This window comes from Cobetia sp. QF-1, assembly GCF_002213105.1.
GTDB lineage: Bacteria > Pseudomonadota > Gammaproteobacteria > Pseudomonadales > Halomonadaceae > Cobetia > Cobetia crustatorum.
Map to the genome: position 1 here is coordinate 1 of NZ_NBVS01000006.1, position 57,671 is coordinate 57,671.

At 58.4% G+C, this 57,671-nt stretch carries 48 protein-coding genes (1 of these 48 running past the window's edge); 19 read left to right on the forward strand and 29 right to left on the reverse strand.

The window, feature by feature from the left end:
* Positions 1-385 precede the first annotated feature (385 nt).
* Positions 386-1,384, reverse strand: a complete 999-nt coding sequence (gene cobA, locus CFN46_RS12010) for a uroporphyrinogen-III C-methyltransferase (RefSeq protein WP_246116603.1) — start codon at positions 1,382-1,384, stop codon at positions 386-388.
* A complete protein-coding gene (locus tag CFN46_RS12015; protein ID WP_088743731.1) occupies positions 1,350-4,208 on the reverse strand; it encodes a nitrate reductase in 2,859 nt (952 codons plus the stop codon). Before CFN46_RS12015 ends, cobA begins: the two co-directional genes overlap by 35 nt.
* A 751-nt stretch (positions 4,209-4,959) precedes the next feature.
* Between CFN46_RS12015 and CFN46_RS12020 the strand changes: the two genes are divergently transcribed.
* From CFN46_RS12020 to nirD, 3 genes are read left to right on the forward strand one after another with little or no spacing between them, the layout of a single operon-like run.
* Positions 4,960-6,351 (forward strand): NAD(P)/FAD-dependent oxidoreductase, encoded by a 1,392-nt coding sequence (locus CFN46_RS12020; RefSeq protein ID WP_088743663.1) that lies wholly within the window; start codon positions 4,960-4,962, stop codon positions 6,349-6,351.
* Positions 6,348-8,975, forward strand: coding sequence for a nitrite reductase large subunit NirB (gene nirB / locus CFN46_RS12025; protein ID WP_088743664.1), 2,628 nt, complete (start codon positions 6,348-6,350; stop codon positions 8,973-8,975). The genes CFN46_RS12020 and nirB overlap by 4 nt, the downstream gene beginning before the upstream one ends.
* Positions 8,975-9,409: a nitrite reductase small subunit NirD gene (gene nirD / locus CFN46_RS12030; RefSeq protein ID WP_024951421.1), complete on the forward strand. Its 435-nt coding sequence runs from the start codon at positions 8,975-8,977 to the stop codon at positions 9,407-9,409. Before nirB ends, nirD begins: the two co-directional genes overlap by 1 nt.
* Positions 9,410-9,788: 379 nt before the next feature.
* On the opposite strand, the gene CFN46_RS12035 is transcribed toward nirD, so the two are convergent.
* The 6 genes from CFN46_RS12035 to CFN46_RS12060 form a co-directional block, all read right to left on the reverse strand.
* Entirely contained in the window at positions 9,789-10,805 is a 1,017-nt protein-coding gene (locus CFN46_RS12035; protein ID WP_088743665.1) for a branched-chain amino acid ABC transporter permease, read from the reverse strand.
* Position 10,806: 1 nt separating this feature from the next.
* Positions 10,807-11,694, reverse strand: a complete 888-nt coding sequence (locus tag CFN46_RS12040) for a branched-chain amino acid ABC transporter permease (RefSeq protein WP_088743666.1) — start codon at positions 11,692-11,694, stop codon at positions 10,807-10,809.
* Between the two features lie 102 nt (positions 11,695-11,796).
* Complete coding sequence (locus CFN46_RS12045; RefSeq protein ID WP_084487983.1) at positions 11,797-13,098, reverse strand: ABC transporter substrate-binding protein; 1,302 nt, start codon at positions 13,096-13,098, stop codon at positions 11,797-11,799.
* 93 nt (positions 13,099-13,191) lie between these two features.
* Positions 13,192-13,995 carry an ABC transporter ATP-binding protein gene (locus tag CFN46_RS12050; RefSeq protein WP_088743667.1) on the reverse strand — a complete coding sequence of 268 codons (804 nt, stop codon included), beginning with the start codon at positions 13,993-13,995 and terminating at the stop codon, positions 13,192-13,194.
* Complete coding sequence (locus CFN46_RS12055; RefSeq protein WP_088743668.1) at positions 13,995-14,825, reverse strand: ABC transporter ATP-binding protein; 831 nt, start codon at positions 14,823-14,825, stop codon at positions 13,995-13,997. Before CFN46_RS12055 ends, CFN46_RS12050 begins: the two co-directional genes overlap by 1 nt.
* Before the next feature lie 450 nt (positions 14,826-15,275).
* Complete coding sequence (locus tag CFN46_RS12060) at positions 15,276-16,658, reverse strand: L-serine ammonia-lyase (protein WP_088743669.1); 1,383 nt, start codon at positions 16,656-16,658, stop codon at positions 15,276-15,278.
* A 219-nt stretch (positions 16,659-16,877) separates the two neighbouring features.
* Between CFN46_RS12060 and CFN46_RS12065 the strand changes: the two genes are divergently transcribed.
* The 3 genes from CFN46_RS12065 (at position 16,878) to CFN46_RS12075 (ending at position 19,367) form a co-directional block, all read left to right on the forward strand.
* The gene (locus tag CFN46_RS12065) at positions 16,878-17,849 is read left to right on the forward strand and encodes a LysR substrate-binding domain-containing protein (protein ID WP_088743670.1); all 972 of its coding nucleotides are present in this window, start codon (positions 16,878-16,880) and stop codon (positions 17,847-17,849) included.
* A 186-nt stretch (positions 17,850-18,035) separates the two neighbouring features.
* A complete protein-coding gene (locus CFN46_RS12070; protein WP_254918485.1) occupies positions 18,036-18,770 on the forward strand; it encodes a hypothetical protein in 735 nt (244 codons plus the stop codon).
* Positions 18,771-19,040: 270 nt separating this feature from the next.
* Positions 19,041-19,367, forward strand: a complete 327-nt coding sequence (locus CFN46_RS12075; RefSeq protein ID WP_024951430.1) for a hypothetical protein — start codon at positions 19,041-19,043, stop codon at positions 19,365-19,367.
* 164 nt (positions 19,368-19,531) lie between these two features.
* Here CFN46_RS12075 and rpoD read toward each other — a convergent pair whose 3' ends face one another.
* From rpoD to rpsU, 3 genes are all read right to left on the reverse strand, one after another.
* Positions 19,532-21,370 carry an RNA polymerase sigma factor RpoD gene (gene rpoD, locus CFN46_RS12080; RefSeq protein WP_024951431.1) on the reverse strand — a complete coding sequence of 613 codons (1,839 nt, stop codon included), beginning with the start codon at positions 21,368-21,370 and terminating at the stop codon, positions 19,532-19,534.
* A 288-nt stretch (positions 21,371-21,658) separates the two neighbouring features.
* Positions 21,659-23,737: a DNA primase gene (gene dnaG, locus CFN46_RS12085; protein ID WP_024951432.1), complete on the reverse strand. Its 2,079-nt coding sequence runs from the start codon at positions 23,735-23,737 to the stop codon at positions 21,659-21,661.
* Positions 23,738-23,969: 232 nt separating this feature from the next.
* Positions 23,970-24,185 carry a 30S ribosomal protein S21 gene (gene rpsU, locus CFN46_RS12090; RefSeq protein ID WP_024951433.1) on the reverse strand — a complete coding sequence of 72 codons (216 nt, stop codon included), beginning with the start codon at positions 24,183-24,185 and terminating at the stop codon, positions 23,970-23,972.
* A gap of 483 nt (positions 24,186-24,668) precedes the next feature.
* Here rpsU and tsaD point away from each other — a divergent pair, with 483 nt between their 5' ends.
* Complete coding sequence (gene tsaD, locus CFN46_RS12095; RefSeq protein ID WP_024951434.1) at positions 24,669-25,709, forward strand: tRNA (adenosine(37)-N6)-threonylcarbamoyltransferase complex transferase subunit TsaD; 1,041 nt, start codon at positions 24,669-24,671, stop codon at positions 25,707-25,709.
* A gap of 129 nt (positions 25,710-25,838) precedes the next feature.
* Here the strand turns inward: tsaD and folK are convergent, their stop codons facing one another.
* Together folK and folB are read right to left on the reverse strand one after the other, a co-directional pair.
* On the reverse strand, positions 25,839-26,378 hold the full coding sequence (gene folK / locus CFN46_RS12100; protein WP_024951435.1) for a 2-amino-4-hydroxy-6-hydroxymethyldihydropteridine diphosphokinase: 540 nt from the start codon (positions 26,376-26,378) through the stop codon (positions 25,839-25,841).
* A complete protein-coding gene (folB, locus tag CFN46_RS12105) occupies positions 26,375-26,752 on the reverse strand; it encodes a dihydroneopterin aldolase (protein ID WP_088743671.1) in 378 nt (125 codons plus the stop codon). The genes folK and folB overlap by 4 nt, the downstream gene beginning before the upstream one ends.
* A 161-nt stretch (positions 26,753-26,913) precedes the next feature.
* On the opposite strand from folB, the gene plsY reads away from it, so the two are divergent.
* Positions 26,914-27,534: a glycerol-3-phosphate 1-O-acyltransferase PlsY gene (gene plsY, locus CFN46_RS12110; RefSeq protein ID WP_084487984.1), complete on the forward strand. Its 621-nt coding sequence runs from the start codon at positions 26,914-26,916 to the stop codon at positions 27,532-27,534.
* An 11-nt stretch (positions 27,535-27,545) separates the two neighbouring features.
* On the opposite strand, the gene CFN46_RS12115 is transcribed toward plsY, so the two are convergent.
* From CFN46_RS12115 to CFN46_RS12150, 8 genes are all read right to left on the reverse strand, one after another.
* A complete protein-coding gene (locus CFN46_RS12115) occupies positions 27,546-28,790 on the reverse strand; it encodes a polynucleotide adenylyltransferase (protein WP_088743672.1) in 1,245 nt (414 codons plus the stop codon).
* A gap of 54 nt (positions 28,791-28,844) precedes the next feature.
* Positions 28,845-29,171, reverse strand: coding sequence for a thiosulfate sulfurtransferase GlpE (glpE, locus tag CFN46_RS12120; protein WP_024951439.1), 327 nt, complete (start codon positions 29,169-29,171; stop codon positions 28,845-28,847).
* An 89-nt stretch (positions 29,172-29,260) separates the two neighbouring features.
* A complete protein-coding gene (locus CFN46_RS12125; RefSeq protein WP_024951440.1) occupies positions 29,261-30,097 on the reverse strand; it encodes a symmetrical bis(5'-nucleosyl)-tetraphosphatase in 837 nt (278 codons plus the stop codon).
* A gap of 68 nt (positions 30,098-30,165) precedes the next feature.
* On the reverse strand, positions 30,166-30,546 hold the full coding sequence (gene apaG / locus CFN46_RS12130; RefSeq protein WP_088743673.1) for a Co2+/Mg2+ efflux protein ApaG: 381 nt from the start codon (positions 30,544-30,546) through the stop codon (positions 30,166-30,168).
* Positions 30,543-31,439: a 16S rRNA (adenine(1518)-N(6)/adenine(1519)-N(6))-dimethyltransferase RsmA gene (gene rsmA / locus CFN46_RS12135; protein WP_024951442.1), complete on the reverse strand. Its 897-nt coding sequence runs from the start codon at positions 31,437-31,439 to the stop codon at positions 30,543-30,545. The genes apaG and rsmA overlap by 4 nt, the downstream gene beginning before the upstream one ends.
* A gap of 189 nt (positions 31,440-31,628) precedes the next feature.
* The gene (gene pdxA / locus CFN46_RS12140; RefSeq protein ID WP_088743674.1) at positions 31,629-32,627 is read right to left on the reverse strand and encodes a 4-hydroxythreonine-4-phosphate dehydrogenase PdxA; all 999 of its coding nucleotides are present in this window, start codon (positions 32,625-32,627) and stop codon (positions 31,629-31,631) included.
* Between the two features lie 52 nt (positions 32,628-32,679).
* A complete protein-coding gene (locus CFN46_RS12145) occupies positions 32,680-33,966 on the reverse strand; it encodes a peptidylprolyl isomerase (RefSeq protein WP_024951443.1) in 1,287 nt (428 codons plus the stop codon).
* Positions 33,967-34,053: 87 nt separating this feature from the next.
* Positions 34,054-36,543: an LPS-assembly protein LptD gene (locus CFN46_RS12150; RefSeq protein WP_246116601.1), complete on the reverse strand. Its 2,490-nt coding sequence runs from the start codon at positions 36,541-36,543 to the stop codon at positions 34,054-34,056.
* A 255-nt stretch (positions 36,544-36,798) separates the two neighbouring features.
* On the opposite strand from CFN46_RS12150, the gene CFN46_RS12155 reads away from it, so the two are divergent.
* The 4 genes from CFN46_RS12155 to speD all read left to right on the forward strand — a co-directional run bounded on the left by CFN46_RS12155 (position 36,799) and on the right by speD (position 40,438).
* Positions 36,799-37,998, forward strand: coding sequence for an aminoglycoside phosphotransferase family protein (locus CFN46_RS12155; protein ID WP_176426470.1), 1,200 nt, complete (start codon positions 36,799-36,801; stop codon positions 37,996-37,998).
* A complete protein-coding gene (locus CFN46_RS12160) occupies positions 37,998-38,792 on the forward strand; it encodes a nucleotidyltransferase family protein (RefSeq protein WP_088743676.1) in 795 nt (264 codons plus the stop codon). Before CFN46_RS12155 ends, CFN46_RS12160 begins: the two co-directional genes overlap by 1 nt.
* 142 nt (positions 38,793-38,934) lie before the next feature.
* On the forward strand, positions 38,935-39,360 hold the full coding sequence (locus CFN46_RS12165; RefSeq protein WP_024951447.1) for an OsmC family protein: 426 nt from the start codon (positions 38,935-38,937) through the stop codon (positions 39,358-39,360).
* A 283-nt stretch (positions 39,361-39,643) separates the two neighbouring features.
* Complete coding sequence (gene speD / locus CFN46_RS12170) at positions 39,644-40,438, forward strand: adenosylmethionine decarboxylase (RefSeq protein WP_024951448.1); 795 nt, start codon at positions 39,644-39,646, stop codon at positions 40,436-40,438.
* An 86-nt stretch (positions 40,439-40,524) separates the two neighbouring features.
* On the opposite strand, the gene CFN46_RS12175 is transcribed toward speD, so the two are convergent.
* The 4 genes from CFN46_RS12175 to CFN46_RS12190 all read right to left on the reverse strand — a co-directional run bounded on the left by CFN46_RS12175 (position 40,525) and on the right by CFN46_RS12190 (position 45,959).
* Positions 40,525-41,409 carry an ion transporter gene (locus CFN46_RS12175; protein ID WP_024951449.1) on the reverse strand — a complete coding sequence of 295 codons (885 nt, stop codon included), beginning with the start codon at positions 41,407-41,409 and terminating at the stop codon, positions 40,525-40,527.
* A 142-nt stretch (positions 41,410-41,551) separates the two neighbouring features.
* Entirely contained in the window at positions 41,552-42,280 is a 729-nt protein-coding gene (locus tag CFN46_RS12180; protein ID WP_088743677.1) for a hypothetical protein, read from the reverse strand.
* Between the two features lie 113 nt (positions 42,281-42,393).
* Positions 42,394-45,471, reverse strand: coding sequence for a bifunctional [glutamate--ammonia ligase]-adenylyl-L-tyrosine phosphorylase/[glutamate--ammonia-ligase] adenylyltransferase (gene glnE / locus CFN46_RS12185; RefSeq protein ID WP_088743678.1), 3,078 nt, complete (start codon positions 45,469-45,471; stop codon positions 42,394-42,396).
* A 116-nt stretch (positions 45,472-45,587) separates the two neighbouring features.
* On the reverse strand, positions 45,588-45,959 hold the full coding sequence (locus CFN46_RS12190; protein WP_024951452.1) for a diacylglycerol kinase: 372 nt from the start codon (positions 45,957-45,959) through the stop codon (positions 45,588-45,590).
* 249 nt (positions 45,960-46,208) lie between these two features.
* On the opposite strand from CFN46_RS12190, the gene nhaB reads away from it, so the two are divergent.
* Together nhaB and CFN46_RS12200 are read left to right on the forward strand one after the other, a co-directional pair.
* Positions 46,209-47,741 (forward strand): sodium/proton antiporter NhaB, encoded by a 1,533-nt coding sequence (nhaB, locus tag CFN46_RS12195; protein ID WP_024951453.1) that lies wholly within the window; start codon positions 46,209-46,211, stop codon positions 47,739-47,741.
* Positions 47,742-47,963: 222 nt separating this feature from the next.
* Positions 47,964-48,941 carry an MDR family oxidoreductase gene (locus CFN46_RS12200; RefSeq protein WP_088743679.1) on the forward strand — a complete coding sequence of 326 codons (978 nt, stop codon included), beginning with the start codon at positions 47,964-47,966 and terminating at the stop codon, positions 48,939-48,941.
* 419 nt (positions 48,942-49,360) lie between these two features.
* Here CFN46_RS12200 and dacB read toward each other — a convergent pair whose 3' ends face one another.
* The 3 genes from dacB to CFN46_RS12215 all read right to left on the reverse strand — a co-directional run bounded on the left by dacB (position 49,361) and on the right by CFN46_RS12215 (position 51,755).
* Entirely contained in the window at positions 49,361-50,899 is a 1,539-nt protein-coding gene (gene dacB / locus CFN46_RS12205) for a D-alanyl-D-alanine carboxypeptidase/D-alanyl-D-alanine-endopeptidase (protein ID WP_024951768.1), read from the reverse strand.
* 68 nt (positions 50,900-50,967) lie between these two features.
* Positions 50,968-51,297, reverse strand: a complete 330-nt coding sequence (locus CFN46_RS12210; RefSeq protein WP_024951769.1) for a multidrug efflux SMR transporter — start codon at positions 51,295-51,297, stop codon at positions 50,968-50,970.
* A complete protein-coding gene (locus CFN46_RS12215) occupies positions 51,294-51,755 on the reverse strand; it encodes a PACE efflux transporter (protein WP_024951770.1) in 462 nt (153 codons plus the stop codon). Before CFN46_RS12215 ends, CFN46_RS12210 begins: the two co-directional genes overlap by 4 nt.
* Positions 51,756-51,900: 145 nt before the next feature.
* Between CFN46_RS12215 and CFN46_RS12220 the strand changes: the two genes are divergently transcribed.
* Positions 51,901-52,833, forward strand: coding sequence for a LysR family transcriptional regulator (locus CFN46_RS12220; RefSeq protein WP_024951771.1), 933 nt, complete (start codon positions 51,901-51,903; stop codon positions 52,831-52,833).
* A 62-nt stretch (positions 52,834-52,895) separates the two neighbouring features.
* Here the strand turns inward: CFN46_RS12220 and CFN46_RS12225 are convergent, their stop codons facing one another.
* Entirely contained in the window at positions 52,896-53,585 is a 690-nt protein-coding gene (locus tag CFN46_RS12225) for a tRNA (guanosine(46)-N(7))-methyltransferase TrmB (protein ID WP_024951772.1), read from the reverse strand.
* A 479-nt stretch (positions 53,586-54,064) separates the two neighbouring features.
* Between CFN46_RS12225 and CFN46_RS12230 the strand changes: the two genes are divergently transcribed.
* The 4 genes from CFN46_RS12230 to CFN46_RS12245 all read left to right on the forward strand — a co-directional run.
* Positions 54,065-55,939, forward strand: coding sequence for a beta-ketoacyl synthase (locus tag CFN46_RS12230; RefSeq protein WP_035159528.1), 1,875 nt, complete (start codon positions 54,065-54,067; stop codon positions 55,937-55,939).
* A gap of 185 nt (positions 55,940-56,124) precedes the next feature.
* Positions 56,125-56,631, forward strand: coding sequence for a pantetheine-phosphate adenylyltransferase (coaD, locus tag CFN46_RS12235; protein WP_024951773.1), 507 nt, complete (start codon positions 56,125-56,127; stop codon positions 56,629-56,631).
* Positions 56,632-56,641: 10 nt separating this feature from the next.
* Positions 56,642-56,899, forward strand: coding sequence for a YfhL family 4Fe-4S dicluster ferredoxin (locus tag CFN46_RS12240; protein WP_024951774.1), 258 nt, complete (start codon positions 56,642-56,644; stop codon positions 56,897-56,899).
* 243 nt (positions 56,900-57,142) lie between these two features.
* Positions 57,143-57,671 carry the beginning of an MASE3 domain-containing protein gene (locus CFN46_RS12245; protein WP_088743680.1) on the forward strand. It continues 2,399 nt past the right edge of the window, so the window shows 529 of its 2,928 coding nt (coding positions 1-529); it begins with the start codon at positions 57,143-57,145; its stop codon lies off the right edge, out of view.

The following is a 57,671-nucleotide window of genomic DNA, read 5'->3' on the forward strand; positions in this document are numbered from 1 at the left end:
TGATCAAATTTTTAAAGAGCGTCGCTGTTAAGCGAGGAGGCATATTCTACCGGGAACGCTTGAGAAGTCAAGCACTTGGTGATGAGTCAGTCGACTGCCTCTAAGCACCATCAAGCAGTGAGGGGCGATGCCCGTTCACGTGTTCCGTAAGATGTGCGGCGTATTCTAGCGAATCTGCCGGGATTGTCAAGCGATGCATTTCGAAGAGACTTGAAAAACATCAATCGAAACAATCACCTGCACACCTCTTTCACCGCTGGTAACGCCATGCGTCCCCGGCAGCGGATGCGTACTTTACGCACCGGACCGGTTCAGCGCAAGGCCTTTTGGGAAGAAATGTCGCAAAAACCGCACATGGCCACCATACCTCTCAACATGGCTATTGCTAGACGTGCATCGAGGCCTCCTTTAGCGTCGCTGCTTTCTCTAGAGCCTGTACCGATCCACTCTTATAGAGAGTGGATGCTACCGTTCGGCCGACGGCCATCTCACAGACACTACCCACCACAATCAGACACGGCGTCGGCAGTGGGTGCCCAGCCAGCCGTTCTACCATGTTATCCAGAGTGCCATGTAGCGTCTGTTGCGCGGAGAGGCTGGCATTGGCAATCAGCATCATCGGCCAGTCTGCCGGTAGACCATGTCGCTTTAGTTCCTCGCAGATCATGTCGAGTCGATTGAGCCCCATATAGAAGACGAGTGTTTCATCGCAACGTGCCAGCTGCGCCCACTCTGGCTGCTCATCCTGGTGGCATAGCTGCGCGGTCACGAAGCGTAGTCGCTGGGCATGAGCGCGATCCGTCAAGGGCATACCCAACGCGGCGGCCGCACCGGAGGCCGCCGTGATTCCCGGCACGACATGCCGTGTTACCCCAGCAGCATCGAGAGCCGACAGCTCTTCTCCCATCCGCCCAAAGACACCGGGGTCTCCTCCCTTGAGTCGGACGACACGCATGCCCTCCCCCGCCAGGCGTACCATCAGAGCACCTATTTCGGATTGAGCCACACTGTGATTGCCACACGCCTTACCGACGTAATAGCGCTCACAATGTGCCGGCAGCTGCGCGAGAATTTCATCACCGACCAGGCGATCGTAAACAACAGCATCAGCAGCGTTCAGCATTCGCCAGGCTTTCATCGTCATAAGATCAGGATCACCCGGCCCAGCCCCTACCAATGCGACCTGCCCCGGCAGAAAGCCCTCCCATGCCGGCGAGATCGCATTGGTATCACTACGCAGGCCTCGCGCCCCCACCTGTGCCGCGAACCCAAGACGTACCGTCAACGCCTCACGTAACGTGGTGAGCAACGACAGTGTGACCGATGACACAATGATCGGTGACATGGCTTCACGCCATTTCCAGCGACGTATCAGTACGCTCATGAGAACGCTCCTCTTCAACAATACGTTTGAGTTCAGGGAGGCACGAGCCACAACGGGTGCCACACGCCAGGCGTGCACCGAGTGATTCAACCGTGGTATCGCCAGCTTGGATGGCATTGCGAATAGTGGCTTCCCCTACCTGATGACAGGCGCAAATCATCGCTCCCGCATCAGCCTGACCCGAAGGGCGACCCGCCAATAGACTGCGTCGCTCACGTGGTGCGAGCTGATCGGTGGCGAAGCACTCCCCCAGCCAGGCAACGTTGGGCTGACGGAATTCGCGTGAGGATGACAGCGCGACTCTCAGCCACCATTTCAGCCGCCCTTCCACGAGACCTGCCGCACGCAACTCCTTGTGTGTTGTGTCTTCTCCCCATAGATCAGCGGATATGCCTAGCTGCTCATCGCACCAGCGCTGCCAATCGGGCTGGCCACCTCCTGCCAGTTGGTAGCGCACCAGAGTGTCCTGCGGAATGCGCGCCCAGTAGCAACCGTCCAATGCTTCAATCGCCGCCGCAAAGGCACTGCGACTACCCAGTAGCTCGGGTGCCAACAGTAATGTCGCCTGCCACTCACTTTCCAACGCAATCACTTCCACTGCGCCATGTTTGGACTCTGGCTGACCAGAGAACGGATCCGTCAACCCTGCCAGCAGCGCGCCGGCACGACCATGGCTCGCGAAGTGGTCATTCCAATGCATTGGAATAAAGACCTCGCCTGCGCGCTGCCCACTGGAAATATGCACCCGTGCTCGATAGTCACCGCGTATGGCACCCCGCGCATCACGACTGAGCAGGCGCGCCAACATACCGTCTTCCAGCTTTCGCGCCTGAGCATCACGTGCGTGCAACTCGATATAGGGTTCAGCACGATGATTCATCAGTCGTGCACTGCGTGCTGTACGCGTCATGGTGTGCCACTGATCGCGTATCCGACCGGTATTGAGTCGCAATGGCGCTGCATCACTCAGCTGTTGATGAGGTTGTTGAGGCGTCACCGGCACCAGACGTGCGCGGCCGTTAGGTGTATTGAAAGTGGCATCTTCAAATAAGCGTCGCGTACCGACGAGATCACCCTGCGCATTACGGTATACAGGCCACTGGATCGGGATCAGGTCGTCATAGCCTTGACAGCCTAACTCCGCCAGCGGCGAGATATTGAATAGCCGCTTCACACAGGGAAGCTCATCACTCATGCGCTTGCCTGCCTTTGCACGCGGCGTGGCATTCCGGTAGCCGGAAAGCCGAGCATGCTCACGAAAGATGGCGTGCGGTCCTGCATAGCTGAAGGCCTGCTCATAGCCCATACGCTTGCCAACTTCCGCCAGCTGCCACCAGTCGTGACGCGCTTCACCTGGTGGCACAAGCAAACCGCGCTGTCTCGAGATGCGCCGTTCGGAGTTGGTGACGGTGCCATCCTTCTCACTCCAGCTACTCGCCGGCAGTATCACATCGGCATACGCCAGAGTGTCGCTATCGCTCACACAGTCGGAGACGATCACCAGCGGACAACGTGCCAATGCCGAACGTACCGCCTCTGAGTCTGGCAGGCTGACAGCAGGGTTGGTCGCCATCACCCACAGTGCCTGAATCTCACCGCGCCCCAATGCCGCGAACATCTCCACCGCTTTATGGCCCGGCCCTTCGGGAAGATTCGGTGCCTGCCAGAATTCGCTGACCAGCGTCCGCGCACCGGGAGTGTCGTAATCCATATGGGCTGCCAGCTGATTGGCCAGCCCTCCAACCTCGCGCCCGCCCATGGCATTGGGCTGACCCGTAATCGAGAATGGGCCCGCTCCCGGCAGCCCAAGCTTGCCGCCCGCCAGATGGCAATTGATGATCGCGTTGCCCTTGTCGGTACCACTGGTCGACTGATTGATTCCTTGGGAGAAAAGCGTCACCACATGCAGCTGAGTCGTGAACCAGTAATAGAAGGTCTCGAGACGCTCGACGTCCACATCGCAGTCGCGCGCGATGGCTGCCAGCGAACAGTCGTCCACCTTGGCTGCCTTGAGTGCCGCATCGAAGCCTTGGGTATGTGCCTCAAGATAGAGGCGATCCATCCGTCCGCGCTCCGCCATATACGCCAGCAAGCCGTTGAACAGCCGCGCATCACTGCCGGGGCGAACCCCAAGATAAAGGTCGGCGATTTCACAGCTATCAGTCACACGCGGATCGATCACCACGATGCGCAGTAGAGGATTGTCGATTCGGGCCTGCTTGAGGCGCTGAAACAGCACCGGGTGATTCCAGGCCAGATTGCTGCCAACCAATACCACCAGCTCAGCACTCTCGAGATCTTCGTAGCTGCACGGCACGGCATCAGCCCCGAAGGCGCGCTTATGTGCAACCACTGCGGAGGCCATACACAGACGTGAATTGGTATCCAGATGTGGCGTACCTACAAAGCCCTTGAACAGCTTGTTGGCCAGATAGTAGTCCTCTGTCAGCAACTGCCCCGAGAGATAGGCCGCGATGCACTCCGCGCCATGCGTCTCGCGGAGCGCACTAAAGCGTGTCGCGATCAAGTCCAGCGCAGTATCCCAACTCACCTCACGCAGAACGCCTGCCGCATCGCGAACCTGTGGATGCGTCAGCCGCCCCTGTGGTGACAGTGTCTCGGCAAGAGCCGACCCCTTGACACACAGCCGACCATAATTGGCAGGATGTCGAGTATCGCCAGCCAGTGACACGATACGCGGCCCGCTCTCACTATCCTCCCACTCAAGCGTGACTCCACAGCCCACACCACAATAAGGGCATGTCGTGGCGGTGCAATGCGTGGCTTTCACTGACGGTGTCGCGCCCTCAGTAGTCGCACGCATTTCCTGCGCTACTGGACGATTGCTGGCCTGCATCAACATCACTCCCCTGGCATTGCGCCACAAAAAAGGCGCCTGATGACCGAGCACGTAAAATGTGCGGTCATCAGGCGCCTTTGCCTGTCGCTCACGAAAAGATTGAGCTGAATCATTACTGCATACGGAATATTGGCTGACATGACCGCCGTTGGCCAGATCAAGCAAGTCCCTATCCCTTGTTGACCCACCAGCAAACTCAGTATGCGAATACTGTACAGACGCAGATAACAGGCCACCCAACCATATTAGCTCACAATAACAATGCCTTATATGTATTCAGTCCCGTAAAAAGTAGCTCAGGCGCCCTTCGCTACCGGCAGAGCGCACCAGTAAAGCGCGCCACAGGCATCCCCTGCACCAGTAACCCACGGCCTCGGCCTGATGACATGCCCTGACGCAGAGGCCATCGAATCAATAACGATACAACCTCATGATAAATCGCAACTTTTATCATGACGGCATCAAATTCGCTCTGTTATCGCCAGGTTGAGTCAATGACGACTCCGGATCGAATGCCCTACGGTGCACACCTGCGCTCGAGAGGCTGTCGATTCGCCATACCTGATGCAGCGCCTAGCCCCTCGGGACTGCACCTCGCATATCCAATGCTTAGCCATCATTTTCAGGCAAAGGCGCCTGCTCGACGTCGTGTTCATCACGGCGCCGTGCAGGCGCCTTTTTTTATGCGCAAGACGCATCATCGCAAGGAGGCAGCATGCAGCAGCCATCTTCCCTCGGCGACTCAGCGGCCATTGCCACACTCTCGCCCGAGCCCCTCTCCGCGGAGCTCGTGATCATCGGCCACGGCATGGCGGCCCAGAAGCTTCTGGAGCAGCTGGTCACCCTCGTGTCGAACCGCAGGCTCGCGTGGCCGGTACTGGTGATAGGCGAAGAGCCATGTTTGCCATACAACCGCATTCAGCTCTCGCCCCTGCTAGCCGGTGAAGTCAACGTCAGCAGCCTGACCAGTCAGACCGATGATTGGTTCAAGCGTCATGGCATCACGCGACTCAGTGGTGATCCGGTCGTGAAGATCAAGCGCGATACCCGCCAGCTGATCATGCTCAGCGGTCGGCGTCTGGCCTATCAGCGCCTGATCATCGCGACCGGATCGCGCCCTGCGTTACCTCTCTCTCTTCCGGCCTCCCGTCAGGCATGGCCTGAGGGCCTGATGGGCTTTCGAGAGCTGAAGGATGTCGAGCAGATGCGCGTCGCGTGCAGCAAGGGCGGCCACGCGCTCGTGATCGGCGGCGGACTGCTGGGCCTCGAAGCGGCCGAGGGACTCCGCAAGCGCGGCCTCGACGTCACGCTACTCCAGCGCAGCGAACGACTGATGAATCGCCAACTGGATGATACGGCCGCCGGGCTACTCGCACAGGCGCTTGAAAGCCGTGGACTTCACATCATCACCAATGCCCATCTAGATCAGTGGCTCCAGGCATCGGATGGTCGCATCACTGGCGTACGCCTCACCGATGGCCGCGAGCTGAAGGCCGATCTGACCGTCGCCGCCACTGGCATTCGCCCCGAGATGTCGCTGGCGCAGGCCACTGGCCTGAGATGCCAGCGCGCGATCTGTGTCGATGACCACCTGCGCACCAGCGATCCCCATATTCACGCACTGGGTGAGTGTTGCGAAGTGGACGGCGAAACCTTCGGGCTGATCGAACCCATCTGGGCGCAAATAGAGGTACTGGCCCGCCAACTTCTCGAATTACCGACAGCACCCTATCGCAATGCCCCACTCGCGACCCGCCTCAAGGTCAGCGGTATCGACCTCTATAGCTGTGGCGAACTTGTCCCAGCCAGTGGCGATGAAGTGCTGGTCTATCAAGACTTCACCCTCAACGACTATCGCCGCCTGCTGCTGCGCGACAACCGTCTGATCGGTGCCGTGCTCTACGGCGACGTCAGTGCTGGCAATGCGTTATTCGAGGCACTCAAGTCGGGGACGCCACTGGCAGAGATTCGCGAAGACCTACTGTTCTCACCCGAAGAAGCACTCGAACGCCTTGAGGCTACAGCACCTCCACCGTCCGACGATCCCAACACTGCCCTACGCGATACCGCACACACTCCACCTGACTCTCTTGAGGAAGCCGCATGAAAAACCTGATCATCATTGGTAACGGCATGGTCGGTCATCACTGCGTCGAGCAGCTGATCGAACAGGGCGCCACCGCTCACTATCAGATTCATGTCTTCGGCGAAGAGCGTCACATCGCCTACGACCGTGTCCATCTCTCGGAATACTTCACGGGACGAGATGCCGAATCGCTGGCACTGGGGAGTGCCGAAGACTACATCGCAGGCGGTATCACGCTACACCTTGATGAAGTCGTCATCTCGATCGACCGCGATAACGGTGAAATCGTCACCTCGCGCGGGCGCCACCCCTATGACAGCCTGGTAATGGCCACGGGTTCGACGCCTTTTGTACCGCCCATCGAAGGGCTTGGCGCAGTGGGCAGCGCCGAGGCTGCCAGCAATCGACTGGTCTATCGCACACTGGAAGATCTCGACCAGATTCGCGCTGCAGCCAAAGGGAAGACACGGGGTGTCGTGGTCGGTGGTGGCCTGCTAGGGCTTGAGGCGGCCAATGCGCTTAAATCTCTCGGGCTGGAAGCGCATGTGGTCGAGTTCGCTCCACGGCTGATGCCGGTTCAGCTGGATGAAGACGGTGGCCAGACGCTGAAGCAACACATCACTGCACTGGGTGTCGGGGTACATCTCAACCGTGCCACTACCAGTATCGTGCCCGGTGATGACTACAAGTGGCGCATGAATTTCGCCGATGGCGAACACCTGGAGGCCGATCTGATCGTGTTCTCTGCCGGTATTCGTCCACAGGATACTCTCGCGCGTACCGCAAGCCTCGAAATAGGCGAGCGCGGCGGCATCATCATCGATGACGAGTGCCGCACCTCCGACCCTGAAATCTTCGCCATTGGCGAGTGCGCACTCTGGCAATCGCGCATCTTTGGTCTGGTGGCACCCGGCTATCAGATGGCACGGGGCGTGGCCTCCTTGCTGGCGGCCAGTACCCATGGCAAATCTGAAAAGGCGGGAGACAGCTTCTGCTTCCAGGGTGCCGACATGTCGACCAAGCTCAAATTGCTTGGTGTAGATGTCGGCTCCATCGGCGATGCACATGGCCAGACGGAAGGCGCGATCAGCTATCGCTACTGCGATGAAGCCGAAGGTGTCTACCGTCGACTCGTCGTCTCGAAGGACCGCAAGAAGGTACTCGGCGCGGTCTTGGTGGGCGATAACTCCCGCTACGACACACTGCTGCAATATGTCAGCAATGCTATTGCGGCACCCAAGGATCCAGCGGCGCTGATCCTCCCCGACAGTAGCGGTGAGGCAATCACGCTCGGCGCCGATGCCCTACCAGACACGGCCACGCTGTGCTCGTGTCATAACGTCTCCAAGGGCGATGTCTGCCGTGCCATTGATGATGGCCACAGCGACTTGGGCGCCATCAAGGCCTGCACCAAAGCCAGTACTGGTTGTGGTGGCTGCACGGCTTTGCTCAAGAAGGTCGTGGACGCGGAGCTCGAAAGTCGTGGCGTCGAGGTCGATCACTCACTGTGCGAGCACTTTGCCCACACGCGCCAAGAACTTTACTCACTGGTACGCGTCGAGAACATCGAAACTTTCACCGAACTGATGGCCAGGCATGGCCGCCATGCTGATGCATTGGGGTGCGAGATCTGCAAGCCAGCAGTGGGCTCAATTCTGGCTTCGTGCTGGAATGCGCCGATCACCGAGGCATCGCATATCCCGCTGCAAGACACCAACGACACCTTCATGGCCAACATGCAGAAGAATGGTACCTATTCAGTGGTGCCACGCATTCCCGGTGGTGAGATCACGCCAGACAAGTTGATCGCCATCGGCGATGTCGCCAAGCGCTACAACCTCTATACCAAGATTACGGGCGGCCAGCGCATCGATCTGTTCGGTGCCCAACTGCATGAATTGCCGGACATCTGGGGCGAGCTGATCGCCGCCGGCTTCGAGACCGGTCATGCCTACGGCAAGTCCACGCGTACGGTGAAATCCTGCATCGGCACTACCTGGTGCCGTTATGGCGTGCAGGACAGCATGGCGATGGCATTGCGACTTGAAGATCGCTACAAGGGCCTGCGTTCACCACACAAGCTCAAGTTCGCCGTCTCTGGCTGTACACGTGAATGTGCCGAAGCCCAGAGCAAGGACGTCGGTGTCATTGCGACCGAGAATGGCTGGAATCTCTACGTATGCGGCAATGGCGGCATGCGCCCGCGTCACGCGGAGCTGTTCGCGACGGATCTGGATGACGAGACACTGATCCGCACCATCGATCGCTTCCTGATGTTCTATATCCGCACGGCCGACCGCCTGCAGCGTACGTCGGTATGGCGTGAGGGTCTCGAAGGCGGCCTCGACTATTTGAAAGACGTCATCATCGACGACAGCCTCGGGCTTGGCGACGTGCTTGAGACCCAGATGCAGCTGCTGGTGGAGCGCTACGAGTGTGAATGGGCCAATGCGCTCAAGCATCCTGAAAAGCTCAAGCGTTTCCGCAGCTACGTGAATGATCAGCGCCCGGACCCCGGCGTGGTCAATATCGTCGAGCGTGAGCAGATTCGTCCGGCACCCACCGCACTGATTGCCAGCGATGCCCCTACCGCCGAGGCGTCTTCTACCAAAACCACTAGCCAGCTGGTCACGGAGATACGCTAATGACGACTTCTACACTCACCGCAACGAATGACACTTCTGTGGATAGCTCGCACTGGGTCACTCTGTGCCAGCGCAAAGATCTCGTCGAAGGTTCAGGCGTCGCCGCTTGGCATGAGACGACAGAAGCACAGCAGAATCGGTCTTATCAGATAGCACTTTTCACCCTGCCAGCCACTGGTAGCGACGCGATGCAGGTTTTCGCCATTGATCATCATGATCCCGTGTCAGGAGCCAATGTGATGGCGCGCGGCTTGCTGGGCGATCAGGCTGGTGAACCGCTGGTGATCTCACCGCTCTATAAGCAGCGCTATCGATTGAAGGATGGGCAATGCATGGAAGATGCAGCCCTGCGACTCAAGGTATGGCCGGTACGCATTGAGGGAGAGGACATCCAGGTCGGTTTTGATCATCCAGCATCAGCGCGGACGGCCTGATATGTCGAACAAACAGCACGATAATGGTGCAAGAACGTGCTGCAGCGCACCATGACGCTTCCTGATACGGCACCAGACAGCAGGAGCTATGGCAGTGCTGGTGATTGGCACAGAGCATCAATTCTTTCAACACCCTGATTTTATTGAAAAATATATATCATGGCACTGGGCGTGCAATATATTGATCGAGGTGGCTAATGGCGGCTATCTCGCATGGCGTGCTCATTGCTGAGTCGAGGATTAGGGACCGGCGTATCCCCCTCGATATACAATGGCATTTAAGCCCACCCCTTCATGGAGTGGGCTTTTTTTATGCGCGAATCTTGAGTCACTCGCCAGCAGATCGCAGCCGTCTCTTTATCTGCTCTCTGCTTCCCCTTCACACTTCATCACGCTCCTTGCGCTTTTCAAGCCAGCGTTGGCACTCACCGACGATGCCGCTGCGGAAGCTCAGCACACAGATCACGAAGATGGCGCCCAGAATCACACTCACCCAGTCGCCCAGCGCTGACTGAGCTAGCTGGTGCTGCAGACCGATCACCAACCCCGAGCCCACCAATGGCCCCAGCAAGGTGCCGACACCCCCGAGCAGCGTCATAAGAATCACTTCGCCTGACATGTGCCAACTGGCGTCCCCCAAGGATGCAAGCTGGAAGACTAGCGTCTTGGTCGCGCCCGCCAGCCCCGCCAGCCCCGCCAGCCCCGCCGAAAGCACGAAGGCCACCAACTTGTAGGCATCGGTGTGATAGCCCAACGAGATAGCACGCGGTTCATTCTCGCGGATAGCCTTGAGTACCTGCCCGAACGGTGAATGCACCACGCGCCGAATCAGTACGAAGGCCGCCACGAAGATCGCGAACACAAAGTAGTAGAGAGTGTGGTTGTTCTTGAGGTCAAACAGCCCGAACAGTTCGCCTCGTGGCACACCGTGCAGGCCATCTTCACCATGAGTAAAGGGTGCCTGAACGAAGAAGAAGAACATCATCTGCGCCAGAGCCAATGTCACCATCGCGAAATAGATACCCTGCCGACGAATAGCCAGCGCACCAAACAGCGTGCCTAATACCACCGCGCCCAACGTACCTGCCATGATACCCAGCACGGGACTCAGGCCCGGATATTCCGCAAGTAGAAAGCCGGTGATATAGGCGCCAGTCGCCAGAAAGGCGGCATGCCCGAAAGACAGTAGCCCGACGAAGCCGAGCAGCAGGTTGAAGGCACTGGCAAATAGCGCAAAGCACAGAATCTTCATCAGGAAGACCGGGTAGGCCACCCACGGTGCCAGCAAGCCAAGCACGAACAACCCGAGATACAGCGCGCCGAGCGGTGTGATGCGGCGAGATGCCTTGCCGGCAGACGCAGCACCTCGTTCTTGCTCTTGTTCAAGTACCGCCATGTCAGGTCTCCTTTCCGAACAGCCCCGCGGGGCGAAGCATCAGCACCATCACCATCACCACGAAGATCACGGTGTTGGCGGCCTCGGGATAAAATACCTTGGTCAGCCCCTCGATCACTCCCATTGACAACCCTGTGAGGATGGCGCCCAGAATCGAGCCCATGCCGCCGATGACAACCACCGCGAACACCACGATCAACAGGCTCGAACCCATGGTCGGTGACACTGGATACAGGGGTGCGGCCAGTACACCAGCAAAAGCCGCCAGTGCCACACCGAGTCCATAGGTCAACGACACCATCAGTGGCACGTTGATGCCGAATGCCTGTACTAGTTCTGGATTTTCGGTGCCGGCACGCAGATAGGCACCGAGTCGAGTACGCTCAATCAAGAACCACACGGCGAAGCACACCACCAAGGCTGCAACCAGCACCCAGGCACGGTAGGTCGGCAGGAACATGAAGCCGAGCTTGAAGCCACCGCTCAGCGCCTCGGGGATCGGATAACTCGAACCCGAGACGCCGAATAGATTGACCAACGTGCCCTCAAAGATCAGTGCCAGCCCAAAGGTCAGCAGCAAACCATAGAGGTGATCAAGATGCTGGATACGCCTCAGTAGCAGGCGCTCCACTACGATACCTAGCGCGCCAACAACTAGCGGCACGAGGATTAATGCCGCCCAGTAGTTGAGGCCAAGATATTGCGCGCCCAACAGTGCCGCGAAGGCACCCAGCATGTATTGAGCCCCGTGGGCGAAGTTGATAATGCGCAGTAGGCCAAAGATCACCGCCAGCCCTAGACTCAGCAGTGCATAAAAGGCGCCGTTGATCAGCCCCAGCATCAACTGGCCGAACAACACCATCAGGGGTATTCCAAAAATCATGGTCATACGCACATTCCTTTTCAGCAGGCCTTGCCAGTGTCAGCGCAGCCAATATGAGCCTCTCGCGTGAAAGACGACGAGAGGCCCACTGGCCATCAGCTCCCCTGATCAGCCTTGGCCCTTGACCAGCGCACACTGACTATCAGCCAGCGGTCGGTAAGCCTCTTGACCAGGAATGGTGCGAATCACGTCATAGACATCCCACTCACCTGTCGACTCGGACGGCGACTTCACTTTGACCAGATACATGTCGTGCACCATGCGGCCATCGGCGCGGATGATGCCATTCTTGGCAAACATGTCGTTGACCGGCGTCTCGCCCATCTTCGCGCGTACCGTCGCGGTGTCATCACTATCGGTGGCAGCAACGGCATTCAGGTAATGCAGCGTGCTGGAGTAGATGCCGGCTTGCACCATGGTGGGCATGCGCTCATTACGTTCGTAATAACGCTGCGACCAGGCGCGTGTTTCCTCGTTGAGATCCCAGTACCAGCCAGTCGTAAGCTGCAACCCCTGCGCCACATTGAGCCCCAGTGCATGAACGTCGTTGAGGAATATCAGCAGGCCTGCCAATGATTGCCCTGACTGCACCAGACCGAATTGACTGGCAGTCGTCAGAGCATTGACGGTGTCAGAGCCGGCATTGGCCAGCCCGACGATCTTGGCGCCAGAGCCTTGCGCCTGCAGGATATAAGAGGAGAAATCGCTGGTCGGGAATGGATGGCGTATCTTGCCGACGATAGTGCCGCCATTCTCGGTCACGACCTTTTCCACATCACCTTCCAGCGCATGGCCAAAGGCATAATCAGCCGTCAGCAAGAACCAGCTATCGCCCCCTTCATCGACGATCGCCTTGGCAGTGCCGTTGGCCAGCGGATAGGTGTCGTAGACCCAATGGATGTGATTGGGCGTGCAGTGCTCGTTAGTAATGCTTGAGGCTGCTGATCCCGAGACGATACCCAGCGTGTCCTGCTCGGCCAGAATTCGTGTCACCGCAATGCTCACCGAGGACGCTACCAGACCGCCCACCATGTCGATGTTCTGCTGATCGATCCAACCACGTACGGTATTGGCTCCAACATCGGCACTGTTGCGGTCATCAGCGCTCAACACTTCGATGGGCTTGCCATTGACGCTACCGCCGAAGTCCTCGACCGCCATCTTCAGCGCATCCAGCCCGCCGGGGCCGGCCAGGTCTCGGTAGGTGCCCGACATGTCAGCCAGATAGCCAATCTTGACGGTATCGTCACTGATATCTGCCTGCGCGACACCTGCCGATAGCAGCGTCCCCAGCAGTGCAGCACTCAGTGGTAATGCGCGGCGACGTACGCGCAAGGCGGAGCTGATGTGCCGTGACAGCCGTGAGGGTTTGCAAGAAACCTTACGTGAAGCGTTAGCAGTAGCGTGCATGACATCTCCAGACCGGTTGACCCGGTAATATTGTGATTGTTGTTGTGAGACGTGCGGGTTCAGATAACGACAGCATCTATGAGCATCAGGTGATCAGACACCCAGCACCCGATGCAGATAAGCGTGGCGCGCTGGCAGTTCAGCCGCGGTGATTTCCTCTTGAATGCTGCCGTGCTCCATCAAGTAGTGCCGGTCGGCTAGTGGTGCGGCAAAACGGAAATTCTGCTCCACCAGCACGATGGTCATGCCGCGCGCCTTGAGCATCATCAGCACCTCGCCCAACTTTTGATTGATGACCGGCGCCAACCCTTCAGTGATTTCATCGAGCAACAATAGATCAGCCCCGGTGCGCAGAATGCGCGCTAGTGCCAGCATCTGCTGCTCGCCACCGGATAATCGCGTGCCTTGGCTGTTGCGGCGTTCGTGCAGATTGGGAAACAGTGCGTAGATCTCATCAAGAGACATCCCGCACGTCTCATCTCCACTCCTTGCCCCGTCTTCTTTCTGCCTCCCCTTCCCCTTTACCATCGGGGGCAACAGCAGATTCTCCTCGACGGTCAGGCTTGAAAAAATCCCACGCTCTTCGGGACAGAAGCCGACCCCAAGATGGGCAATACGATGCGGCGCCAATCCCATGCTGTCCTGACCCTTGATCAGAATCTCGCCACTGCGCCGCCCAACCATGTTCATGATCGCGCGCAGCGTGCTGCTACGGCCGGCACCATTGCGCCCGAGCAATGTGACCAGTTCGCCGCGCCGCACGGTCATGTTGACGCCATGCAGTACGTGCGACTCGCCATACCAGGCATTCAAGTCTCGTAGACAGAGCTGCTCCTCACTCGCTGGCGACACGGCGGCCCTGTCTGTTGTCGTGGTCTTTTCGAGAGCAGTGGCCATCAGACCTCCTCGTGCTGGGCAGTGGCAGACTCGGATACTTCGCTGCCTAGATAGGCCTCGCGCACCTCAGCATTGGCCGATACGCTGGCATAGTCGCCTTCCGCCAACACGCGTCCGCGGGCCAGCACACTGATGCGATCACACAAGCGGCTGACCACGCTCAGATTGTGCTCCACCATCAACACGGTACGTCCTTGGGCAGCAACGCGAATCAGCTCCACGACACGATCAACGTCTTCCGCTCCCATTCCCTGAGTCGGCTCATCGAGCAACATCACTGTCGGTTCCAGTGCCAAGGTGGTTGCCAGTTCCAGCGCGCGCTTGCGGCCATAAGGCAAACCGGCTGTCACGCGGTGCGCATCCTCTCGCAGCCCGACCTGCCCCAACAGCTGCAGTGCGCGCTCGTTCAAGCTGTCGAGGCTACTTTTCGGCTTCCAGAAATGAAACGACGTTCCCAGCGGTCGCTGTAGTGCGACCAGTACATTTTCAAGCACTGTCATCTGACCGAAGACGGCCGAGATCTGGAACGAGCGCACCAGCCCCAAGCGGGCAATTTCATGCGAGCGCATACGGGTAATCGATTTTCCACGATAGAGAATCTCACCGCGGGTGGCAGGCAAGAAGCGGGTCAGCAGGTTGAAGACCGTCGTTTTTCCGGCACCATTCGGGCCAATAAGGGCGTGAATATGCCCCTCCTGAATCTGCAGATTGACGTCATCGACGGCTGTGAAGCCGCGAAAATCCTTGCTAAGACCACGCGTCTCTAAAATCGGGGCCGTAGTGGACGCGCCTCCGCTGGCGCGCGGCCCCTGGATGAGCGGTGATGGCATGTCAGTACTCCGTCCCTGACCGGCAAGCCGGTAGTGTCTGTGGCGACAAAGGCAAAAAAACGCAGCGCAGCACCTGCTTGACCACCTATTGGATTACGGTAGGCGTTGCGCTTAACGCAATTTACGTTAACGTAAACTAGAACAGCTGATCCCTAGCTGCCAGCACAGACAGGAATTACTCGACCAATAGCCGATATATCAGTTATTTCTTTATCACCCGGGGACCACAGTCCAGTTCAAAGGCCAAGACCACTCTTTCGGATTGCCTCGATGAGTATTCGACAGGCAAAAAAAGACGCCTGTTCAGTCACGGAGATCCGAACTGAAAGGCGTCAAAGAGGGTTGCCGAGCATATGACCTCTGGCCAGAGGCCATACGTTAGCCCCCGAGGGTGGCAAGCCTCCGGGGGATGAAATCGAAATAAAAGCGTCTAGCGCTTACCGAATGCCCTCAACACTCGATGGCATTGACGGCGAGGCCTCCCTTGGAGGTCTCCTTGTATTTGTCCTGCATGTCGCGCCCCGTGTCCCGCATGGTGCGAATGGCCTTGTCCAGCGAGACGAAGTGATCACCGTCACCACACATCGACATTTGCGCGGCATTGATCGCCTTGACTGAGGCGATGGCATTACGCTCGATACACGGAATCTGCACCAGTCCGCCGATGGGGTCACACGTCAGGCCGAGGTTATGCTCAAGACCGATTTCAGCGGCATTCTCGACCTGCTCGGGCGTAGCGCCCATCAGCTCGGCCAGCCCAGCCGCCGCCATGGCGCAAGCCGAACCAACCTCGCCCTGACAGCCAACCTCAGCGCCGGAGATGGAGGCGTTCTTCTTGCACAGGATGCCAACGGACGCCGCCGCAAGCAGGAAGTCGACCACATCCTCTTCGCGGGCATCTTCCTGGAATTTCATATAATAACTGAGCACCGCCGGGATGATGCCAGCGGCACCATTGGTCGGGGCTGTGACCATACGACCACCCGCGGCATTCTCTTCATTGACCGCAAGCGCAAACAGGTTGACCCAGTCCATTGCCGAGAACGTCGAGGAAATGATCGACTTACTAGTCTCAACATCAAGCAATCGCGCATGCAGACGCTTGGCGCGTCGCTTGACGTTGAGACCGCCGGGCAAGATTCCATCATGGGTCAGGCCATTGTCGATGCACTCGTTCATCACTTCCCAGATACGCCACAAGCCACGGCGTATCTGCGTTTCACTACGCAGCGAACATTCGTTGGCCATCATCAGCTCACTGATACGCATCTTGTGCATACGACACAGTGCCAGCAGCTCATTGGCCGTATTGAATTCATACGGCAGACGAATGCTTTCATCTTCCAGCAGCGGGTCACGTGCGGCCGCCACTTCATCAACGACAAAGCCACCGCCAACCGAGTAGTAGACATTGCGATACAGCTCATCGCGATGGCCATGAGCGATCAATCGCATGGCGTTCGGATGATAGGGGAGCGGCGCATCGTTCCACTGCATGTCACGCACCCAGACGAAGGGCACCGCGATGCGGTTGTCGAGCATCAGGGTCTGAGATTCCAGTAACTCCTCAACGCAAGGATCGATGATGGCTGGATCAATCGTCTCCGGCAGCTCGCCCATCAGGCCAAGAATGATCGCCTTGTCGGTATTGTGGCCAACACCGGTCGCGGACAGCGAGCCATGCAACTGCACCTCGATGCGAGCGACACGTGGGAGTAGATCACGCGCCCTCAGCGTCTCGACAAATTCCGCCGCCGCACGCATCGGTCCGACAGTATGCGAACTGGAGGGACCGACACCGACCTTGAAGAGATCAAATACGCTGATGGACATGACAACACCTCGTCTCGAAAGCTCGCCGCGTCTCAGCGCCTGCGAGTGGATGAGGTAATGATGATGGAGATGAGCCTAAAGCGACAAACCATAAAAATTGGCCATGGGTTTAGTTTGACTAAACCATCTGCGATAAAAGCGGCGTAGACTATGCGCTTAGCGTCATCTACCTTCAGTCACACTCGACTTTAGTATTTTCAGACAGATTGAGACTCTCTCATGCTCACCCCTCCTGGCACTCCTTCTGGCCCCACGACATCCAATCCTCGCCATCTGAATGGCCAGACGCATTCCTGGTTGCAGGTATTCGCCTGTGCTGCTCGCCATGCCTCTTTCACGCGGGCCGCAGAAGAACTTCACGTCACCACTGGCGCCGTCAGCCAGCAGATAAAACAGCTCGAAGAACGCCTCGGTTTCAAACTCTTCCTGCGTCGTTCACGCGGACTGGAGCTGACGGGAGAAGGGGCGCGTCTGGCACGTGTCGTTGAGCAATCCTATGGCGCAGTGGGCCTTGAGGTGAAGCGATTGCGTAGTGGTCTGATGAGCGGCGTGCTTCGTCTACGCTCAGTACCGTCCTTCTTGTCCAAGTGGCTGGCGCCGCGCTTGCCACGCCTGCAGGCACGCTTTCCCGACATTGAGCTGCACGTACGTGCCGAGGACAGTGATTCACCATTACGGGAGGGGGATTTCGAGCTAGCAGTCGACCTGAATGATGGCCATTACCCCGGCATGCAAGTCACAGAGCTGATGGAAGAGGAAATCTTCCCTGTCTGCCACCCCGGCCTGATGCGTGGTCGCCCGCCATTGCGCAACGCAGCGGACCTCGCCTGGTATCCACTCCTGCATGATGTGACTGCCTGGCGTGGCAGCCATGATCACGCCGAATGGGAGTTCTATCTGGCCAGCATCGGTGCGCCGGGAGTCAACGTGCAGCGTGGCTATACCTTCAATCGCAACCATCTGTCGATGGAAGCCGCCATTGCAGGAATGGGTGTCGCCATGGCACGCCGCACTCTCATCACGAGCGAGTTGACGAGTGGCACGCTGATCGCTCCCTTTGCTGAACGAGTCTTGACCGGCAAGCGCTACGTCATCGTGCATCCTCATGGCACGCTGGATGACGGGCGAATTCAGGCGGTGCATGACTGGATTGTCGAAGAAGCCGAACGCGATCGATTGCGACAGTCCTGATAACCAAGGAAATGCTGAAGACACCTGCTGATACTGTCCGACATTAGCAATGCGGGCAGCGGTGCTCTGATGGCACCTCACAGTTTTCTTAAGATAATATTAACTCAGCTCATTGGCGGCGTTATAATAAGCAGGCAAACCATACTATTACCTGACAGGCAGTCTTCCGACTGTCCGGAGCGCCTCTTGTCTCGCCTGACATCGCACCCCAACAGCCATAACTCTGTTCCGCTACCCATCAGTGCCGAGCAGCCACTCTATGGCCGCCAGCCGACCTCTCTTTTCATCCAGGCCTGCTTGCGCCTCGCGATCTATGCGCCGCTTGTCGCGGCGATGATGGCGCTGGTCATGCATGATGCACATCACTTCGGTGATGTCGGCTTCGGTGAATCCAGCTGGACCGAGCATATGCAAAGCACGCTGCTCGCCCTGAGCGCTGCTGCCATGTGGGCAGTCCATTCACGCCTGCCTGACCTGCGTACCGTCAGCCTGCTGCTGTTCGGTCTGTTTGCTGCATCGCTGATTCGCGAACAAGATGCCCTGCTCGATGAAAGAATCGGTGACGGCAGCTGGCAGATTCTGGTGAGCCTTGTCGCGATACCGGTGCTGATCAGCGTCTGGCGCAATAGAGCACGCTTCGTGGCGGAATTCGAACATTTCGGTCGCAGCTTTGCCTTCGGCCTGTTCGGCGCCGGATTTCTGGCGACCTATGTGTTCTCGCGTCTCTATGGCCGCACGGAGTTCTGGGAAACCCTGATGGGAAGCGCCTACCTTCGCTCGGTAAAGAATGCTGCTGAGGAAGTCACCGAGCTGTTTGGCTACACCTTGATGGCAGTCGCAGCCATCGAAATCATTCTGTTGGCGATCCGCATGGGCCGCCAACGTCGCGCCAAACTGCGTGAACTAGGAGCGCTGCGCTAGGATCTAGCTAGACACAATGTCTGATCACACCTCCCAGATACTCCACAAAAAAACCGCTGCCCTTAGGGCAGCGGTTTTTTTGTGGCTATCACCATGACTGACACCGAGACTCGCACCTCTATGCGCTTGAAATATCATGATTTGGCTGGACTTCAAATGAGAATGATTATATTTTACTAAGAAGTGGATACAATTCAACTATCACCACTGATCGCCGATAGACGAAACAAGACGCCGACCGTGTCATGCCCTCATTCTCAGGAGCCTCTCATGCGCTGGTTCAAAAGCTACCGCTTGCACGGTCACAGTCTCGCCCCTCACCTCCCTCAGCACAGTCTGGTCATCAGCATGCGCTGGCTCAATCATTGGCGACTGCCGCTAGGCTCCACCGTCGTCGTGGAGCACCCGCAACTGGGGCAGTTGGTCAAACGCCTGCATCGCATCGATGAAAATGGACGCTTATGGCTTCGCGGCGAGCATCCTGACGGATTGAGCAGCGAACAGATGGGGCCGGTGTCTCGTCACTGTATCAAGGGCAGAGTCATCTTCAGCGTAGCGGCCACTCCTGCACGTCATTCACTCCGCCATGGCGCGTAATAAGCATGGCTAATTCTTACCCCCGCTGAATGCCAGTCACGTCGACTTCTCTCCTCAGCAGTTAGCCTGGCCAAATACGACAACGCCCGCCTCTCCATCAGGAGGGCGGGCGTTGTCTATAGCACACTGGCGTTCACACGACGCAGAATAACCGCTTCATGTAATCACTCTTCCATGAAGGAACGCAGTGACTCGGAGCGCGAGGGATGACGCAGCTTGCGCAGCGCTTTCGCCTCGATCTGACGGATACGCTCACGGGTGACATCGAACTGCTTGCCGACTTCCTCGAGCGTATGGTCGGTATTCATGTCAATACCGAAACGCATGCGCAGCACCTTGGCTTCACGTGCGGTCAGGCCAGACAGAATGCCACGAGTCGCTTCGATCAAGCCTTCGCCGGTGGCAGAGTCGATCGGAGACACCATGGTGCCGTCCTCGATAAAGTCACCCAGGTGCGAATCGTCATCATCACCAATGGGCGTCTCCATGGAGATCGGCTCCTTGGCAATCTTGAGCACACGACGCACCTTGTCTTCCGGCATTTCAAGACGCTCGCCGAGCTCTTCTGGCGTCGGCTCGCGCCCCATCTCCTGCAGCATCTGACGCGAAACACGATTGAGCTTGTTGATTGTCTCAATCATGTGCACCGGAATACGAATGGTGCGCGCCTGATCCGCGATGGAGCGAGTGATCGCCTGACGAATCCACCAAGTTGCATAGGTGGAGAACTTGTAACCGCGACGATACTCGAACTTGTCGACTGCCTTCATCAAACCAATGTTGCCTTCCTGAATCAAATCCAGGAACTGCAGGCCACGATTGGTGTACTTCTTGGCAATGGAGATAACCAGGCGCAGGTTGGCTTCGACCATTTCTTTCTTGGCACGGCGTGCCTTGGCCTCACCAATCGACAGACGACGGTTCACTTCCTTGAGACTACTGACCGGCAGCTGGACCATGTCCTGCTCGAAGGCGATCTTGCGCTGAGCGCGAAGCACATCGGCACGGAACGGCTCAAGCTTGTCGGAATACTTCTTGCTTCCGCCGATGAAGCCATCGAACCAGCCCATATCAGACTCGTTACCCGGGAAGGCTTTGATGAAGCTCTTGCGGGGCACCTTGCCGCGCTTGACGAAGATCTGCAGGATGACTTTTTCCTGCTGACGCACCTGCTCGACAGAGACGCGAATCTGACCTACCAAGCGCTCAAAGTGCTTAGGCACCAGCTTGATTGGCGAGAACAACTCGGCCAGACGATCCTGCTCGGCCAACGCCTCGGGAGAACGAAGACCGTATGTCTCGAGAGCTGCCTTGGTCCGTTCGTTCTGCTCACGAATCTGCTCAAAGCGGACGCGCGCAAGCTCCGGATCAGGGCCACCTTCAGACGCAGTATCATCTTCGTCTTCTTCGTCGCCTTCGGTTTCTTCGCCTTCAGGAGTCTCTTCGACTTCTTCGACTTCAACTTCAGCAACACCAGGCACGCCTTCATCAGGATCGATGAAGCCGGAGAAAAGGTCAGACAGACGCCCGCCATCTTCTCCGAGTGTACCGTCGTAGGCTTCCAGGATAGAGTCGACGGCTCCTGGCAAGAATGCCAGTGCCGACATCACCTCACGCGTGCCCTCTTCGATCCGTTTGGCAATTTTAATCTCGCCTTCACGGGTCAGAAGCTCCACGGTACCCATTTCGCGCATGTACATGCGCACAGGATCGGTGGTGCGGCCCACGTCGCTTTCTACCGCAGCGAGAGCGGCAACGGCCTCTTCGGCGGCAGACTCGTCGGTGGAGGAGTCAGACATCATCAAGGTATCGGCATCAGGCGCTACTTCAGAAACCTTGATCCCCATATCATTGATCATGCTGATGATATCTTCTACCTGTTCGGGATCAGCGATATCCTCAGGTAGGTGATCGTTGACCTCGGCATAGGTCAGGTAACCCTGTTCCTTGCCGCGCGCGATCAACTCCTTGAGACGCGACTGCTGCTGCGCATTACCAGCCATAGAACCCCTATCTCGACGAAGAAGAATGAAGCACCTGGACGCGACGCGGCTCAGCGAGTAAGCATGGCGCCGGTATAGGAACGAAGGGAGCATCAAGCGCACCAGTATAGCGTGCCATCAGGAGATGCTGCCAGCGGCGTATTTGCCGGGTCATCCAGGTGTGTTAGCGTAATTGGTTACGTTGCGGCAGTCCGCATCGGGAACTACCTCTTTAAATAGTGTGTGTAGTGGCGTCTTTCAAGGTCAGTTAACGCTTTTTCATCCGCTAAATCCTCGAGCCACTACACATTAGCGCCGCGTTGCCAACTGCATCAGCAGTGCCATCAGCCGCTGCTTCTCTTCTGCAGTTAACTTCTCGCCACACTTTTCCTTGGTCAACAGTGCCTGATACTCCGCTTCCGGCGTGCTGCGTGCTCGCTGATGCTGGCAGTGCTCCACCAGACCTTTGAGCTCCGCACTGCGTACTTCGCGTGGAATCAGCAACTCATGCGCTGCCAATTGCTCCAGACGCGGTCCCTGCGCCGTACCAAGAAAGTGCGCCAACAGCACTTGAGGCGAACGATACTGTCCTGCCTTGAGCAAGCGAATCACCTCGCCCAGCAGTTGAGCATCTTCACTGTCGAGCGATTCACCCGCCCCTTCAATCCAATCATCAGACTCTGGAAGCTCAGCGGCCAACAGCGGTTCATGCACCAACATATGCAACAAGCGTGTCAGCATACTGACTGAGGTACGCTTGCTGGTTGCTTTAGACGCAGTGCGTCGTGCCTGCTGGCCTTGCGCCGCTCCGAATTGTGCAATCCCGTCCTGTGGAGTCCCACCTTGCGGCTCACTACTCGGGTCTTGATGCCAGTCATCAGGCTGCCAACCGCCAGATTCGCCATCACCGAAACCGGCATCCGCCATTTCATCCAGCGACGACCAGTCTTCTACTGCCTCGGCTAGCGTGCCACCTTCCAGTGGGTTGCCTGTCGAAGCGACGCTGGCTGACTGCCGTAACTGTTGATGCTGCTGCAGACGTGCCTGCTGAGCTTCCCGTACGGCGGCGCGCTCCACGAGCATGGCATCCAGACGCTCACGCTCAAGACCACTACGGCGCTCAAGCTCCTTGAGCAGCAACGAACGCAACACGCCTTCTGGTACGCGGGAAATCCATTCCAATGCCTGGGTAACAAAGCGTTCCAGCTGCTCCATGCGCTTCAGGTCGCGACCTTCTGCCGCCTGCTCGAAGAGGAACTCGGATAGCCCCGAGGCACAGGTCACGCGTTTCTCGAACGCCTCCTGCCCCTCCTGGCGCACCAATGAATCTGGATCTTCGCCATCAGGCAGAAACAGGAAACGCGCCTGCCGACCATCGATCATGACGTCCAGCACCGTCTCCAGCGCACGCCGTGCTGCTTGGCGCCCGGCCTTGTCACCATCGAAGCAGAACACCACCTCATCCACCAAACGATAGAGGCGCTTCAAGTGGTCTTCGCTGGTGGCAGTGCCTAGCGTCGCGCAGGCATTGCGAATGCCATACTGCGCCAGCGCTACCACGTCCATATAGCCTTCGACGATCAGCATGCGCTCAAGCTTGCGATTCGCCTCACGCGCTTCATAGAGGCCGTAGAGCTCGCGCCCCTTATGAAACACCGGTGTCTCGGGCGAGTTCAGGTACTTGGGCTTGGCATCGCCCATCACACGACCGCCAAAAGCGATGGTCCGCCCCTTCCAATCCCGAATCGGGAACATCACGCGATCACGGAAGCGATCGTAGCGCCGCCCGCTTTCCTCATGATGGATCAGCAGGCCATATTCGATCTGTACATCCTCGCTGACCCCTAACTTGGTCAGGTGATGCTTGAGGTGCTCCCATCCTTCCGGGGCAAAGCCGATGCCGAAATCACGCATGACCTCACGCGACAGCCCGCGGCCTTCAAGATAATCACGAGCGGGCTGCGCCAGCGGCTCAGTAAGGCGCTGGCGATAGAAGTCGGCTGCCGATTCAAGCAGGTTGACGCCTTCTTCTCGAGCCTGCTCGCGGCGCTGACGCTCACGGCGTTCATGAGGGCTTTGACTCCCTCCTTCACGCGGCACTTCCAACGCCAACCGTGAAGCCAGCTGCTCGACAGCATCAGGGAAAGGCAGACGGTCAAACTCCATCAGAAACTTGAGTGCACTGCCGCTCGCGCCACATCCAAAGCAATGATAGAACTGCTTGTCAGGGATGACATTGAACGACGGTGAATTTTCCTGATGGAAAGGGCACAGGCCAACATAGCTTTTGCCGGCCTTTTTCAGCTGGACGCGCTCACCCACCACCTCGACCACATCGGTACGGGCTAGCAGATCATCGATGAAGCCTTGCGGGATGAGACCAGCCATGGTTCGCCAGAAGTCGTGGAAAAACGGACTGACCGCAAGATAGCACCTGGTCGACATAACACAATCGACGCTACCTTCGGGTCAGGCCATTCCTCGAGAAAACGACGTGTGCAGAAGCGCAAGCACACGGCTCGAGAATAAACGGACCGCTAGAGACAAAAACAAGCGGCCACCGTGAGGCAGCCGCTTGGTGTCCTTCCAGAGAGCAACTATCACTCCCCAAAAGTACGGATCAGTAGAGACGCTCGAAACGCTTGCGCTCACGCTGAACCTTCTTGGCGTGGCGCTTTACAGCGGCCGCCTGCTGACGCTTGCGAACAGCTGTCGGCTTCTCGTAGTGCTCACGACGACGCACTTCGGATAGAACACCGGCTTTTTCGCAGGAGCGCTTGAAACGGCGCAGGGCGACGTCGAACGGCTCGTTGTCACGTACTTTAACTGAAGGCATTAAACACTCACCTACCTTGAGATCATGAGTTCGGTTTGAACGCACATCCGCTGCAGCCACTCCCCAGGAGCTACCTTCAAGCAACGGTAAACCGCCACCTGCAGGCTAATCCGGCATCAATCATTCACCTGCAACACCACCGGTGAGGGTAGCCATTACGGGCAGATTTCATGAATTAGGGAGCTTTTGCGGGGTGGTCGGATGTACGACCCAGTCTTGCAGAGTGCCATATTCTAGACATCTGGCACTGTCTTTGCAAACTCAGCCTGAGCAATCCTGTCTTCACAGACCGCACATGGCCGTTTCCCGGGATGCTCTTTTCTACTGCCACGAGCACTAGACCAAGACTGCCTCACGCGACACTCGGCCCTGCAGTCAGTAGAATGGCGATCATCCACGACGCAACTGACGTGCAGGCATTTGCATTACTGCATGCCCCAGAATGTGTCGTCCTCTTATTCTGATATTTTCTGAGAGTCAGCCATGCGCGTGCTCGGCATCGAGACTTCCTGCGACGAGACCGGCGTCGCCCTTTATGACACCGATGAGGGCCTGCTTGCGGACGCCCTCTACAGCCAGATTGCCATGCATGCCGAGTTCGGTGGCGTGGTACCGGAACTGGCCTCCCGCGATCACACTCGCAAGCTGCTGCCATTGATCCAGCAGGTCATGGATGACGCCAACGTGACGGCCAGCGACATCGATGCCATCACCTATACGGCAGGCCCGGGACTGGTCGGTGCGCTGATGGTCGGCGCCTCTACCGCGCATGGCCTCGCACGCGCATGGCGCGTGCCTGTACTCGGTGTACATCACATGGAAGGCCATCTGTTGGCACCCATGCTGGAAGATGATGCACCGGAATTCCCCTTCGTCGCATTGCTGGTGTCTGGCGGACACACGCAGCTGGTCGCCGTGCGCGGATTGGGCGAATACGAGTTGCTGGGCGAGTCCGTTGATGACGCTGCCGGCGAAGCCTTCGACAAGGCCGCCAAGATGCTGGAGCTGCCCTACCCTGGTGGCCCGCAGATCGCCAAACTGGCCGAGGAAGGTGACCCGAAGCGCTATCGCTTCCCACGCCCAATGACCGACCGACCGGGCCTCGACTTCAGCTTCTCTGGTCTCAAGACGCATACCATGGTTACGCTCAAGAAGGCCAAGGCCAGCGGCGAAATGGATGAGCAGCATCGTGCCGATATCGCGCGCGCCTTCGAGGAAGCCGTCGTCGATACGTTAGTGATCAAATGCCGCCGTGCACTGGATAAAACCGGCCTCAAGCGTCTGGTCGTGGCCGGTGGCGTCAGTGCCAACACTCGGCTGCGTGAACGCTTGAGCCTTGAGCTCACCAAGCGCAATGCGCGCGCTTACTATCCACGTGGCTGCTTCTGCACCGATAACGGCGCCATGATTGCTTATGTCGGCGCTCAACGCCTGAATGCTGGCGAACAGGACACCGGCCCGATGCGCGCCGTACCGCGCTGGCCTCTCGATAGCCTCGTCCCCCCAAAATCATCAGGCATTTGACCCCTCGCCAGATACCGTAAAACACACAGAAAAATGCCCTGCCGGATCTCGGCAGGGCATTTTTCTGTGTGTGTGATCAACAGGGCTATCGATAGAGACTGCCATCAGCCTCTTCCCCACACTGCCCATCTAGGCTGTAGCACTGGCCTGAGAGATTCTGCGGCAACGCCAACTGAAATCGACGGTCCACAAGCGCTGCTGCGCTGCATGCCCTTCGGCCATGAAATCATGCCATAAACTGGCGTAATCACGACCACTGAGCGGATGCCGCTCGTCACCGAACGCCTCAGCCAACGGCAATAGCACGAATGCATTACAGTCCACTTCATCGCGCGGCAGCATCACGCCATCGACCTCACCCGTCAGTGAGCCGACAGTGAGCAGATCAATATCCAGCGTGCGCGGACTGAACTTGGGGCTACCCTTGAGCCGACCGTTGGCAAACTCCAATTGCTTGCACCACGCCTGCAATTCACCCACTTCCCAGTCGCAGTCAAATCCCGCCACCAAATTGTAGAAGTTGCGTCCATCGATGAAGCCAACCGGCTCACTCTCATAGACCGACGACAGCGTCAGCGTACCGAAAGTCTCTTCGAGCGCATCCAGACAGAGACTGACGTGGTGATCACGCTCGATATTACTACCGATGGACATCAGCACCAGACTCATGCGAGCTGGCCCATTGCCGGTGCCAACGTGCCACGTTCAATGCGCACGCCCACCGCCGCCGCTTCAGGCACGGCGCCCGGTTTGCGCAGCGTCATGCGCAGCCAGGGGATACTGAATTCTGTACGTAACAATGCCGCCAGCCGCTCAGCAAAGGTCTCTACCAGCTCGAAGCGACTCTCATCAGCATACGCCTGTATACGTGCACTGATGGCGGCGTAGTCCAATGTATGCGCCAGGTCATCCCCCGCTGCCGCTGCGCGAATATCAGTGGCCATCTCCAGATCAATTACCAGACGCTGGCGAATGGTACGCTCCCAGTCATAGACTCCAATGACGGTCTCTACGGCCAGAGCCTCGATCAGCACACGATCCACGGCGTTACCTCTATGCTTGTCGGATGTACAAATAAAAACGACGCCCAGGGCCCCGCCATCATGCGAGAGATTCTACTGCACCCTGCCCCCGCTTGGCCAAGCTGCCCTCGACCTCCTGCATGCCCTAAAGCGTCATGCAGAACATCACGACGAGGTGACACATGCTGAATGCCTTGATCCATTGGGGGACAGAGCTTACGAGCTGGCAGCAGCTGAGCCTGCTGCTGGCCGCCGCCTATGCTTGTGGCTCAATCCTCGGCGCCGTGTGGTTATGTCAGATATTGCGCCTGTCAGACCCACGCCTTGCGGGATCATTCAACCCGGGGTTCTCCAACGTACTCAGGCTGCACGGCACTCTTCCTGCCATGTTGGTGCTGGCCTTCGATGCCGCCAAGGGCATGCCGGCATTGTGGCTCGCGCTTCAGTTGTCACTGCCACCCTGGGCACTGGGATTGGTCGGACTGGCCGTGCTGGTGGGACATAGTCTGCCGCTGTGGCATCGCGGTCATCGTGGCGGCAAGGCCGTCGCTGCCGCGTTTGGCGTTCTGCTGATACTGGCGCCCGGTGTAGCACTGAGCTGTGCAGCATTATGGATAGGACTGGCGTGGCGACTGCGCACGGCAGCCATCGCCTCTTTGGTGGCAGGCCTGGCCGCACCGCTGTTCAGCCTATGGCTTGCGCCTGAGATGAGCGGCGTGATCCTGGTCTTTTCCAGTCTAATCGTGATCCGGCATGCCCTCAACTTGCGCCGCCTGAGCGACGGCAGCGAGCCGCGCCTGTAAGCCCGACAGCATCAGTGGCCGTGACCACAGCCACACTGTGGCGCATGGACCTCCGGCATGAGATGCCACTCACTCAGTGCCGTATCGATGGCCTGCTCACGCTGCTCGCTCAGCGCGCGGCCGATCTCAGCGCCCTTGAGCCCTTGTGCCACCAGCGATTGCGGAGACACCGCAGTGGCCGCCTTCCAGACCGCATTGCCGAGGCGCGCGAGCCCTGTGTCATCAACCGCCAGCAGCGCGACCAGCACCTGCTGACGCTCGCCACGTCGCCACGCATCGACGCCATCCAGCCATGCCTTGAGATCTGTCGCGGTCACTCCTCCCTTACGCTGCGCAGCCTCGCGCAACTCACGACACAGGCGTGCCTGTTGCGCGGCGTCACGTACAGCACTGGGCAAGCGTAGGTCTTGCGCCAGCACTTCAATCTCATCGCGATCCAGATGCTCCACCAACCGGGCCATACGCCAGCAAACCATCTCGGCCTCGTCTGCCAACTGACGCGGCAAATGATCCAGTTTAACCAGGGCCTGTCGCAACATTTCTGCATCACGTGCCAACGCCGGCATCAGCACCGCCAGTGCCCCCAGCTCATCCAACAGCTGGAAATACGCTTCAGGGCTAGCTTCGCCAAGCGCTTTCTCGGTTTCCTTCCAGACACGCTCAGCCACCAGGTGTGAGACTTCACCACTCTCGACCATGCTCACCATCAACCGACGCGTCTCATCAGCCACGGTAAACCCCAGGCCTTGATAACGCGCCAGGAAACGCGCGACACGCAAAACGCGTAGCGGGTCCTCACTGAAAGCAGCAGAGACATGACGCAACACCCGTGCTTCGAGATCAGCGAGACCTCCATAAGGATCAACCAGCTCACCCTGCCCAGGCTGACTATCCAGCGGCTCCGCCATCGCATTGATGGTCAGGTCGCGGCGAATCAGGTCTTCTTCCAGCGTCACTTCGGGGCTGGCATGCACACTGAAGCCGACATAGCCGTGCCCCGACTTACGCTCGGTGCGCGCCAATGCATACTCTTCCTGTGTCTTCGGATGCAGAAAGACGGGAAAGTCACGCCCCACGGGACGGAAGCCACGCGACTGCATGTCTTCAACCGTCGCGCCAACCACGACGAAATCGCATTCATGCCACGGCCAGCCAAGGCGGGCGTCGCGCACGGCGCCGCCAACTCGATAGACCTCAAGACCGGTCAACAGACGGTCCGACGACGTGGTGAGCCGATGAGTGGCTATACGGGTCATGCTGCTCTCCTTTTCGCGTGACGAATGATGGCGGGACGGGATGAAGAAAAATGCCTAGCTACCGCTCTCGACGTCATCGCCATGCGTTAGCTGATACTGGGTAAAACCGCCATCGAGGGAGTAGACGTTCTCGAAGCCCTGACCTGCCAACCAAGCAGCAGCCTGCTGACTTGAGTGGCCGTGATAGCAGACCACGACTAGTGGCCGGTCTCGAGGCGTGTCTTCGAAAATAGCGCCTGCGCTAGCATTATCCAGATGACGACTACCCGGGATACGTCCCTGAGTGAAGCTCAGCGGATCGCGAATATCGAGCAAGGCGAGCGGCTGGTCACGTTCACGCCAGTCGCTAAGGGTAGCAAGATCGAGATGTTCGAAACTCATGCGAACTCCGGTAACAAAAGAGGGGATGGGGAGAGGTGCGAGAAGGAGATGAGGGGCAACTTGAATACGAAGAAGATACGGCTAACGAATCAGGCATTAACGGCAGGTTCAAAGACGCGCTCGCCCGTCTCAAGATTCAGGGCCGTTAGCCCTCCGCCCCACACGCACCCGGTATCGAGCGCTTCGGCGTCCTGCCGCGCAGCCGGCGTCTTTCCCTCCAGCGCAGCCCAGTGCCCGAACAGCAGGCGCGGGGAGTCATCCCAAGCACCTTCCGGGCGCGGATATTGGAACCAGGGACGATAACCTTCGGGCGCCGAACCGAGGCCCTCCTTGGCCGCGAAGTCCATCCGACCATCCTGGTCAATGAAACGCATACGCGTGAAGACATTGACGATGCAGCGCAGGCGATCCATCCCGCTGAGATCTTCCTGCCAAAGGTCCGGCGTATTGCCGTACATATCGCCCAGAAAATCACGATAATGATCACCACTCAATACCGTCTCGGCCTCACGAGCAAAGGCGACAGACTGATCCAGCGTCCAGCTCGGCAACACGCCGGCATGGCTCATCACCGTGCGACGAGCCCCAATCATGGCTGTCACCATCAGTGGCTGACGGCGCAGCCAGTCGAGCAACTCATCGCGGTCTGGCGCGTCAAGAATGGGCATGAGCGTATCGGAGCGTTTGAGGCGGCCATAGCCTTCTGCCACGGCGAGCAGATGCAGATCATGATTACCCAGCACCACTCGAACGCTATCGCCGAGCGCTTTCACATGACGCAAGCACTCGAGCGAGCCTGGCCCACGATTGACCAAATCCCCCGCAAGCCACAACTCATCGCATTCCGGCTTGAAATCAAGCCGCTCCAGCAGCCGCACGAATTCTTCATGACAGCCCTGCAAATCGCCAATGGCCCACTGTGTCATGCCTGCTCCCTGACCGTCATGACGGCCTGACTCTGGTGAATGCTTGCGCGAAATCGTGTAATGACGACCTAGTGGACCTGATGCGGACCAGCAAGACGAAATGGCGCAATGGCTATGTCGAAGGTGCGTGTATGCGTCGCGTCGCAGAAGGTATAAGCCCCCTGCATCACGCCCACTGGCATATCGAGTACGGCATGTGAGGTGTAGCTGAAACTCTCACCGGGCGCGATCAGCGGCTGCTTGCCGATAACCCCCTTACCGCGCACTTCCTGCTCATTGCCGCTGCCTTGGGTGATCTTCCAATAGCGAGCCAGCAACTGCACCGTCTCGCTCGTGCCGTTATGCACTGTGATGGTATAGCGGAACACAAAGCGATTTTCTTCCGGGCGGCTATCGTCGGCACAGTACTCCGGCACTGTATCCACGCGAATAGCCGTCACGTCGCTCATGCGTCGCTGCCGTCGTCATCGGCAACAGTCTCGCCATGACCGACATTACTGCGCGGACGCTTCTTCGGCGCAGAATCCGTCTTGGCGACTGTCATACCCTGATCGCTCAAGTGATTGCTGATCATGACCAGCTCCGCTACCGACAGGGTCTGCGGGCGACGCGAGGGGTCAATACCCAGCGCCGTGAGCTGATCCGCATCAATACGGCCCTTGAAGTTGTTGCGTAGCGTCTTGCGACGCTGGGAGAACGCTTCACGCACGATAACGGCCAGCAGCTTCTCGTCAGTCGCCGGATGCGGCAATGTCAGATGTGGCACCAGACGGACGATGGCGGACTCAACCTTGGGTGCCGGAAAGAAGGCCGTCGGCGGTACGAGGAAGAGATTTTCTACCGCGCAGTAGTACTGGGTCATGACCGACAGACGGCCCCAATCAGTGCCACCGGGTTCAGCAGCCAGACGCTCGACCACTTCCTTTTGCAGCATGAAGTGCATGTCGGCGATGGCGCCGCGCGCTTCGAGCAGGTGGAAGATCAACGGCGTAGAGATGTTGTACGGAAGGTTGCCGACGACGCGCAGGGCAGGGCCATCACCCACCAAGTCGTGGAAATCGAAGCGCAGGGCATCGCCTTCGTGAATCACGAAATCCGGATAGTTGAAGAACTGCACACGTAGACCCGGGATCAGATCACGATCCAGCTCGATCACTTCAAGCTTGCCGGCGGCCTCCAGCAGCGGGCCTGTCAGTGCGCCCTGCCCCGGACCGATCTCGACCAGACGCTCACCTTCGTCCGGACGAATGGCATTCACGATGCGAGAGATGACACCGAGGTCCTGCAGGAAATTCTGACCAAAGCGCTTGCGTGCGCGGTGCGCCGGGAAATGTTGGGACATGGGACTGACTTTCCTCCGGGGAATCCTTGAAGATTCCCGACAACAAGACACCGCCCATGGCCTATCGATAGACAGCACAGGGCGATGAGACCATCAGTGATGGTCGAATGACTGGGGTAGCATCATCGCCACGAACGGGCGGACGCCTGACGGACCGTGAAACGGTCGCGCCCGAATGGGGAGATTATCTCAGTCTCGCGCGGCGGCTGCCATCTCGATGGCCACATGCACGGCTTGCACAAGGCTGCCAACATCGGCACGTCCGGTGCCAGCAAGGTCTAGCGCGGTACCGTGATCAACCGAGGTGCGCACGATGGGCAAGCCCAATGTGATATTGGCCGCCTGACCGAAGCCTGCATACTTGAGCACCGGCAGCCCCTGATCGTGATACATGGCCAGCACCGCATCAATACCATCGAGATGACGCGGCGTGAACAGGGTATCCGCTGGAAGTGGACCCTCGAGCTGCATGCCTTTCGCACGTAACGCTTCAAGCGTCGGGATGATCACGTCGATCTCTTCATGCCCGAGATGCCCACCCTCACCCGCGTGAGGATTGAGTCCACACACTGCAATACGCGGTGCCTCGCGCCCGAAATAGCGCGTGAGATCGTGCGCAAGAATACCCAGCACTCGCGTGAGTCCTTCAGGTGTGATCGCATCAGCAACCTCGCGCAGTGGCAGGTGCGTTGTCGCCAGCGCCACACGCAAGCCAGGACAAGCCAGCATCATGACCACTTCCTCGACGCCACACACATCACGCAAGTATTCGGTATGGCCCGTAAAGCCGACGTGCCCCGCCTCAATTACCGCCGCCTTGGACAATGGGGCCGTGACCATGGCACTCGCATGTCCTGCTTGGCAGGCAGCGATGGCCACATCGAGCATGGCCAATACATGACCACCATTGCGCGCATCGATAACGCCCGGCTCGCTTGGCACTACCGAGGCCACCGGCCAGACGGCCAGGTGGCCATTTCGGACTGGCGGCAATGGATCACCCGGTGATACCTCATGCAGCGTGAGAGGCAGGCCCAACAACTGCGCACGACTCACCAACAGCTCAGGATCAGCCACCGCCACCAGCTGTGCCGGAAAGGTTTCTGCCTGCGCCGCCAGCATCACTAGCAGCTCGGGCCCTATACCTGCCGGCTCTCCGGCGGTCAGCGCAATCACCTGACTATTCATGCGTTAGCTCTACCTTGTGATGCGTTAGCCATGATGAGCCAGCCTTGATACATCAGCTCTTCTCGTCAAGACGATTATCGACGTACGCCTCAGCACGAATTTGCTGCTGCCAAGCTTCCAGCTCGTCGTTCAGCTTGCGCTGGAACAGGGTCTTTCTGACCTTGTCACGCTGACTGGAATTGGTTACGTCCTGCTGGCGACGCTCTTCGACCTCGATGATGTGATAACCGAAGCGCGTCTTGATCGGCTGGCTGATCTCACCTGCTTTCAGAGCATTCATTGCAGTCTCGAAGGAAGATACCGTCTGGCCCGGGCTGACCCATCCCAGCTCTCCGCCTTTCAGCGAACTCCCCTTGTCATCACTGAATTCCTGCGCCAATGCGGCAAAACTCTCACCATTGGTCAGACGCTTGCGTAGAGACTCGGCACGTGCGCGCGCCTGGTCATCACTCATGTTCGGATTCGGCTGAATCAGGATATGGCGTGCGCGCGTTTGCGCGATCAGCGCCTTGCCAGCGCCCCGCTTCTCGATCAGCTTGACCAGGTGATAACCACTGGCACTGCGCAGCGGCTCCGAGATCTGACCGACCTGCATGTCCGGTACCACATCAGCAAAGACGCTCGGTAGCTCTCCACCGGCACGCCAGCCAAGATCACCGCCACTCAGTGCCTGGCTACCCGCGGATTCGGCGGCGGCCATCTGGGCAAAATCAGTCCCCTGCTCGATCTGCTGACGCAGCGCTTCCGCCTTGGCCCGCGCCGTCTTGACCTGCTCGGGTGTCGGTTCCTGCGGCAAGGCAATCAACAGATGTGCCAGATGATATTGGACATCGCTGGCAACGTCCTGTTGACTGAGATAACGGTCTATCTCGCGATCAGAGATACGCACCTTGCTGGCCACAAGACGCTGCTGAACCTGTTGAACCAGCAGCTCACGACGCACCTGTTGGCGCACTTCTGCCAACGACATGCCTTCTTTGTCCAGCTTGTCGGCGAAAGCTTCCAGGCTCATACCATTATCCTTGGCGATACCGCGCAAGGTGGTGTTGAGCTGAGTGTCATCAATGCTCAGATTGGCCTGCTCAGCCATCTGCAGCTGAATCTGCTCATTGACCATACGGTCGAGCACCTGCCGTTCCAATACATTACGTGGCGGCAGATTAATGCCGCGGCCTTTCAGCTGCTGGCTAGCCTGGGTGACGCGCTCCTCCATGTCGCTGTGCATGATGGCGTCCTTGTTGACCACGGCAACCACACGGTCAAGCAACTCAGCGGCGCTGACTGGCAGACTTGCCAGTACAAATGCCAGCCCCAGCGGGGCAATCAGGGTCTTGCGCATCACTTGATCTCTCGGCGTAAAAGCGTGTTGATGGCGCCGCCTGTCGGCAGCGCCCTGACGTAATCATGCACGAACCGTCGCAGCGAATTAGAAACCAGCGTTACGGTAGCCCGGCACAGCCTGCTCCAGATAGCTGTCAGCTCCGCGGCCAACGCCTCCCAACCCCTTGAACTCAAAGGTCAGGAAGATACCGTTCTTCTCTTCATCATCAGAGACAGTGCTGGCAGTGTCGTTATCATCCTGCCATTCGCGCCAAGTCACCTGCACACCGTAGCAACAGTCGTTGTACTGGACGCCCAGCACCTTCTCCAACGCACGAGAGTTGGTGCTGTCGTACTGATAGCGTCCCAGTAACGACCAGCTCTCACTTACCGGCGTCGCAAAGGAGAAGTCCCATTCGTTGCGGGTGTAACCCAGCACGTCATCCTCATCCTCATCATCGTAAGGCACGAAGCCTTCGATCTCACGATTGAAGCCAAAGTTCAGTACCGTGCCTTTCTTTCCCCGATAACGCAGTGAAGTCTGAGCGCTTTCGGTCACGCCACGATCAAAGTCCTGGAATACAGCCTGCGTGGCCGTCCACTGATCATTGAGCACCAGATCCGCCTGGAAGACGACCGGCGAGCGATCGCGCGTCGCGCGGTAGTAATCGGAATAGCTATCGAAATCGGAGCGGGACGTCTTGTCCGGATCTCCATCCATGTCGATATTGCGATCCGACAGATAGCTCGACTGACCCACGCCCAACTTGAGGCGCTCACGGCCGCTCTCATCGTTGATGAAGCGCGACGACACACCGTAGGACACCTTGTTGGTATCCCCGACACGATCCCCGCCGCTGAAGCGATACGGCGACCATAGCTGATTCCAGCTGAAGGCATCCTCAGAAGTATCGAAGTCCGGGAAATCAGATTGGTCGACTTCCGGCACATAGGCATAGTAGAGGCGCGGTTCCAGCGTCTGCTTATAACCTTCGCCAAAGAGCTCTGTTTCACGATCAAAGATCAGACCACTATCCAGCGACAGCACCGGGATGGTGGCAGAGGTACTGGCATCACGGTCGGTTTCACGGTCGCCATAGTCGAGGTCGTAGGTAAGGCTCACCAACTGGGCGCGTGGCTCAATGAAGCTCCAGCTCTGATCACTACGCCAGCCAAGCGCCGGCGCCAGACGCAAGCGTGTCCCATTGGCGGCCTCGTCTACCGGAATATCGCTATCCGTCTCATCCACATCGCGCCAGAAGTAGGTGACATTGGAATTCCACTCTTCATAGAAACCGTTTGATTGGTTCCAACGTCCATCGGCCGTCAAGCTGGGAAGGCGATAGAATGGCTTGTCGTCATTATCCAGCGGATAGTCCATGCGCTGGTAACCCTGCGCCTTGAACTCGAGATTCCAGGTATCGTCGCGATAGTTGAGCTCTGCCAGACGCTCCAGGCTATCCGTTTCGGTCTCACCGAAATTACGCCCGAAGTCATCGAAGTAGTTACCGTCAGATGCGGCGCCATACTTGAGACGATAGCCGGTATTCGCATTGACGCGACCGCTTTGCTGATAGTTGATATACCAGCGATTTTCCCCGATGAGATCTTCTTCGTCATCGTCAGGATCACTGCCGCCGTCATCATCGGCAAGCCAGGCACCCTCAAGGGAACCTTCGTCGCCATTCGGCAGCAGGTAACGGAATTCGCCTTCCAGCATCTCTCCACGCTCAGAGATGTAGCGAGGTGTGATGGTGGCATCGTAGTTGGGCGCCAGATTCAGATAGATCGGCTGGGCATAGTCAAAGCCGCTGGAGCTGGTGTAACCGATCTGCGGCCACAGCAGACCTGTGTGGCGGCGGTCATCGACCGGGAAGCGGACATAGGGCCAGTAAAAGACCGGCACGCCGCCCATTTCCATGCGCGCGTGAGTTGCCTCGCCCCAACCGGACTCGCGATCGATGGTGATGTCGCTACCGACCAGACGCCACAGGCTGTTGCCCGGCTCGCAGGAGGTGAAGCTGGCATCTTTCAGGCGATAGCGGCCATCTTCCAGACGCGCCAACTGCACCGCATCCCCTCGGATACGCTGCTTGTGAAAGACATAGTGGCCATTATCAACACTGGCGGCATCGCTATTGAGCGATACGCGGGCATCATCACCGCGCAGCAACACACCAGGCTGACGATATGTGGTCGGCCCCTTGGCGGTGGCGGTATCACGCGCCTCATTGACGCTGACTTCCGGCGATTCCAGCTGAGCATCGCCTCGACGCAGCACAACTTCACCCATCAGGGTCGCCGCACCATCATTACCGTAATTGGCCTTGTCAGCGGAGGTAGTGACCTGCTCAGGCGTATCACCGGCATCAATCCGATAGGCTGGCGTCACATAGCGGCCACTACATAGCTGCCCGCGAGGCGCGTCATCGTACGGCTGCCAGTCCAGCTGGCTGGCCGACAGAGGCTCCGGCGGGGCCGCCTGTGCCATCAACGGTGCGCCAGCAGCCAAGGGGGCTAGCGTCCATAGCAGACGAAACACCAGCGGCTTTAGCCGCCATGTTGGCCGCTCGCCGTTCAACATAACTGTCGACATCGAAGGGCTCACGAGACGACGAGACTGCCGTCCGAGGTCGGACACCGGCTTGCCCGGATGTGATGAATGGCTGCGCTGGGCCATGGCTGCTCTGTGTCCTTGGCTGAGGGAATCGGTATTATACAGGCCCAGCAACCGGCCTTCCTGCTTGCCGGTTCCGCCTGCCTTGTGGGTCACCACCCGATAGCATGCGGGGCCGCGGCACAGGCGTCAACTGACAGCCGGCCCCGTATACGACGACAGGAGCCCCGCCCCATGACATCCGACGCCCGCCGCCAGGCTCTTCACGCCTGGGCCGCCGCCCGACACGACCTCACTCCCGAGGTAGTCCGCATGAGCGCAGTGGCCGACGACGCCAGCTTCCGACGCTATTTTCGCCTGCATCTCGAGGATACCGCTCTTTCGATACCCGCGCGTATTTTGATGGATGCGCCGCCCGAAAAAGAGGACAGCCACGGTTTCGTCGCTATCGCTCGCCAATGGCGCGAAGCTGGCCTTCCGCTACCGACCGTACATGCTTTTGATGAAACGCTGGGCTTTCTGGAGCTAGAAGACCTTGGCGACACGCCGCTGATGACCGCACTGACAAGCGTCGATGCCGCTGATCACTATTATGGTGAAGCCATCGGTCTGCTGGAGGTCCTGCATGAACTGCCGCTCGCTGACCTTCCTGCCTATGATGATGCGAACCTTAAGGCTGAGCTGGACCTCTTCCCGGAATGGTGCCTCGGTCAGCTACTCGACATGCCGCATGACCGTCGCTACGCCGCCTGGGAGTCACTTTCCCGCCAACTGCTAGAGGCCGCGCGTGCTCAGCCGGTCGTGACCGTACACCGTGACTTCCATGCGCAAAATCTGTTTCTGCATGCCGATGCCAGTCAGCCCCAGGACCACCTGTGGATAATTGATTTTCAGGATGCCGTTACCGGCCCTGAGAACTACGATCTCGTCTCATTACTGCGAGATCGTCACTGGCGCTGGCCAGAACCCGCCATGGCACGCTGGATCGAGCAGGCCCGCCTCGCTGCCCTGCCGCGCTATGCTGTGACTGGCTTGCCCGCACCATCACCGCTGGAATATCGCCAGAGCGTCGAGCGCATGGGGGTGCAGCGCAACCTCAAGATTCTCGGCATCTTTGCCCGCCTGACCCTACGCGATGCCAAGCCGCGCTACCTGACACTGATGCCGCGCTTCCTTGGTCACCTGCGTGAAGGACTGGCTTTCTGCCCGGAACTGACGCCCTTTACACATTGGCTGGACGAAGTACTGACACCCGCACTTTCCCTGCGCCTCGCGCACGAAAGTGAAGTCCGTGATCTACGTCTGGCCAATGGTGAGCGTCCCGAGATCAATCTCGATGACTATGATGAGCTGGCGGCACTCGCCGACCGCGCTGCGCGCCTGATGCGTGATGCAGCCCCCCAGACCTCCGCCTCCGAGCAAGGGCTTACCTGATGCGCGCAATGATTCTGGCTGCCGGTTTCGGGACACGCATGCGTCCGCTGACCGATCACACACCCAAGCCGCTGCTTGAGGTCGCCGGGCTACCACTGCTGGAGCATCACCTGCTACGCCTTGAGGCAGCAGGTGTGGACAAGGTGGTCATCAATGTTGGCCATCTCGCCGAACGGATTCTCAATCACTTCGGCGCTACGTCAGGCCCACAAGGACTCTTGCAGGCCAGCTGGCAAGGCCATCAGCACACACTGACGCTGGCCTTTTCCCGTGAAGAGGTTCCGCTGGAAACCGGCGGGGGCATTGCACGCGCGCTGTCACTACCCAACGCGCTGACAGTCGATGATGCTGATGACACCCCCTTCCTGCTCATCAATGGTGATGTGTGGTGTGATGCTGACCTGCCCCAGTTAATGAGTGAGGCCATAGCGAGCCGACAGCTCAATCCACTACCGCTTGCCGGGATAGTACTTGTGGATAACCCACCTCATCATCCCAAAGGCGACTTCCTGCTCACGCCATCAGGAATGGTGCGCGATGAGGCAAGGGATCAGGAAGGCAATCGCCTGACGTTCTCCGGCCTTTCCTGGTTATCACCGACACTGATTCGACACGCTATCGCTGACAACGACGAATGGTGCGACACCAATGCCGTCTTCAAGCTGGCACCACTACTGCGCGACGCCATGCATCGCGGTGAAGTGAGGGGCTATCATCATCGTGGAAAATGGATTGATGTCGGCACTCCTGAGCGACTGGCAGAACTGGATACGCTGCTCAATAGCGGGATGTAAGCAGGCCGCGAGAGCATAAGCTCATCGCCGGACGTTCCTCCGAGCGCAGCGATGACGATGCTATTGTGTACCGCGATCATGTGGACCGTGCGCTGACGGCCCACGTCACGAGACTATCAATAGGAGATATTGCGCAATGGCAATGAACGTCAGCATCAAATGGACCGACGGTCGCCAGTTCCTCGCCGAATCCGGCAGTGGCCATAGCGTTGTGATGGACGGCAACCCAGAGAATGGCGGTCGCAATACCGGCCCACGTCCGATGGAGATGATGCTGATGGGGCTGGGCGGTTGCACCAGCTTTGATGTCATCCAGATTCTCGAGAAGGCGCGCCAGCAAGTCACCGATTGCCACGCTGAATTGACCGCAGAACGTGCGGATACCGTGCCCAGCGTATTTACCAAGATCCACGTCAACTTCGTGGTCAGCGGTCGTAATCTCAAGGATGCACAGGTCAAGCGTGCCGTTGAACTCTCCGCCGAGAAATATTGCAGTGCTTCACTGATGCTGACGGCGGGTGGTGTCGAGATCAGTCACTCCTACGAGGTTGTGGACATCGCATCCTGATAAGTGAGTACTCTCCCGCTACCGCATGACAGTGCTGGTAGCGGGTTGTCATCATGGATAGCAAGAGCCACTGATGACCAACAGCAGGAATTGACGCTGGCGTGTCAGCCCTGCCTGTGCATAATACGCCCCTCAAACCGGTAGTCTTCTCGGCAGTTCACAGGTCAGTGACCCCATTGTGAGCGCGATAAAACCACCTCTTCGGCCCGATGCTCGTCACTTATTTCATTTTGAGAGACGCACCGGATGTCATACCACCCTCCCATCTCAAGGAGGCTTGGACGTGAGCGATCAACTCCGCCTTCACGGGTTCAACAACCTCACCAGTTCGTTGAGCTTCAATATTTACGACATCTGCTACGCGCAGACCGAAGAACAGCGTAAGGCATATATCGATTATATCGATGAACTCTACAATGCCGAACGCCTGACCCAGATTCTCAAGGACGTGACCAACATCATTGGTGCTCACGTGCTGAACATCGCACGTCAGGACTATGAGCCACACGGCGCCAGCGTCACCATTCTGATCGCTGAGCACGAGCTGGAAGAACAGGATGCTACCCAGACCGAGCCGGGCCCGGGCCCGCTACCGGAAACGGTCGTCGGCCACCTGGACAAGTCTCACGTCACGGTGCATACCTATCCTGAATCTCATCCGGACAACGGCATCAGCACCTTCCGCCTCGATATCGATGTCTCGACCTGTGGCATGATCAGCCCGCTGAAGGCGCTGAACTACCTGATTCACAGCTTCGATTCCGACATCGTGACCATGGACTATCGTGTCCGTGGCTTCACGCGGGACGTGGATGGCAAGAAACTGTTCATCGATCACGACATCACCTCCATCCAGGATTACCTGGCGGAAGACACCAAGCGTGCCTACCAGATGGTCGATGTGAACGTGTATCAGGAAAACATGTTCCATACCAAGATGCTGCTCAAGGACTTCGAACTGGACAACTACCTCTTCGGCACCTCGCGTCGCGAGCTGACCTTCGAGGAAGCCACCAATATCGAAGGTCGTCTACGTCGCGAAATGCTCGAGATCTTCTACTCGCGCAACTTTGACTGATTCGTAGTCCTGTCGTATCAAAAAAGCCCTCGGTACCTTTACGGTACCGAGGGCTTTTTCATGGCTGGCACAGGCCGGCCTGCCAATCACTTGTCGGCGTCTGGCATCCCCTTCTCTGATGAAGGAGTCTCCTCATAGCGCTGTTCCATTTCATGGTGCGCTTCACGACGTAGCGCCTCACGACGTAATTCTCGCTCCGCGAGTGGTTCACCCTGTGTCTCGGCCACTTCATCCAGCCGTGCTCGCAGCTCACGTACTTCGACGGTCAGCTCACTGATCTGATGATAAAGGGTGCGCGTCATATCACGCTGTGCACGCGCGGCGCGTGCATCCTGCTCACTGCCATCCGCAATGAATATTGAACTGATGTAAGCCGCGAAGCTACCGAATAGCCCCACTCCACCGACCATCAACAATACTGCAACGACTCGTCCCAGCGTGGTAATCGGATAGAAATCGCCATACCCCACGGTGGTCACGGTAACGACTGCCCACCACAGTGCCTCTTCCGCAGTATTGATGGGGCTATCAGGGTTGGGGCTTTCTACCATCAGCATGGTGATGGCGCCAAAAGCGACCAACAAGACCGTGGCCGTCGCTGCTGACGCGAAGACACCTTCAGCACGATTACGGAACAGCAAACGCCAGATCATCTCCATCGATTTGATGGCTCGCAGCACGCGAAGCACCTGCACCACGCGAAACAAGCGCGCGCCCTGAAACAAGCCAGCAGGAATGCAGGCCAGCAAGTCAATCCAGCCCCACTTCATGTACGCGAGCTTGCTGGGAGCGCTAACGAAACGCTTGCAGAAATCGATGAAGAAGAACAGGCAAACCACGTAATCCATGTACTGCAGCAGCTGTTGAACCTGTGGGGTGAGATCAAAGACAAGATCCGCCACCATCGCACCAATGACATAGAGCGATATCACTAGAATAAACAGCTGAAAGGGCGTGACGCGTTCCTGCATCCGTGATTCTCCGTGGGTGGGCTGCCGAGGCGTTGTCTGAAGAGTCGACGAATACAGGCATTTTCCAGGAATTGCTAAAGCCTACCCCATCCCCGCAGCCCTGACAGCGTTGCGCCTTGTACTGGCAATGACAGTCCCTGACTCATGCCCGCTCATGCTCATCACTTTTCTCGGGATACACGAAGGTGGATTGAGCACTGATGTCCTCGCCACTGATACGCAGCAATAGCTGCTTGAGCTTGTGACGCTGCCAATGCGAGGACAGTCGGCGCGAATCCCAGTGCTCGGGATCAAGTACACAGACGTTATCTTCGTTACGGAGCAGGAAGGAGCGCTCAACCCCAACGGGGTGATCTTCACTGCCGTAAATGCCGATGATGCGTAGTGTCAGGCGCTGAAACTCAACCTGTTCATGACAGGGCCAATGGCCTTCAAGATCAAGCCCGCTGCGCCGCGCGATGCGCTCGATCACCTCAGAGAAGGTACCAATGTGCAAGAACTTGCCGGATTCCAATGGCCCTTGGCGGGTGGTATCGGCGATGCGCCACTCTCGATCACCATCGATATTGCCGCCTTCATCTCCTTCCTGATAATTGCGCTCAAACTCGGTGACATCCATCAGCAGGCTGCCGCAATTGGTCTCAAGACGCGCGATGATGTGCTCGATAAAAATCGACTCGGCGCTCATGTTGCTGATGATGCACAGACTATCGATGCCCTTGCTCTTGCCGCGGTTTATCAACACGCGCGGACGGCGCTGGCGGCGAAAGTTGTGATACAGCAGTTGCGCATAGACCAGCCAGATGAAAAACGAGCCGATGCTGGCAGCTGCCGAGATGCTCTTCGCGTTATTGGCGATCCATTCCAGCATTCTGACTTCTCCAGTGATATTGGCTGATAGCTTATTCACTGGGGATGGAAGCAGAAAATTGCCAGCATTGATATGTCGTTCAATGCCGCCCGACCATGAAAGAGGCAGTCAATTCAGACAGAAGTCGACTCACACAGTAATGCCTGCCAGATGGCGACGACGCGCTCACGATGCATGGCCAGCAGCGGATATTGATTCAAGCGCACCAGGCTGCTGCGCTTTTCCAACGCCAAACGATGACTCGCATCACGATAGGCAAGATAGGCCTCACGCAGCTCACTGGCCTGCTCGCCGGGCAGGCGCCCACAGGCTTCCAACGTCTCGAGCAGGCGCATGTTGTCGCTCCACTCCAGCAACCCCGTCACTTGGTGGCTCATCGACAAGACGCAGTACTGGGCGAGAAATTCGATATCGACGATGCCCCCCGCATCCTGCTTGAGATGGAACTGGCCAGCCTCGCGGTCCTTGGTAGAACTACCGAGGTGATCGCGCATCTTGTGCCGCATGGCGATGACCTCCTCGCGCAGACTGTCCCCATTGCGCTTGCGCGCCAGCACTTCGCGGCGCACCTCCTCAAAGGCCAGCGCCAACACTGGATCACCCGCCACGGCGCGCGCGCGCACCAACGCTTGATGCTCCCAGGTCCACGCCTGGTTGAGCTGGTAATCGCGAAAGGCCGTCAGGCTCGACACCAGCAGCCCCGAGTTTCCAGACGGTCGCAGGCGCATGTCGACTTCATAGAGCGCACCGGCCGGTGTCACGGCGGTCAGTAGATGGATGATGCGCTGGCCGAGACGCGTAAAGAACAGCGGGTTGTCGAGCGGACGCGGCCCATCTGTCTGGCCCTTGCCAGCGGCATCATGCAGGAAGACAAGATCAAGATCTGACCCATACCCCAGCTCGATACCGCCCAGCTTGCCATAGCCGACGACCACGAAGCAGCCACTCAAACCATCACCGCTGATCGGTTGACCATCATGACCCATCGGGAAGCCGTGCTTGCGGGTCAGCGTCTTCCACGCCATCGCCAACACCTGTTCCAACACCACCTCGGCAATGAAGGTCAGATAGTCGCTGACCTTCATCAGCGGTCGTGCACCCGCGATGTCAGAGGCCGCTACGTGCAAGACCTGTGCATGGCGGAACACACGCAATGCCTCCAGCAGCGCCTCTTCGTCATCTTCGGGGATGCGTGACAGTGCGGTACGTAGCTCATCGGCGAGGCGCGCCTTGTCGGCAGGCGAATAGAGATTATGTGGGTGCAGCAGTTCATCCAGCAGCACCGGATAGCGCGCCAACTGCTCGGCGATCCACGGGCTGGCGGCGCACAGCCGCATCAGCTGAGCCAAGGCATCGGGATTCTCACGCAGTAGCGCCAGGTAGGCGGTACGGCGCAGCACGGCCTCGATCAAGGGCAAGACACGCTCCAGTACTCGACTGGCATCATGCTCACCAGGCTTTTCCGGGTCGCCCGCCGCGGCTCCCAGCGCTTGAAGCAGTGGTGGCATCAAGGCATCCAGACGATCAAAGCCTATACGCTGCATGCCTTGCACGGCGCGGGAGCGACGCAGTGTATCGAGTCGACGCAGGCTTTCAGCAGGTGCCTCGAAACTGCTGTCAGCCAACAGTGCCTCTCCCTCCTCCGTCGTCAATTCGCCGCGCCACAGCGCACGCCATTCATCCAGCGCCAGCTGACCGTCAGCCGGCTCACCCTCTTCATCTTCCGGTGTGGCAATCACATTATCGAAGTGGTGACGAATGCGTGTGCGAACAGCCTCGAGACGCTCACACAGCGCGTCCCAATCAGTGAGATGCATCGCAAGCGCGAGACGCTCACGTCCGAGAGGGTCCAGCGGTAGCGTCTGAGTCTGACGATCGGCCTGCGCCTGCAGCGCATGTTCAAGGTCACGCAGGAAGACGTAAGCCGGCACCAGCTCATCGACCACGGCCTGAGGCAGCAAGCCCAGTGCCGGCAGGCGCGCAAAGGCCTGCTTAAGCGAGGTGACCTGCAACTCCGACTCACGACCGCCCCGAATCAATTGGAAAGCCTGAGCGACAAACTCCACTTCGCGAATGCCGCCAGAACCGAGCTTGATGTTGTCAGAGAGCCCGCGACGCTTGACCTCACGATTGATCATCGCCTTCATCTCGCGCAGAGATTCAATGGCGCCGAAATCGAGATACTTGCGATAGACGAAGGGCCGCAGATGCGCGATCAGTCGCTCGCCTGCCGCCACACTGCCAGCGACCGGACGTGCCTTGAGCATCGCGTAGCGTTCCCACTCACGCCCCTGGTCCTGATAGTAGCTGGCCAACATCGAGAAGCTGCCGACCAGTGGGCCACCATCTCCCAGCGGACGCAGCCGCATATCGACACGAAACACGAAGCCGTCGGCGGTCATCGCATCCAGCGCAGCGATCAACTTCTGGCCAAGGCGAGTGAAGTACTCCTGATGATCCAGCGACTTGCGCCCCCCTTCCGTCTCACCCTTGTCCGGGAAAGCGAAGATGAGATCAATATCGGAGGAGAGATTTAGCTCACCGGCTCCCAGCTTGCCCATGCCCAACACGACCAGACGCTGTGGCTCACCGAAACGATCAACGGCAGGCTGCCCATAACGCGGTGCCAGCGAGGTCTCCAGCCAGCCAAGCGCTCCCTCGAGCGTGACCTCGGCCAGTCGGGAGACGGCGGCGGCGGTATCCCACATCCCGGCGCCATTCAAATCACGCCATACGATGCCCAGCATGCGACGCTGCCGAAAGCGGCGCAGTACACTCTGCATCGCCTTCTCGTCAGCCGCCGCTGCCAATGCCTCACCCAGCCGTGTCGCCAGTTCAGCCGTCGGCAAGGCGCGCTCCAGCTCGCCACTGGCGATCAACTCCGCCAGCAGCTCAGGACGACGACAGAGGGTATCGAGGGCAAAATCAGACAGCGTCAACAGCCGCCCCAACTGCAAGCGTTGTGCCTCATCCAACGCCGTGAAAGCCGCCAACGGCGATGTCTCATCACCGCGCATCTCACTGAGATTGAGCGCTTGCGCCAGACTGTCATTGAGGCGTTCAAGCGCGCTATGGGCGGCGCTTTCAAGGGTTGCGCGACTCTCGTCAGACTGCTCAGCCAGTAGTGCCGAGAGCGGCAAGAAGTCGGCAGGAAGTAGCTGATCGGATAGCGCGGGGGCGGGCTGGGGCATGGTCGTCTCCTTCGATCCAGTGCTCAGCATAACGGAGGCCGTCGGCACATGACATGTGCTGCATGCCATGTGCCGACGTTATCTTTCCGGCCAGATGAGGGCCTGTCGAACAAGGGTCAACCGAACAGCTTGTCGTATAGCAGCGTGCCCCACGTCAGGCCCGCAAAGATAAGACTGATCATCACTGCCGCTGAGCCCAGATCCTTGGCGCGTCCCGACAGCTCATGAAACTCGGGGCCGATACGATCAATCGCAGACTCCACTGCCGAATTGAGCAACTCGACCATCAGTACACTCAAGCTGGAGCCCACCAGCAGCAGCCATTCGACATGTGAATCACCAATCCACCAGGCAAACGGCAGTAACAACGCGCATAGCACTATTTCTTGCCGGAAAGCCTCTTCATTGCTCCAGGCAGCCTTGAGGCCCTTGAGCGAGTAGCGCGTGGAATACCTGAGATGGGTTAAGCCGGTATGACGTGATTTCATCTTCATATCTCGTGCAGAAGCAGCTGAAAAAACTGCGCAGGGCCGGTTTCAAAATCGGTTTCGATGTCAGTTTTCAAGGTCTCGTTTCAAGACCAAAGACTACCCGGAGCCAAATGGCCGAGCATGCTCTAATGCAGAACAGCGCTCGATAATGGCGGCGATGATACCAAAGCGGACGCGAGAAGGTATCCGCCGCATCATTCACGATGCCACTCCAACAATAACAATGTATCGAAACGGGAATCGCCCATGAATTCCACGCCTCGTGAAGACCGTCAGACTCTCGGCTATGGACTGGCCCGCAACTTCCTCGGACAGTCGCCACGTTGGTACAAGCAACTGATGTGCCTGTTTCTGATCACCAATCCACTGCTGCTGTGGTTCAGCGGACCACAGGGTGGCGTGATCGTCGGTTGGCTATTGCTGGCCGAGTTCATCTTCACGTTGGCGATGGCGCTCAAGTGCTACCCCCTGCAGCCAGGCGGGCTGCTGGCCCTCGAAGCCGTCGCCATTGGCATGGCATCACCGGGCGCCATCATGCTGGAGATGGAGCGCAATCTGCCCGTCATCCTGCTGCTGATGTTCATGGTCGCGGGCATTTACTTCATGAAGCCGCTGCTGCTTTACGCTTTCACCAAGATCATTCTTGGCGTGCGCTCCAAGATCTGGCTCTCACTGATGTTCTGCCTCGCCAGCGCCCTGCTGTCGGCCTTTCTTGATGCATTGACCGTCACCGCCGTCATCATTGGCATCGCGGTGGGCTTCTACTCGGTCTACCACAAGGTCGCTTCGGGCAAGAACTTCGATACCCAGCATGATCACGCCAACGATGTCAGCGTCGAGGCTATCCATAACGAAGACCTCGAGGACTTCCGCGGCTTTTTACGCTCCCTGCTGATGCACGGCGCGGTCGGTACCGCGCTTGGGGGTGTCAGCACCATGATCGGTGAGCCGCAGAATCTGGTCATCGCCAAGGCGGCTGACTGGGACTTCATCGACTTCTTTCTCGCCATGGCACCGGTGACCGTCCCGACCTTCTTCGCTGGCCTCGCGCTCTGCGTCCTGCTCGAGCGCGGCCGCTGGTTCGGCTATGGCCAACGTCTACCGGCCAGCGTACGCCGCATACTCGAGGATTATGACCGCTATCAAGATACCCGCCGCACATCGCGCGAGCGCGCAGCGTTGATCGTGCAGGCGGTCGTCGCCGTATTGCTGGTACTCGCGCTGGCGCTGCATCTGGCCGAGGTCGGGCTGATCGGGCTGGCGGTCATCATTCTGCTGACCGCCGGTAACGGCATCACTGATGAACATCAGATCGGGCGAGCATTCCAGGAGGCGCTGCCCTTCACCTCTCTGCTGATCGTCTTTTTCACCATCGTGGCGGTGATTCACGAGCAGCATCTGTTCCAGCCCTTCATTCAGTGGGTGTTGAGCCTGCCAATCGAAGAGCAGGCCGGCGCACTCTTTCTGGCCAATGGTCTGCTGTCAGCCATCTCCGACAATGTCTTCGTGGCGACCGTCTACATCACCCAGGTCAAGAATGAGTACCTGGCCGGCAACATCACTCGTGAGCATTTCCATGCGCTGGCAGTCGCGGTCAACACCGGCACCAATCTACCCAGTGTTGCGACGCCCAACGGTCAGGCGGCCTTCCTGTTTCTGCTGACCTCCGCCATCGCACCGCTGGTCAGGCTCTCCTATGGCCGCATGGTCTGGATGGCACTGCCCTATACGGTGCTCATGACGTTAGTCGGGCTGATGACGGTACGCAGCTTTATTTGAATGATGCAGGCTGGCTTGTCACCGATAGTGTTGCGTCGATGTCATCCCAATGTCGGAATCGCAGGTCTTCCCCGTATTGCGTCTTGCAGGCAAGGTGAAGCAATGCGCTTTGTTCCAGAGGTTTTTTCACCCTGGACTCATGGAATAAGTGCAGTGTTTTACGAAAAACACCTAGCGAGACGTATCCATAGAAAGCGGTCAGCCAAATAACAGGAGAACGCCATGTCACGCGCACTGATGCTGCACGAAGACGCCCCCCGCGCCCGAGTGGTCGAGCTTGAGGATAACCAGCTGCCCGACCTGCCGGTCACGGTGGACATCGAGCGCTCCGGCCTCAACTACAAGGATGCACTCGCCATCACTGGGCGCGGCAAGATCGTGCGAGAGCTGCCCTTCGTGCCTGGCATTGATCTGACGGGGCGCGTGGTGAGCTCCGAGTCGCCAGATCATCAGGTCGGTGACGAGGTCATCTTGACCGGCTGGGGCGTGGGTGAGCGCCATTGGGGCGGGCTGGCCGAGCGCATGCGCGTCAAGCCCGAGTGGCTGGTAGCACGCCCTGAGGGCATGAGTGCCGAACAGGCCATGGCCTTCGGGACTGCCGGCCTGACCGCCATGCTGTGCGTGATGCGTCTCGAAGAAGCAGGCCTGACGCCACAGCAAGGCCCGGTGATCGTTACTGGCGCTACTGGAGGTGTCGGCAGCTGGGCGGTGCAGATGCTGGCCGAGCTAGGCTTTGAAGTGCACGCCGTCAGCGGCAAGGCTGAGCAACGCAACTGGCTGATGTCACTCGGTGCGTATGAGGTTCACCTACGCAGCGACTTCGAAGCCAAGGGTCGCCCACTGGAGAAGAGTCGCTGGGCGGGCGCTGTCGACACCGCAGGCGGTCAGGTATTGGCCAATCTGCTGGCGCAGATGCATTACGACGGCAAGGTCGCCGCCGTTGGACTCGCCGCAGGGGCAGACCTGCCGACCAGCGTGATGCCGTTCATCTTGCGCGGTGTGTCGTTGCTGGGAGTAGATAGCGTGATGATCAATGCCCAACGTCGCCAACAAGTCTGGCAGCGCCTGGCGTCATTGCCGGCCAATCTGCATTCACGGATGCAGCTGGAAACGGTCGGGCTGGATGCGCTGGCGGAACGTGCAGAAGCGATGCTCGACGGCACCATCAGTGGTCGCGTATTGCTCGACCCGAGCCTCTGATCAGTAGCCAACAAACACGTTATAAGAGAAAAATTGATCTTATCACCGCGAAATTGATCTTATCACCGCGAAATTGATCCAAGTCATTGATTGTTGCGGTGCAATACGGGTTTTGCCGTTAGCCATCGCGGTCACACAACGCTATGCTCTAGACATCTCGTTGCGCCCTGTCGAGCGTCCCGAGTGCCCTCCCCTCAGCCATGCCGGGCGTGTGGAGGACCACCCCGCCTTTGGGCGGGGTTTTTTGTGCCTGTCTGTCACGTGCGTCTGCTTCCACATGACCTGTCGCATCAGAGAGTGTCAGAAGACATCAGCGCGATTCAGAGGCCTCAGACTTGCGAGCCTGATAGACACAGAAACCCCGCCAATTGGCGGGGTTTCTGTGTCTATCGCTTACCTGAATGGGCGTGATGTGCTGATCAGTTGCGCTCGATCATCGCAGTCAGGTCCTCAGCGACCGGATCTAGCACCTGCGGCCAGGAGAGATACGGCACGGCAGCGCGGCCATTGACCATCACCGCAAAGGCACCCCAACGACCATTCTGGGTCCGGAAATACCCCGAGATCGCACGCACTGGCACCGGCTGGTTCAAAGTCCCTGTCTTGACCATCACATGATTACGGAAAGTCTCGCTGCCACGACGAATAAAGCGCATCGGGCCGTTGGTCGGCGCCTGCATACCCGCCACGAACGTGGGGAATAGCGCCGGACGGTGATACATGCTGTCGAGCAGTGCAATGAGGCCATTCACGCTGGTGCGGTTCTGGGATGTCAGTCCGCTGCCGGAGTACATGGTCAGCGGACCATGATTCGGGATCGCACTGGCGAAAGTCTCCAGCTTGGCGCCACCCTGGCGCAGGGTCGCCTGACTACCGCCGACCAGCGCCAGCGTCAGCTGGTCCGCCATGAAGTTGTTGGAGTAGTTGAGCATGCGCGTCAGCAGCTCCTGCATCGGCTTGCCTTCGACACTGCCCAGCTGTACAGCACTGGACGGCGGTGCGGTAGAGGTCAGATCGACTCCGCCCGTCACGCTGATGCCGGCACGCGTCAGCATGTCGCGCATCAGGTACCCGGTATAAAGCGCAGGATTCGAGACCGCACGATAGATGCTGCGCGGCTGGCTATCGGCAGCAATCGTACCGCTGACGACCAGGGTATCGCGGCCGTTAGTGGTCGTGCGACGCGCATTGATGGCGTTCTTGCCGCCAGCCGCCACGGTAGTGACCTGATTGTCGAACGTCTCGGACGGCTGCGTCATATCGCAGCTGGCCAAGCGTGCAGGTGCCTGACTACCCACACCGGGCAACACCTTCACACACCAGCTGGCATAGTTGCTGGCGGCAGATGACAACAACGCATCATAGGCATTGCTGGAGCGACGCGACGCGTTGCAACGGTCCGTACTGATGCAAGGCACCGGACCAAAGCGCCACTGGCTGACCAGCAGGCGGCCATTGACACGACGGATGCCGCGGAAGCGCAGCTCTTCTGTCAGACGCCATAATTCCTCACTGGTCAGCGCGGGATCACCACTACCTTCCAACACCAGGTCGCCGTTCAGCACGCCGTCACTGATGGTGCCGGTGCTGCGTAGGCGCGTGGAAAAACGATACTGCGGCCCGAAGCGATCAAGGGCTGCGCCGGCAATATAGAGTTTGGAGAGTGATGCCGGTGTGAGCTGCAGTGCAGGGCTGATCGATGCCAATGTCTCACCGGTATCCAGCATGCGCGCTTGAGCACTCACGATGAAGCCCTTGTCAGCGAGGCGAGCCAAGTTATCAAAGCCTGCCGCGTACGTCTGGCCTGCCGCAAACAACGCGGCCCCCGTGCCCAACGTCAGAGTTAGCCAGCGCAACGGGCGCGCGAGACGGCGGGACAGAGTGCGTGCCGGTGCGACAAACACCGGCAGCATTGCACGAGGCAGCGCAGAGGAAAGTACAGAGGGGAGTAAGGGCATGAGGCATCCAGTGACGTCGTCGGTGAGCATCCATGTCACAGCCGTGATGGCGCCGTGATGCCCCTAGCTTAATGAGGAGTGGCGCTAGAAAACAGATGCAGGACAGCGACACCGCCCACAATCATCGCCAAACCCAGGATGGCAGGCAGGTCCGGCATCTCTCGATAGACCACTGCACCGAAGAGTGTCACTAGCACGATGCCCAAGCCAGACCACACCGCATAGGTGACGCCCAGCGGTAAATCACGCAGCACCAGCGTCAACAGATAGAACGCGATCCCGTAGCCCACGATCACGATCACGCTGGGCCCGAGTCGCGAAAAAGATTCGGAGGCCTTTAGCGCGCTGGTCGCAATGACCTCGGCAAGAATCGCCAATGCCAGAAATACGTAGCTCATTGATTAGCCTCATGTTCAGCATCGCCATGTTGATGCGCTTCGCGTGCGGCATTGCGCGCCAACAGGCGCTCCATGACGGCATCGAATATCGGATTGAAGATCATCGCCCAGACCAGGAAGAAGGCGACGAAGCCCAGGTCCAGCAATAATGCCTGCCACAGACCCATGTCGAGCCACGCTGCCACGATGAAGACCGTCGCCAGCACCAATCCGAACTCAAAGCCCAATGCCTGCGCTATCCGTTGAGCGATGCTCCGCTTGCGCGTCGGCACCCAACGATCAAACATCCAGTTCCACAGTGTGCTCCAGAACACTGCCAGAGTGGACATGACCACCACCAGTGATCCCATGCTGGCAAGGTCATGCCCGGTGACCAGACTGGATAGCGGCGCCACAATCAGAATGCCCCCCAACTCCAGTAGACCTGCCTGTATCAAACGCTCTTTCTTGGAACGCATTATCAGTACTCCTCTCGACGACTCGCGCCCCACGCTACTTGATGGCAACGTCGCGCTGATATGGGAGGTATTCTAAAGCGTAAAAAGATAGATAAAAGTTAGTATCCATCTGATAATCAGATGGATACTAGGGGAGAACGACTCAATGCACTGGACACTGGAACAGCTGATGACGTTTCGCTGCGTCGTCGAAACAGGGTCTTTCTCAGCCGCGGCACGGCGGCTAGGGCGCGCCCAATCTGCCGTCAGTACTGCCATCGCCAATCTGGAACTGGATCTGGGGTGTGAGCTGTTTGATCGTGGCCCACGCACACCCTGCCTGACGCCTGCTGGCGAGGCACTGCTGCATGAAGCGGATAGTGTGCTGGCACAATGCCAACGCCTGGAAGCACGCGCACGCACCCTGAGTCAGGGCCAGGAAGCTAGCCTGACGCTCGCAATAGATGAAGCGCTGGTGGAAATGCCACCGGTAATGGCAGTACTCGAGCAGATGGCGGTGCACTACCCGACCCTGACGCTGACATTACTCAACGGTGCTCAGGATGAGGTTGCACTCTGGGTCGAGCAGCATCGCGCCAACCTCGGCATTCTGTTCCGCCAGCCATTGAACTCCATGTTGCTGGAACGCGAGCCACTCGGTCGGCTGGAGCAGGTGCTGATCGTGTCGAAGGACCACCCATTGGCTCAGATTGGTACCCCAACCCACAGTGATCTGGCCAGCTATCGGCAATTGATGATCGCGCAGCGCCAGCTGCTGGGGGGCGAGCTGGGCAATACGTGCCCTCAGTCGCAGCGTTTCTGGCAACTCAACAGCTTCTATGCGATGGCAGAGCTCACCACCCGAGGGCTGGGCTGGGCGCAGGTGCCACATCACATTGCCCATTACCCGCCATTCCGGCAGCGCTTGACGATGCTGGACGCGAGTCATCTCGGTGCCATTGCCGATATCGATATCGAGTTGATCTCGCGCCGCGATAGCCCACGTGGCCCTGCCGCCAGCTGGCTCCGTCAGTCACTACGCAGCGCCTTCAGAGATAGCCATGCGGCCATCGCCAAACAGAACGCGCCGACGGAATAGGCCGTCAGCACGAAAGTGAGGCAAAAAAGATGAAGGTAATGACGATGAAGGAGTGACACAGATCAAACCTGCAACGGATAACGCTCAGGCGTGTGCTCAAGCTGACACTCGAGCCGCCACAGCGTCTGGCCGGACTCATGGTACTTGCGCTCAAAATGCGTCAGGTAATCGCCTTCAGGTACAAAAGGCGCCGCGGTGACCTTGATGGCAGTCGCATGGCCAATGGCCAACGCGAATTCCTGTGCATAGATATCCCAGTTGGTGCGCAGCTCAAGTCTGCCCCCAAGCGCCATGATGATCGGGAACACGGGATGCCCCTGCCAACGCATCTTTACGTGCCGCGCCTTGGGATACGGGTTGGGATACAGCAGCGTGTGATGCGCTGGCGCCCAGCCAGCTGCTAATGCCAATCGCCAGAAATCCACGAGATCAGCCCGTACCAACAGCGCATTGTCGGGGAGTTCGCCGTGCTTGCGGCTCAGACGGTCCTCACTGCGATCCACGCCAATCACGGCATGATCCGGATAAGCCAGCGCCAGCTGGCGTGTGGAACGCCCAACACCACAGCCGCTATCCAGCCATAAAGGCTTGTGTTGATCCGACAGCCATTGGTCAGCCTGCATGAAGGCCTCCCGAGTGTGCTCCGCAACGGGCTTGCGCAGTGGATGCGACATGGCGCGCTGCACTCGCCTCTCGAGGTCGTCGTGAGGTCCGGTCTGTGGAGAGTCGATCTGGCGGGAGTTGGCGTACATCAGGAATTCCGGTGGCAAACGGGCGGGAAGGTCGCGAAAGGATTCTACCAGATGCCTTGCGACGTCATCCGCTCCGCTATCTCGTGAGCCTCATGCGCGCCATTAGATGTCGTTGTCGAGATGTAAAAAAGGCGCATGCCAAAAGGCATGCGCCGACACCAACTCTAGCGACTCAAACAGCAAATACAGCATGGCAGTCGCCTTTGAATAAATCAAACATACGTTTAATCATTTTTTATTTGGCCACTCATTCCATCATGAAAAAACATGCAAGATCACGGGGATATCGCACAGTGTTCGCAACAGGCTCTTGCTACCGTCACAGCACAGACACAGGGCGTGCATGACGCCTGTATTAAGGGGGTGTTATCATCTCGCCATCATTTGGACGAATACCCGTAGAGGTATCGCCCAGACCAACGACTCACAGTATTTTTCATGAGGAAAGCGGCTTGTCACACTTACCGGTGATCGTCGGCATGGGCGGCATCAATGCCGCCGGCAGAACTTCGGGTCATCAAGCCTTTCGGCGCACGGTGCTCGACTCCCTGCCGGAGACAGATCGTCAGGAGACTCTGTTGGGCCTCGCATCGCTCATGAACCTTGCCCGTTGTGACGATCAGGGTCAGTGGTTCGATGCTGAGGGACAGCCTGCAAATGCCGAGGCGCTTGCCTCGCGTCTGACAGACCAGGTTCTGGCGCACACGCTGATCCGCCGTATTGAAGATGAACGCTTCAACGAGGCCGGCATTCCTGCCAGCCGCCAGTCGCGTCTAACACTCGAGCAAGACCTTACCTTCACTCTGCGTAGCCGCCAGTTACCTGAGCAGCCGCCAGCTGACTGGAAGGTTCGCGAGCTGGATAGCCGTCACGTCGAAGTCACGGTACCGGCCGGCGAATTCGATGTACTGCTGCCTGATCGCCGTCGAGCATTGGTGCGAGCTGCTGGCCAGCTACCCAGTGGCTTTGCACCTGAACAGCTTTATCGCAGCGTACACCACCCTCGCGGTCTATCGATGACTATCTTTGGGGCTAGCGACTGCCTGGGTGATAGCGGCCTGGACTGGGATGCCCTGCGCGATAGCCTCGATCCAGATGAGATTGCCGTCTACGCCGGTAACTCAATCGGCCAGATGGATGCTGAAGGCTGGGGTGGATTGATGAAGTCATTCATCTCCGGTGAGCGTGCGACTTCCAAGCAGATGCCGCTGGGTTACGCCCAGATGCCCGCCGACTTCCTCAATGCCTATGTATTGGGCAACGTCGGTGGCGCGGGTGCAGCACTCGGTGCCTGTGCCAGCTTCCTCTATAACTTGAAGCTGGGCCTCAACGACATCCGCAGCGGCCGACGTCGCGTGGTGATGGTCGGCACTGCAGATGCGCCGATCACGCCTGAAGTCATTGAAGGCTTTCGCAGCATGGGCGCACTGGCGGATGATGAGAGCCTCAAGGCACTCGATGCGCTGGAAGTACTGACCGACAGCGATTATCAGAAAGCGTGCCGTCCCTTCGCGCGCAACTGTGGATTCACCATCGCTGAAGCGACCCAGTTCGTGATCCTGATGGCGGATGATCTAGCGCTTGAGATGGGCGCGCGCATTCTCGGCAGCGTGCCAGATGTCTTCATCAATGCCGATGGCTGGAAGCGTTCCATCTCCGCCCCCGGCGTGGGTAACTACATCACTCTGAGCAAGGCAGTTTCCTTGGCTCGCAGTATTGTCGGTGATGAAGGGGTGCGCCTGCGTAGCTTCGTGCATGCCCACGCGACCTCTACGCCGAAAAACCGTACCACCGAGTCTCATGTGCTGGATGAAGTGGCGCGCGCACATGGTATCGAGGCGTGGCCGGTGGTGGCCGTCAAAGCTTTCGTCGGGCATAGCCAAGGCAGCGCAGCCGGTGATCAGACCGCTTCAGCCCTTGGTAGCTTCGCCAATGGTGTCCTACCGGGCATTCCGACGCTGGATGCCATCGCCGATGATGTGCATCACGAACGCCTCGACCTGCGTCGCGAGCAGCGTGAATTCACCGCCGACGTCGCATTCATCAATGCCAAGGGCTTCGGTGGCAATAATGCCAGTGGTGTCGTGCTGTCCGCTGACGTGACCCTCCGTCTGTTGGAAGCACGTCACGGCAAGCCGGCACTGACGGCCTGGCGCGCGCGCAGCGAGACCTGTGAAGCGCGGCGTGCTGACTATCTTTCCAAAGCCCAGCGCGGTGAGTTCAAACCCACCTATCGCTTCGGTGAAGGGGTGCTGGAAGGGCCCGAGCTTGAAATCAGTGACAGCGAGATCCGTATTCCGGGCTATGCTCGCGCGGTCTCACTCAAGGCTGACAATCCCTTCGGCTCACTGTAGCAATGGGCAATCGATGCCTATCTCCCCTCGCGCTGCTGGCAACAGCCGCCTGAGGGGATCTACACTCGGCAGTAATAGGCACGATCGTAAGTTCACCGTGCCTATCCTCTCCGACTCCTCACCCTTTGTCGTCCACTGCAGCATGGGGTTTGACTGCCCAGCTGCTGACAGAACACGAGTTCGTCATGCCCAAGAATATTGCCGTCTACCCAGGCACCTTCGACCCGATCACCAACGGTCATACCGACCTGATCGAACGTGGCGCACGTCTCTTCGACAAGGTAGTGGTGGCAGTGGCGTGCAGCCCCGGCAAACAGCCAGCTTTGCCGCTGGACATGCGTATCGAGCTGACGCGCCAGATTCTTGCACATCTCGACAATGTCGAAGTCATCGGCTTCAGCTGCCTGCTGACAGAGCTGCTTGAGCAGCAAAATGCGCGTATTATTCTGCGCGGGCTGCGTGCCGTCTCCGATTTCGAGTACGAGCTGCAGCTAGCCAACATGAACCGGGTCCAGGCGCCGCATGTCGAGAGCCTGTTCCTGACCCCGGAATTAGAGAACTCCTATATTTCATCGACTATCGTGCGCGAAATCTCACGACATGGCGGTGATGTGTCACGCCTGGTGCATCCGATGGTGGCCGAAGCACTTGCCCGCCACTTCAATCCAAGCGACGACACAGCCACAAGCTGAGGACATCATCATGGCCCTGATCATCACTGATGAATGCATCAACTGCGACGTCTGCGAGCCGGAATGTCCTAACGGCGCCATCTCGCCAGGTGAAGAAATCTATATCATCGACCCGGACCTGTGTACCGAATGTGTCGGCCATTTTGACGAGCCGCAATGCCAGCAGGTTTGCCCTGTCGACTGCATTCCGCTCGATCCCGCGCACAAGGAAAGCCAAGACGAGTTGATGGACAAGTACCACATCATTACCGAGGCGCTGGGTAACTGATTCCTTACCGAGACCATGACTCTCGGTGACTCCGCTATATACGAAAACGCTGCCGCCGCACTCCTGTCTCTTCTGGAGTGCGGCGGCAGTCTGCCATGACTTCCCGAAAAACGGCCGAGTCGAGACATGCCTTCTTGATATCATTACCTTAAAAGGTAATTTTCTGTTAGTAACATGTAACCGATATATTCTATCCTGTAGTCATCAGTCACGGATCGCACTCTGGGTGCGCACGGATAGCCAATGTCATCACGCCACCTGTCATCAGTCCTCAAAGCTCCTCTCTTGCGTGCTCATTCACAGCTACCTTCCAAAGGGCTAATGGGGCTGGCTGGCATGCTGGCCATCATGCTGGCACTGATATTTTTACCACGCCCCGAGATCTTTACCTCAGTCGATAGCTATCTGGTGCCGCACTCGTTACTGGAGATTGGCTCGGTACTGGTAGCACTCATGGCTGCCGCCTCTATCTTCCAAGGTCACCGCAGCACACTGCCGACCAGTTTCATGGTGATGGGGTGTGCTTTCGTGCTCTCTGCCTTCTGTGATCTGGTGCATATCTTCAGCTACGCAGGCATGCCGAACTTCATCAGCGACGCCTCAGTCCAGAAAGCGATTCACTTCTGGTTGGCTGGACGCACGGCCTTTGTCTTTGCGCTTCTGGCACCCTGCATCATCACCTCGCGCCCCGTGACACGCCGCTACTTGCCATTGGCACTATTAGCGACATTCATCGTGGGGCTGCTAATCAGTTGGGCCGGCCTTTATCACC

What these genes read in the sequence shown, in the direction of transcription:
- cobA (WP_246116603.1), bottom strand. Translation starts at nt 1,384, where the DNA reads ATGAGCGTACTGATACGTCGCTGGAAATGGCGTGAAGCCATGTCACCG.
- CFN46_RS12015 (WP_088743731.1), bottom strand. Translation starts at nt 4,208, where the DNA reads ATGCGTGCGACTACTGAGGGCGCGACACCGTCAGTGAAAGCCACGCAT.
- CFN46_RS12020 (WP_088743663.1), top strand. Translation starts at nt 4,960, where the DNA reads ATGCAGCAGCCATCTTCCCTCGGCGACTCAGCGGCCATTGCCACACTC.
- nirB (WP_088743664.1), top strand. Translation starts at nt 6,348, where the DNA reads ATGAAAAACCTGATCATCATTGGTAACGGCATGGTCGGTCATCACTGC.
- nirD (WP_024951421.1), top strand. Translation starts at nt 8,975, where the DNA reads ATGACGACTTCTACACTCACCGCAACGAATGACACTTCTGTGGATAGC.
- CFN46_RS12035 (WP_088743665.1), bottom strand. Translation starts at nt 10,805, where the DNA reads ATGGCGGTACTTGAACAAGAGCAAGAACGAGGTGCTGCGTCTGCCGGC.
- CFN46_RS12040 (WP_088743666.1), bottom strand. Translation starts at nt 11,694, where the DNA reads ATGACCATGATTTTTGGAATACCCCTGATGGTGTTGTTCGGCCAGTTG.
- CFN46_RS12045 (WP_084487983.1), bottom strand. Translation starts at nt 13,098, where the DNA reads ATGCACGCTACTGCTAACGCTTCACGTAAGGTTTCTTGCAAACCCTCA.
- CFN46_RS12050 (WP_088743667.1), bottom strand. Translation starts at nt 13,995, where the DNA reads ATGGCCACTGCTCTCGAAAAGACCACGACAACAGACAGGGCCGCCGTG.
- CFN46_RS12055 (WP_088743668.1), bottom strand. Translation starts at nt 14,825, where the DNA reads ATGCCATCACCGCTCATCCAGGGGCCGCGCGCCAGCGGAGGCGCGTCC.
- CFN46_RS12060 (WP_088743669.1), bottom strand. Translation starts at nt 16,658, where the DNA reads ATGTCCATCAGCGTATTTGATCTCTTCAAGGTCGGTGTCGGTCCCTCC.
- CFN46_RS12065 (WP_088743670.1), top strand. Translation starts at nt 16,878, where the DNA reads ATGCTCACCCCTCCTGGCACTCCTTCTGGCCCCACGACATCCAATCCT.
- CFN46_RS12075 (WP_024951430.1), top strand. Translation starts at nt 19,041, where the DNA reads ATGCGCTGGTTCAAAAGCTACCGCTTGCACGGTCACAGTCTCGCCCCT.
- rpoD (WP_024951431.1), bottom strand. Translation starts at nt 21,370, where the DNA reads ATGGCTGGTAATGCGCAGCAGCAGTCGCGTCTCAAGGAGTTGATCGCG.
- dnaG (WP_024951432.1), bottom strand. Translation starts at nt 23,737, where the DNA reads ATGGCTGGTCTCATCCCGCAAGGCTTCATCGATGATCTGCTAGCCCGT.
- rpsU (WP_024951433.1), bottom strand. Translation starts at nt 24,185, where the DNA reads ATGCCTTCAGTTAAAGTACGTGACAACGAGCCGTTCGACGTCGCCCTG.
- tsaD (WP_024951434.1), top strand. Translation starts at nt 24,669, where the DNA reads ATGCGCGTGCTCGGCATCGAGACTTCCTGCGACGAGACCGGCGTCGCC.
- folK (WP_024951435.1), bottom strand. Translation starts at nt 26,378, where the DNA reads ATGAGTCTGGTGCTGATGTCCATCGGTAGTAATATCGAGCGTGATCAC.
- plsY (WP_084487984.1), top strand. Translation starts at nt 26,914, where the DNA reads ATGCTGAATGCCTTGATCCATTGGGGGACAGAGCTTACGAGCTGGCAG.
- CFN46_RS12115 (WP_088743672.1), bottom strand. Translation starts at nt 28,790, where the DNA reads ATGACCCGTATAGCCACTCATCGGCTCACCACGTCGTCGGACCGTCTG.
- glpE (WP_024951439.1), bottom strand. Translation starts at nt 29,171, where the DNA reads ATGAGTTTCGAACATCTCGATCTTGCTACCCTTAGCGACTGGCGTGAA.
- CFN46_RS12125 (WP_024951440.1), bottom strand. Translation starts at nt 30,097, where the DNA reads ATGACACAGTGGGCCATTGGCGATTTGCAGGGCTGTCATGAAGAATTC.
- apaG (WP_088743673.1), bottom strand. Translation starts at nt 30,546, where the DNA reads ATGAGCGACGTGACGGCTATTCGCGTGGATACAGTGCCGGAGTACTGT.
- rsmA (WP_024951442.1), bottom strand. Translation starts at nt 31,439, where the DNA reads ATGTCCCAACATTTCCCGGCGCACCGCGCACGCAAGCGCTTTGGTCAG.
- pdxA (WP_088743674.1), bottom strand. Translation starts at nt 32,627, where the DNA reads ATGAATAGTCAGGTGATTGCGCTGACCGCCGGAGAGCCGGCAGGTATA.
- CFN46_RS12145 (WP_024951443.1), bottom strand. Translation starts at nt 33,966, where the DNA reads ATGCGCAAGACCCTGATTGCCCCGCTGGGGCTGGCATTTGTACTGGCA.
- CFN46_RS12150 (WP_246116601.1), bottom strand. Translation starts at nt 36,543, where the DNA reads ATGTCGACAGTTATGTTGAACGGCGAGCGGCCAACATGGCGGCTAAAG.
- CFN46_RS12155 (WP_176426470.1), top strand. Translation starts at nt 36,799, where the DNA reads ATGACATCCGACGCCCGCCGCCAGGCTCTTCACGCCTGGGCCGCCGCC.
- CFN46_RS12160 (WP_088743676.1), top strand. Translation starts at nt 37,998, where the DNA reads ATGCGCGCAATGATTCTGGCTGCCGGTTTCGGGACACGCATGCGTCCG.
- CFN46_RS12165 (WP_024951447.1), top strand. Translation starts at nt 38,935, where the DNA reads ATGAACGTCAGCATCAAATGGACCGACGGTCGCCAGTTCCTCGCCGAA.
- CFN46_RS12175 (WP_024951449.1), bottom strand. Translation starts at nt 41,409, where the DNA reads ATGCAGGAACGCGTCACGCCCTTTCAGCTGTTTATTCTAGTGATATCG.
- CFN46_RS12180 (WP_088743677.1), bottom strand. Translation starts at nt 42,280, where the DNA reads ATGCTGGAATGGATCGCCAATAACGCGAAGAGCATCTCGGCAGCTGCC.
- glnE (WP_088743678.1), bottom strand. Translation starts at nt 45,471, where the DNA reads ATGCCCCAGCCCGCCCCCGCGCTATCCGATCAGCTACTTCCTGCCGAC.
- CFN46_RS12190 (WP_024951452.1), bottom strand. Translation starts at nt 45,959, where the DNA reads ATGAAATCACGTCATACCGGCTTAACCCATCTCAGGTATTCCACGCGC.
- nhaB (WP_024951453.1), top strand. Translation starts at nt 46,209, where the DNA reads ATGAATTCCACGCCTCGTGAAGACCGTCAGACTCTCGGCTATGGACTG.
- CFN46_RS12200 (WP_088743679.1), top strand. Translation starts at nt 47,964, where the DNA reads ATGTCACGCGCACTGATGCTGCACGAAGACGCCCCCCGCGCCCGAGTG.
- dacB (WP_024951768.1), bottom strand. Translation starts at nt 50,899, where the DNA reads ATGCCCTTACTCCCCTCTGTACTTTCCTCTGCGCTGCCTCGTGCAATG.
- CFN46_RS12210 (WP_024951769.1), bottom strand. Translation starts at nt 51,297, where the DNA reads ATGAGCTACGTATTTCTGGCATTGGCGATTCTTGCCGAGGTCATTGCG.
- CFN46_RS12215 (WP_024951770.1), bottom strand. Translation starts at nt 51,755, where the DNA reads ATGCGTTCCAAGAAAGAGCGTTTGATACAGGCAGGTCTACTGGAGTTG.
- CFN46_RS12220 (WP_024951771.1), top strand. Translation starts at nt 51,901, where the DNA reads ATGCACTGGACACTGGAACAGCTGATGACGTTTCGCTGCGTCGTCGAA.
- CFN46_RS12225 (WP_024951772.1), bottom strand. Translation starts at nt 53,585, where the DNA reads ATGTACGCCAACTCCCGCCAGATCGACTCTCCACAGACCGGACCTCAC.
- CFN46_RS12230 (WP_035159528.1), top strand. Translation starts at nt 54,065, where the DNA reads ATGGGCGGCATCAATGCCGCCGGCAGAACTTCGGGTCATCAAGCCTTT.
- coaD (WP_024951773.1), top strand. Translation starts at nt 56,125, where the DNA reads ATGCCCAAGAATATTGCCGTCTACCCAGGCACCTTCGACCCGATCACC.
- CFN46_RS12240 (WP_024951774.1), top strand. Translation starts at nt 56,642, where the DNA reads ATGGCCCTGATCATCACTGATGAATGCATCAACTGCGACGTCTGCGAG.